58 protein-coding genes (2 of these 58 running past the window's edge) are annotated in these 56,252 nt (G+C 52.8%); 16 read left to right on the top strand and 42 right to left on the bottom strand.

The window, feature by feature from the left end:
- The 11 genes from OGX96_RS11420 to pmbA form a co-directional block, all read right to left on the bottom strand.
- A protein-coding gene (locus OGX96_RS11420; protein ID WP_286583057.1) for a BglG family transcription antiterminator crosses the window boundary here: on the bottom strand, positions 1-1,189 show its 5' portion. The gene continues 725 nt to the left of window position 1, outside the view; the window shows 1,189 of its 1,914 coding nt (coding positions 1-1,189); its start codon is at positions 1,187-1,189; the stop codon falls past the left edge of the window.
- Positions 1,190-1,210: 21 nt separating this feature from the next.
- Positions 1,211-1,951, bottom strand: coding sequence for a 2-dehydro-3-deoxy-phosphogluconate aldolase (dagF, locus tag OGX96_RS11415; protein WP_198802584.1), 741 nt, complete (start codon positions 1,949-1,951; stop codon positions 1,211-1,213).
- Entirely contained in the window at positions 1,948-3,066 is a 1,119-nt protein-coding gene (locus OGX96_RS11410) for a DgaE family pyridoxal phosphate-dependent ammonia lyase (protein ID WP_032942188.1), read from the bottom strand. Before OGX96_RS11410 ends, dagF begins: the two co-directional genes overlap by 4 nt.
- Positions 3,050-4,183, bottom strand: coding sequence for an amidohydrolase/deacetylase family metallohydrolase (locus OGX96_RS11405; protein WP_198802582.1), 1,134 nt, complete (start codon positions 4,181-4,183; stop codon positions 3,050-3,052). The genes OGX96_RS11410 and OGX96_RS11405 overlap by 17 nt, the downstream gene beginning before the upstream one ends.
- Before the next feature lie 115 nt (positions 4,184-4,298).
- Entirely contained in the window at positions 4,299-4,943 is a 645-nt protein-coding gene (locus OGX96_RS11400; protein ID WP_003830379.1) for a DUF4310 family protein, read from the bottom strand.
- An 11-nt stretch (positions 4,944-4,954) separates the two neighbouring features.
- The gene (locus OGX96_RS11395; RefSeq protein ID WP_003025764.1) at positions 4,955-5,731 is read right to left on the bottom strand and encodes a DUF4311 domain-containing protein; all 777 of its coding nucleotides are present in this window, start codon (positions 5,729-5,731) and stop codon (positions 4,955-4,957) included.
- Positions 5,732-5,754: 23 nt separating this feature from the next.
- Positions 5,755-6,054: a DUF4312 family protein gene (locus OGX96_RS11390; protein ID WP_270562182.1), complete on the bottom strand. Its 300-nt coding sequence runs from the start codon at positions 6,052-6,054 to the stop codon at positions 5,755-5,757.
- A 2-nt stretch (positions 6,055-6,056) separates the two neighbouring features.
- The gene (locus OGX96_RS11385; RefSeq protein WP_003830384.1) at positions 6,057-6,419 is read right to left on the bottom strand and encodes an SFCGS family glycine-rich protein; all 363 of its coding nucleotides are present in this window, start codon (positions 6,417-6,419) and stop codon (positions 6,057-6,059) included.
- A gap of 10 nt (positions 6,420-6,429) precedes the next feature.
- Positions 6,430-6,738 carry a glycine dehydrogenase gene (locus OGX96_RS11380; RefSeq protein ID WP_003025758.1) on the bottom strand — a complete coding sequence of 103 codons (309 nt, stop codon included), beginning with the start codon at positions 6,736-6,738 and terminating at the stop codon, positions 6,430-6,432.
- A 332-nt stretch (positions 6,739-7,070) separates the two neighbouring features.
- Positions 7,071-7,457, bottom strand: a complete 387-nt coding sequence (cybC, locus tag OGX96_RS11375) for a cytochrome b562 (protein ID WP_003025756.1) — start codon at positions 7,455-7,457, stop codon at positions 7,071-7,073.
- A gap of 86 nt (positions 7,458-7,543) precedes the next feature.
- A complete protein-coding gene (gene pmbA, locus OGX96_RS11370; protein ID WP_003830385.1) occupies positions 7,544-8,896 on the bottom strand; it encodes a metalloprotease PmbA in 1,353 nt (450 codons plus the stop codon).
- 95 nt (positions 8,897-8,991) lie between these two features.
- Between pmbA and yjgA the strand changes: the two genes are divergently transcribed.
- The gene (gene yjgA / locus OGX96_RS11365; RefSeq protein WP_008786039.1) at positions 8,992-9,543 is read left to right on the top strand and encodes a ribosome biogenesis factor YjgA; all 552 of its coding nucleotides are present in this window, start codon (positions 8,992-8,994) and stop codon (positions 9,541-9,543) included.
- A 99-nt stretch (positions 9,544-9,642) separates the two neighbouring features.
- Here the strand turns inward: yjgA and mpl are convergent, their stop codons facing one another.
- Positions 9,643-11,019 (bottom strand): UDP-N-acetylmuramate:L-alanyl-gamma-D-glutamyl-meso-diaminopimelate ligase, encoded by a 1,377-nt coding sequence (gene mpl / locus OGX96_RS11360; RefSeq protein ID WP_286583047.1) that lies wholly within the window; start codon positions 11,017-11,019, stop codon positions 9,643-9,645.
- Between the two features lie 175 nt (positions 11,020-11,194).
- On the opposite strand from mpl, the gene fbp reads away from it, so the two are divergent.
- Positions 11,195-12,193 (top strand): class 1 fructose-bisphosphatase, encoded by a 999-nt coding sequence (gene fbp, locus OGX96_RS11355; protein WP_003830390.1) that lies wholly within the window; start codon positions 11,195-11,197, stop codon positions 12,191-12,193.
- 76 nt (positions 12,194-12,269) lie between these two features.
- Here the strand turns inward: fbp and OGX96_RS11350 are convergent, their stop codons facing one another.
- The 5 genes from OGX96_RS11350 to ytfQ all read right to left on the bottom strand — a co-directional run bounded on the left by OGX96_RS11350 (position 12,270) and on the right by ytfQ (position 18,072).
- Positions 12,270-13,382, bottom strand: a complete 1,113-nt coding sequence (locus OGX96_RS11350) for a methyl-accepting chemotaxis protein (protein WP_008786037.1) — start codon at positions 13,380-13,382, stop codon at positions 12,270-12,272.
- Between the two features lie 103 nt (positions 13,383-13,485).
- A complete protein-coding gene (gene yjfF, locus OGX96_RS11345) occupies positions 13,486-14,487 on the bottom strand; it encodes a galactofuranose ABC transporter, permease protein YjfF (protein WP_008786036.1) in 1,002 nt (333 codons plus the stop codon).
- Entirely contained in the window at positions 14,474-15,496 is a 1,023-nt protein-coding gene (gene ytfT / locus OGX96_RS11340; protein WP_003830397.1) for a galactofuranose ABC transporter, ATP-binding protein YtfT, read from the bottom strand. The genes yjfF and ytfT overlap by 14 nt, the downstream gene beginning before the upstream one ends.
- A gap of 13 nt (positions 15,497-15,509) precedes the next feature.
- Positions 15,510-17,012 (bottom strand): galactofuranose ABC transporter, ATP-binding protein YtfR, encoded by a 1,503-nt coding sequence (gene ytfR / locus OGX96_RS11335; RefSeq protein WP_048215067.1) that lies wholly within the window; start codon positions 17,010-17,012, stop codon positions 15,510-15,512.
- 103 nt (positions 17,013-17,115) lie between these two features.
- Positions 17,116-18,072 carry a galactofuranose ABC transporter substrate-binding protein YtfQ gene (gene ytfQ, locus OGX96_RS11330; protein WP_008786033.1) on the bottom strand — a complete coding sequence of 319 codons (957 nt, stop codon included), beginning with the start codon at positions 18,070-18,072 and terminating at the stop codon, positions 17,116-17,118.
- A gap of 309 nt (positions 18,073-18,381) precedes the next feature.
- Between ytfQ and ppa the strand changes: the two genes are divergently transcribed.
- Positions 18,382-18,909, top strand: coding sequence for an inorganic diphosphatase (gene ppa / locus OGX96_RS11325; protein ID WP_003025726.1), 528 nt, complete (start codon positions 18,382-18,384; stop codon positions 18,907-18,909).
- A 111-nt stretch (positions 18,910-19,020) separates the two neighbouring features.
- Here ppa and OGX96_RS22600 read toward each other — a convergent pair whose 3' ends face one another.
- From OGX96_RS22600 to tssD, 4 genes are all read right to left on the bottom strand, one after another.
- A complete protein-coding gene (locus OGX96_RS22600; protein WP_353622031.1) occupies positions 19,021-19,263 on the bottom strand; it encodes a colicin immunity domain-containing protein in 243 nt (80 codons plus the stop codon).
- Positions 19,264-19,294: 31 nt separating this feature from the next.
- Positions 19,295-19,546, bottom strand: a complete 252-nt coding sequence (locus tag OGX96_RS11320) for a MarR family transcriptional regulator (RefSeq protein WP_198802572.1) — start codon at positions 19,544-19,546, stop codon at positions 19,295-19,297.
- A gap of 546 nt (positions 19,547-20,092) precedes the next feature.
- A complete protein-coding gene (locus tag OGX96_RS11315) occupies positions 20,093-20,302 on the bottom strand; it encodes a DUF4926 domain-containing protein (protein WP_060682836.1) in 210 nt (69 codons plus the stop codon).
- Between the two features lie 12 nt (positions 20,303-20,314).
- Positions 20,315-21,442 (bottom strand): type VI secretion system tube protein TssD, encoded by a 1,128-nt coding sequence (gene tssD / locus OGX96_RS11310; protein ID WP_198802570.1) that lies wholly within the window; start codon positions 21,440-21,442, stop codon positions 20,315-20,317.
- Between the two features lie 332 nt (positions 21,443-21,774).
- Here tssD and yncE point away from each other — a divergent pair, with 332 nt between their 5' ends.
- On the top strand, positions 21,775-22,845 hold the full coding sequence (gene yncE, locus OGX96_RS11305) for a 7-bladed beta-propeller protein YncE (protein WP_198802568.1): 1,071 nt from the start codon (positions 21,775-21,777) through the stop codon (positions 22,843-22,845).
- An 84-nt stretch (positions 22,846-22,929) separates the two neighbouring features.
- A complete protein-coding gene (locus OGX96_RS11300; RefSeq protein ID WP_020996258.1) occupies positions 22,930-24,939 on the top strand; it encodes a TonB-dependent receptor domain-containing protein in 2,010 nt (669 codons plus the stop codon).
- Between the two features lie 57 nt (positions 24,940-24,996).
- Here the strand turns inward: OGX96_RS11300 and OGX96_RS11295 are convergent, their stop codons facing one another.
- From OGX96_RS11295 to tamA, 3 genes are read right to left on the bottom strand one after another with little or no spacing between them, the layout of a single operon-like run.
- Positions 24,997-25,341: a gamma-glutamylcyclotransferase family protein gene (locus tag OGX96_RS11295; RefSeq protein ID WP_003025723.1), complete on the bottom strand. Its 345-nt coding sequence runs from the start codon at positions 25,339-25,341 to the stop codon at positions 24,997-24,999.
- Between the two features lie 2 nt (positions 25,342-25,343).
- The gene (gene tamB, locus OGX96_RS11290) at positions 25,344-29,120 is read right to left on the bottom strand and encodes an autotransporter assembly complex protein TamB (protein WP_079934466.1); all 3,777 of its coding nucleotides are present in this window, start codon (positions 29,118-29,120) and stop codon (positions 25,344-25,346) included.
- Positions 29,117-30,850: an autotransporter assembly complex protein TamA gene (gene tamA / locus OGX96_RS11285; RefSeq protein WP_137376967.1), complete on the bottom strand. Its 1,734-nt coding sequence runs from the start codon at positions 30,848-30,850 to the stop codon at positions 29,117-29,119. Before tamA ends, tamB begins: the two co-directional genes overlap by 4 nt.
- Before the next feature lie 212 nt (positions 30,851-31,062).
- Here tamA and msrA point away from each other — a divergent pair, with 212 nt between their 5' ends.
- Positions 31,063-31,701, top strand: a complete 639-nt coding sequence (gene msrA, locus OGX96_RS11280; protein WP_198802566.1) for a peptide-methionine (S)-S-oxide reductase MsrA — start codon at positions 31,063-31,065, stop codon at positions 31,699-31,701.
- A 272-nt stretch (positions 31,702-31,973) separates the two neighbouring features.
- Positions 31,974-33,314 carry a polyamine export protein PaeA gene (paeA, locus tag OGX96_RS11275; RefSeq protein WP_003830418.1) on the top strand — a complete coding sequence of 447 codons (1,341 nt, stop codon included), beginning with the start codon at positions 31,974-31,976 and terminating at the stop codon, positions 33,312-33,314.
- Between the two features lie 66 nt (positions 33,315-33,380).
- Here paeA and OGX96_RS11270 read toward each other — a convergent pair whose 3' ends face one another.
- Positions 33,381-33,587, bottom strand: a complete 207-nt coding sequence (locus OGX96_RS11270; RefSeq protein ID WP_003025710.1) for a DUF1107 domain-containing protein — start codon at positions 33,585-33,587, stop codon at positions 33,381-33,383.
- 328 nt (positions 33,588-33,915) lie between these two features.
- On the opposite strand from OGX96_RS11270, the gene OGX96_RS11265 reads away from it, so the two are divergent.
- On the top strand, positions 33,916-34,473 hold the full coding sequence (locus OGX96_RS11265; RefSeq protein ID WP_048236270.1) for a YtfJ family protein: 558 nt from the start codon (positions 33,916-33,918) through the stop codon (positions 34,471-34,473).
- Here OGX96_RS11265 and cysQ read toward each other — a convergent pair.
- On the bottom strand, positions 34,463-35,203 hold the full coding sequence (gene cysQ / locus OGX96_RS11260) for a 3'(2'),5'-bisphosphate nucleotidase CysQ (protein WP_008786026.1): 741 nt from the start codon (positions 35,201-35,203) through the stop codon (positions 34,463-34,465). The genes OGX96_RS11265 and cysQ overlap by 11 nt on opposite strands.
- A gap of 189 nt (positions 35,204-35,392) precedes the next feature.
- On the opposite strand from cysQ, the gene cpdB reads away from it, so the two are divergent.
- A complete protein-coding gene (gene cpdB, locus OGX96_RS11255; protein WP_198802564.1) occupies positions 35,393-37,336 on the top strand; it encodes a 2',3'-cyclic-nucleotide 2'-phosphodiesterase in 1,944 nt (647 codons plus the stop codon).
- Positions 37,337-37,383: 47 nt separating this feature from the next.
- Here cpdB and OGX96_RS11250 read toward each other — a convergent pair whose 3' ends face one another.
- Entirely contained in the window at positions 37,384-37,764 is a 381-nt protein-coding gene (locus OGX96_RS11250) for a winged helix-turn-helix transcriptional regulator (protein WP_286583094.1), read from the bottom strand.
- A gap of 90 nt (positions 37,765-37,854) precedes the next feature.
- On the opposite strand from OGX96_RS11250, the gene OGX96_RS11245 reads away from it, so the two are divergent.
- The 3 genes from OGX96_RS11245 to OGX96_RS11235 all read left to right on the top strand — a co-directional run bounded on the left by OGX96_RS11245 (position 37,855) and on the right by OGX96_RS11235 (position 40,651).
- The gene (locus OGX96_RS11245; RefSeq protein WP_128612168.1) at positions 37,855-38,703 is read left to right on the top strand and encodes an SDR family oxidoreductase; all 849 of its coding nucleotides are present in this window, start codon (positions 37,855-37,857) and stop codon (positions 38,701-38,703) included.
- Positions 38,704-38,784: 81 nt separating this feature from the next.
- The gene (locus OGX96_RS11240; RefSeq protein ID WP_020996259.1) at positions 38,785-39,609 is read left to right on the top strand and encodes an AraC family transcriptional regulator; all 825 of its coding nucleotides are present in this window, start codon (positions 38,785-38,787) and stop codon (positions 39,607-39,609) included.
- Between the two features lie 76 nt (positions 39,610-39,685).
- Entirely contained in the window at positions 39,686-40,651 is a 966-nt protein-coding gene (locus OGX96_RS11235; RefSeq protein ID WP_020996260.1) for a DMT family transporter, read from the top strand.
- 68 nt (positions 40,652-40,719) lie between these two features.
- Here OGX96_RS11235 and OGX96_RS11230 read toward each other — a convergent pair whose 3' ends face one another.
- A complete protein-coding gene (locus OGX96_RS11230) occupies positions 40,720-42,291 on the bottom strand; it encodes a methyl-accepting chemotaxis protein (RefSeq protein ID WP_198802562.1) in 1,572 nt (523 codons plus the stop codon).
- A 243-nt stretch (positions 42,292-42,534) separates the two neighbouring features.
- Here OGX96_RS11230 and ytfE point away from each other — a divergent pair, with 243 nt between their 5' ends.
- A complete protein-coding gene (ytfE, locus tag OGX96_RS11225) occupies positions 42,535-43,197 on the top strand; it encodes an iron-sulfur cluster repair protein YtfE (RefSeq protein WP_003025690.1) in 663 nt (220 codons plus the stop codon).
- A gap of 147 nt (positions 43,198-43,344) precedes the next feature.
- Here ytfE and cycA read toward each other — a convergent pair whose 3' ends face one another.
- Together cycA and bamJ are read right to left on the bottom strand one after the other, a co-directional pair.
- Complete coding sequence (gene cycA / locus OGX96_RS11220) at positions 43,345-44,754, bottom strand: D-serine/D-alanine/glycine transporter (RefSeq protein WP_008786019.1); 1,410 nt, start codon at positions 44,752-44,754, stop codon at positions 43,345-43,347.
- 308 nt (positions 44,755-45,062) lie between these two features.
- Positions 45,063-45,683, bottom strand: coding sequence for a BamJ family beta-barrel-assembly machinery protein (bamJ, locus tag OGX96_RS11215; protein ID WP_032934269.1), 621 nt, complete (start codon positions 45,681-45,683; stop codon positions 45,063-45,065).
- Positions 45,684-45,902: 219 nt separating this feature from the next.
- On the opposite strand from bamJ, the gene OGX96_RS11210 reads away from it, so the two are divergent.
- Positions 45,903-46,553 carry a LysM-like peptidoglycan-binding domain-containing protein gene (locus OGX96_RS11210; RefSeq protein WP_286583034.1) on the top strand — a complete coding sequence of 217 codons (651 nt, stop codon included), beginning with the start codon at positions 45,903-45,905 and terminating at the stop codon, positions 46,551-46,553.
- A gap of 64 nt (positions 46,554-46,617) precedes the next feature.
- Here the strand turns inward: OGX96_RS11210 and OGX96_RS11205 are convergent, their stop codons facing one another.
- The 6 genes from OGX96_RS11205 to OGX96_RS11175 form a co-directional block, all read right to left on the bottom strand.
- The gene (locus OGX96_RS11205; protein ID WP_286583033.1) at positions 46,618-47,541 is read right to left on the bottom strand and encodes a DMT family transporter; all 924 of its coding nucleotides are present in this window, start codon (positions 47,539-47,541) and stop codon (positions 46,618-46,620) included.
- A gap of 142 nt (positions 47,542-47,683) precedes the next feature.
- Entirely contained in the window at positions 47,684-48,133 is a 450-nt protein-coding gene (gene rplI / locus OGX96_RS11200) for a 50S ribosomal protein L9 (protein WP_003025676.1), read from the bottom strand.
- 41 nt (positions 48,134-48,174) lie between these two features.
- Positions 48,175-48,402: a 30S ribosomal protein S18 gene (gene rpsR, locus OGX96_RS11195; protein ID WP_000135199.1), complete on the bottom strand. Its 228-nt coding sequence runs from the start codon at positions 48,400-48,402 to the stop codon at positions 48,175-48,177.
- A gap of 4 nt (positions 48,403-48,406) precedes the next feature.
- Positions 48,407-48,721, bottom strand: a complete 315-nt coding sequence (priB, locus tag OGX96_RS11190) for a primosomal replication protein N (protein WP_003025674.1) — start codon at positions 48,719-48,721, stop codon at positions 48,407-48,409.
- A gap of 6 nt (positions 48,722-48,727) precedes the next feature.
- A complete protein-coding gene (gene rpsF / locus OGX96_RS11185; RefSeq protein ID WP_003025672.1) occupies positions 48,728-49,123 on the bottom strand; it encodes a 30S ribosomal protein S6 in 396 nt (131 codons plus the stop codon).
- 158 nt (positions 49,124-49,281) lie between these two features.
- Positions 49,282-50,046, bottom strand: a complete 765-nt coding sequence (locus OGX96_RS11175; protein WP_003830447.1) for a TSUP family transporter — start codon at positions 50,044-50,046, stop codon at positions 49,282-49,284.
- 299 nt (positions 50,047-50,345) lie between these two features.
- Between OGX96_RS11175 and yjfY the strand changes: the two genes are divergently transcribed.
- A complete protein-coding gene (yjfY, locus tag OGX96_RS11170) occupies positions 50,346-50,621 on the top strand; it encodes a DUF1471 family protein YjfY (RefSeq protein WP_003025668.1) in 276 nt (91 codons plus the stop codon).
- Positions 50,622-50,753: 132 nt separating this feature from the next.
- On the opposite strand, the gene OGX96_RS11165 is transcribed toward yjfY, so the two are convergent.
- Genes OGX96_RS11165 through ulaA form a run of 6 tightly spaced genes read right to left on the bottom strand, consistent with a single transcriptional unit; the run spans position 50,754 to position 55,164 of the window.
- Positions 50,754-51,440 (bottom strand): L-ribulose-5-phosphate 4-epimerase, encoded by a 687-nt coding sequence (locus tag OGX96_RS11165; protein ID WP_020996261.1) that lies wholly within the window; start codon positions 51,438-51,440, stop codon positions 50,754-50,756.
- Positions 51,440-52,294 carry an L-ribulose-5-phosphate 3-epimerase gene (locus tag OGX96_RS11160; RefSeq protein WP_008786014.1) on the bottom strand — a complete coding sequence of 285 codons (855 nt, stop codon included), beginning with the start codon at positions 52,292-52,294 and terminating at the stop codon, positions 51,440-51,442. The genes OGX96_RS11165 and OGX96_RS11160 overlap by 1 nt, the downstream gene beginning before the upstream one ends.
- A gap of 9 nt (positions 52,295-52,303) precedes the next feature.
- Positions 52,304-52,954 carry a 3-keto-L-gulonate-6-phosphate decarboxylase UlaD gene (ulaD, locus tag OGX96_RS11155; protein WP_286583029.1) on the bottom strand — a complete coding sequence of 217 codons (651 nt, stop codon included), beginning with the start codon at positions 52,952-52,954 and terminating at the stop codon, positions 52,304-52,306.
- 12 nt (positions 52,955-52,966) lie between these two features.
- Positions 52,967-53,434 carry a PTS ascorbate transporter subunit IIA gene (gene ulaC, locus OGX96_RS11150; RefSeq protein WP_006686330.1) on the bottom strand — a complete coding sequence of 156 codons (468 nt, stop codon included), beginning with the start codon at positions 53,432-53,434 and terminating at the stop codon, positions 52,967-52,969.
- An 11-nt stretch (positions 53,435-53,445) separates the two neighbouring features.
- Complete coding sequence (ulaB, locus tag OGX96_RS11145; RefSeq protein ID WP_003025655.1) at positions 53,446-53,751, bottom strand: PTS ascorbate transporter subunit IIB; 306 nt, start codon at positions 53,749-53,751, stop codon at positions 53,446-53,448.
- A 15-nt stretch (positions 53,752-53,766) separates the two neighbouring features.
- Positions 53,767-55,164: a PTS ascorbate transporter subunit IIC gene (gene ulaA / locus OGX96_RS11140; RefSeq protein WP_003830456.1), complete on the bottom strand. Its 1,398-nt coding sequence runs from the start codon at positions 55,162-55,164 to the stop codon at positions 53,767-53,769.
- Between the two features lie 367 nt (positions 55,165-55,531).
- On the opposite strand from ulaA, the gene ulaG reads away from it, so the two are divergent.
- A protein-coding gene (ulaG, locus tag OGX96_RS11135) for an L-ascorbate 6-phosphate lactonase (RefSeq protein ID WP_003025649.1) crosses the window boundary here: on the top strand, positions 55,532-56,252 show its 5' portion. Its footprint extends 344 nt past the window's final position; only the first 721 of its 1,065 coding nucleotides appear in the window; the start codon lies at positions 55,532-55,534; its stop codon lies beyond the right edge, outside the window.

The following is a 56,252-nucleotide window of genomic DNA, read 5'->3' as shown; positions in this document are numbered from 1 at the left end:
CGATGTTGTAACTACGCTCCAGCCCGACGCCAATATGCAGCACGAGGAAGCCAATCTCATTTTCACTGATGGTGTACGGCGTATATTTTCCCCATCCCGAGACGGCGGCCAGCGTCATGTCCCACGCCATGGGGTAGTGCTGTTTAATATTTTCCAACAGCGGATTGGGGATCATTATCTGGTAACGCACCCGGGTGATCATCGTCTTAATATGCGTCAGCAGATCAGCATGCAACTGTTTGTCATTCAACAGGTTGTAGTTGTACTGGGTGTTGATAAAACGCAGGATGTAATTGACCAACGCTTCGTCATCATCCGCATTGATAGCACTGGGCGCGATCTCCTGAACCTGGCGGGCAGCAATATGCACCTGTAGCCAGTTTTCTTCGGAAACGGAAAGCGGTTTGTCTGCCAGGCGGTGCAGTACCGCCGCGATTTCCCGCGTGGCCAGGCACACCGATTGATCGGCCTCTTCTGCGGCAAAATCCGGGAGTGGATATCCTTCGCTAATCCGCCGTACCGCCACCGCGCAGTACAAGCGTAAAAACAGCTCGCCCTCATCGGTCAGACGAATATGGAAACGGGCAAAAATGTCCTGCAAAACGGGTTGCAACTGTTCAGGAAGCCCCGCATTCAGCGCTTCTTGCGTCACTAACGGATGCTGCGGATCCTGCTGCGCCAGCGTCCACATCAGATCGGTCAAACAGGCGCGGATCGCCATTTCGCTGCCGAACAGCTTCATGCCGTGACGGGGACGCGTTTCCAGCGTCAGATGATAACGTTGCAGATGCTCGCGCACCTCAGCCATATCGTTTTGCAGCGTCGCGCGGCTGATAAACCATTCATCAGCCAAATCTTCCAGCTTCAGCGAGAAAGCCGACATCAGAAAACGCACCACCAGCCAGTGTATCCGTTCCTGGCTGGTGCGTGGGATGCGCAGCAACGTATTGGGCTGCTGCATTTGCAGGGTGTGAAAGCTTGCCGGGTCGTCAATTTTGAGCTGATAACCATTACCCCGGCTGAGGACAAACTGTGCGCCGTACTGGGTGAGCAGCGCGTTTAGCGCGGTGATATCCGCCCGTACGGTGCGTGTGGAAACCGACAACCGCTGCGCCAGCTCGTCCTGTGGAAGCGCTTCGTTTTGCAACATGTCAAACAGCTGTGCTAAACGTTGGTTGGGGAATCGCACGTCAGTTTCCTCATCAGTCAGTTAGCCTACGCAGGCCCGGGTCATCGCCATCAGTTGGCGTACGTCGTCCGGACGAGTGTTACCACTCACCTTATCAATAATCGAACTATAGATGTGAGGAATGATTTTACTCACTCCGGCATCGAGGGCAATTTGCAGGATTTCAGTGAAATTATCCAGATCGATACCGCCGGTTGGCTCCAGCCAGAAGTCATGACGGGCGCAGGCCTGCGCGACCGCAATGTACTCGTCACGGCATTTCAGGCCGCCCATCGGGAAGTATTTAATTGAGCTACCGCCCATGTCTTTGAGCAGCGCAATCGCGGTTTCTACCGACACAATACCTTCCGGCGACTGGCTGCTTAGCGGACCAGTGGAGATTTTCACCCTGCCCGGCGTGCCGGTTGGCGAGACCAGACCATTGACCACTGTCTCCTGCTGGCCCAGCAGCGCGCGACTGGTGGCCACGCCGGTAAAGACCTGATTGACATGCTGTGGCTGCACCTGACGGGAGATTTCACTGACCATCGCCGACTGGTTAGGATCGCCCGCCCCCAGCCCCACGGAGAGCGCATTGTCGATAAAGGCCGCGTATTCACGCATATCCGCTACCGCGCTTGCGACATCCGGGTAATTTTTTGACAACACGCCAACCAGCACGTGTCCTTCCGCCGCCGCATAAATATCCCGGGCATTTTCTTTGGAGCCTGCCAGCACGTTCAGGCAGACGCGGTCGCGATAAAAGTTAGGGGTCAGTTTCATGCGTTTTTCTCCTGCGAAATCACTTCACCAATTCGACGGGCCACAATCTCCAGTTGCGCGCGATCGACGCTGCGCACATCGGCTTCGATAATGCCTTCATTGGCTTTGTAACCACGGAAGTAAATCGCGTACTCCCCCTGTTTCAGCGCGTCGACCAGTTCCCCCGTGGCGATCCCGGTTACCGCTTCATCAAACTTAATTTCCGTGCGTGCGATGTCGCGTCCTGCACTATCCCACACCACGCGGGCGCTCACGCCGTTAAGCTGGTTCAACGCATTAATGAACGGCGTCATTTTCTCGACCATCTCCGCGCCGCTCTCTTTCTGCGCGTTCAGATACAGTTCGATGGCGCAGGTCAGGCCAAGAATTCCCTCTTTGCCCACCTTCATCGCCCGGCCAATCCCCGCCGTCTGGCGCTTCACCCACTCAACATATTGGGTTTTACCAATCACCAGACCGCTGGTTGGTCCTTCTATCGCCTTGGCGCCGCTATAAATCACCAGATCTGCACCAACCCGGTAGTAGCACTGCAAATCCTCTTCCGCCGCCGCGTCCACTATCAGCGGCAGATTATGCGTACGCGCCACCACCGCTGCCTGCTCCACGCTGAGCATACTTTTCTGGACGCAGTGGTGAGATTTGATATACAGAATGGCCGCCGTACGCGGTGTAATGGCCGCCGCCAGCTGTGCCGCGGAACATTCGTTGGCATAACCGGCTTCCACTAACTTGCCGCCGCCAAGCGCTACCATGGTGCCCACCGGTGCGCCAAAGTTGACGTTGTGACCTCTGGGCAGCACGATTTCGTTGTTCTCGATGGGCGTGACGTGCAGGTTCTCCAGTAGCCAGTCGCTGTCTTTAACCAATACGCCAGCCACCGACAGGGCGATCCCGGCCGATGCGCAAGAGACAACCGTTGCCCCCTCCACTTCCAGTAATTTCGCGATGTAGTCGCCGGTTTTATTGACCAGGTCTTTCATCTCGAAATATTGGTTCATCCCCGCCATCGCGGCTTCAACCACTTCTGGTCGCGGCGTGGAAACGCCGAGCGCCGTCATGCGGCCGGAGGTATTAATCACCTGTTTTAAATCGTATTTCTCAAAAATCGAAGGCATGTTCCGCGCTCCCTTGTTCGGTCATATAGCCCTTGCCCGCACGTATTGCGGCAAGCGGCACCAGCAGTTGTTCAGCCTGCAGGCTGTCGTTTTCTGCATCTACCAGCACGGTTGGCTGGCGCTTAAGCGTAAAGAGGGTTAAATCGGCATCCAGACCGACCTGCAGCCGCCCCTTCTGTTTCAGGCGCAGACCATCGGCGGCATTGGCGGTAACGCATTCAATGACCTGCGGCAGCGACATCCCAATGGCGAGGAATTTCGACATCACATTCGCCAGGGAATGCACCGGGCCGCTGATACGGTTACGACAGTAAATATCGGAGCTGATGGTGTGCGGCAAAATACCCAGTTCGATAGCGCGTTTTGCCACCGCAAAGCTCAGGCTGGCGGTGCCATGCCCAACGTCCAGACGCACGCCGCGTGAAATCGCCCGCGTCACTGACGCCCGTAGCTCACCTTGCGGCGTCAGAATGCGATTCGGCTTACCGTTGTAACAGTGGGTAATGATGTCACCCGCGCTCAGGCGCTCGGCGATCTCATCCAGGTCCGGCGGGTTGTTGCCGATGTGCACCATCAGCGGCAGGTCACCGTTCTGCGATTGCATCGCTTTGGCGCGATCCAGCGGCGTGATGCCATTTTCACCGACTACGCTGCTGCTCATACGTGCCTTCAGGCCGACGATAAAATCAGGGTGGCGTTTCACCGCCTCTCGCACCGCATCAGCGTCAATATTGGCCATGTTGGCCAGCTCGTTCTGGGCGATAAGCCCAACGCGGGAGATATTCAGCAACGCGTACACTTCGGTGGCAGCTTCCCGGGTCAGGGTGTAAAAATCGTCGATGTCATCCGCCCCGGTACTGCCCGCATCCACCACCGTGGTAACGCCGGTCGCAATACCGACGCTGTCCGGCTGGTCATGGTAAATCGGGGATTTCGGGTAGCAATGAACGTGGGAGTCAATCCAGCCTGCGCTGACGTAGCACTCACCGCCCAGCTCGATGGTTTTCAGCGCCGGACCATCAACGTCACCCAACGCCGCGATCTTGCCGTCTTTGAGCGCAATATCGCTCACCGTATCGTCAACGAGGCGCGCACGGCGCAGGAGTAAATCAAACATGTCTCTCTCTCCTGTTGAAATGGGGGCGGTCGTGTAGGCCTGATAAGGCGCAGCCGCCATCAGGCGTCATTGCCGGATGGCGGCTGCGCCTTATCCGGCCTACAACGACACACCATCAACTAATGGCAATCGGGAAGATGGACCCGAGGATCATTGCGCCGAGGATCGCCCCGCCGGTAATCGGTTTTTGCCACAGGTAAAACAGCAGCGCGCCTGCCAGAGAACCGATTCCGATAGGAATCGAAGCCGTCATCGCGCTGAGGATAATCAACGGCCCGAGGAAGCGTCCGGAGGCGTTACCGGCCCCCATCATGACGTCCGCACCGTAGGTCGAGTCGCTCTGGTTGATGGTGAACTTACGCGCCAGAATGATGATGTAGCCAATCGCCAGACCAATCACCAGACCGGTGACCAGCGAGGCGGCGAAGTTGGCGACCGGGAAGATAATGCCCGCGCCCAGCAGCAGCGCCGGAACACCTAACCCAACCCCGGTCTGAATCGCCCCGCCGATATCCAAAATCCCCACCAGCGAACCTTCAATGATGCGGGCAAACAGGAAGCTTGCGCCAAATGCCGCCACTGCTCCGTAGGATCCGGTATCCATTCCCGCCTTCAGCATCGCCACAAAAGCCACTTCGTTAAATGCGCCAATACCGTACAGGTAGTACATGTGTGTTCCGGCAAACACGCCAGAGGAGAGCAGGCCCACAAAGATCGGGAACGACCAGTCAGCGAACCAAAAACCTTTATTCTGTTCCATGATGACCTCCGTTATTTGCCGCTGAGCGAGTTGTGGATAAGTTCGAGCCAGTTAGGCACGGTCAGATGGAAGGATTCGATCATCTTCATGTCGAAGCCACGGAAGAAGCCACTCAGGACAAACAGCGCGACGATAGCCACCATCATCACTTTAGTGACGTGGTTCCAGCCGCTCTCTTCAACACCTTTGCCGATCAGAATGCCGAGAACCAGACCCGGAACGGCGTTACCCATGATCAGCTGCGCCGCGCCGCCAAAAACGGTGGCCCAGAAGCCAGATTTCTTACCGGCGTCGATCGCCGCCAGCCAGAAGATTACTGGCATCACAGTGTTAACCAGCAGGTTAGCCGCGGGCACCAGCACCTTGACGGCGGTAACCTGCAACGCTTCCGGTACGGATGATGCGGTGAGGTTCAGGAAGGTCACCACGATCATCCCGATAACGCCGCAGGCAATTGCCATGCGTTTGGGGTCGTGCAGCGTTTCACCGACGTTGCGATTTTTAATCATCAGCGCGGCGGCGCCCCAGTTGGGGATGATGCGATGGTCGACGTCCTGCGTGAACGCCCCCGCCGCAACAGAGGAAGCCCAGGCGTTAAAGAAGAAGCCCAGGCCGAACGAGAAGTGAGAAGCCGGATCCCCTTCGCAGGAATTCAGTTCTCCCAGAGTACGAAACGCGCCCATCCCTTGAGTGGTAGGCGCATGAAACATGCGTGCAGCCCCAGCGCCGACACCAACGCCAACCAACGCGCCGATGATGAGCGATTTTATTAATATTATCAGGAACATAATTATGCCTTTTAATAGAAAAATCAGCGTTGCGTAACGAAATCCACCTTGTCGAGATTGATGGCAGTCACGTTGACGGTCACGTCCAGCTCCACGCTGAGAGTGCGTCTTTCCCGGCGCAAAAAGAGGAATAAAAACGCCTCTTTACGCACCGATTCACGCGCTTGAACAACCTGCACATCCTGTGGCTCAATACGCAGTAAGATATGCGGCGACGCTTTCATCACCGCAGCCTGAACGTGGTTCAGGGCATCGGCAAAGGCGCGAGCTTTGGTCTCGCCCTTACCCGTGACTCTCACCGTGGTGGTGAATTGCTCTTTCATGCTTAAGCGCCGTGTTTCTTTTGCCACGCCTGCACCAGGCGCTCGCCGAGCTCTTCTTTGTCCATAAAGCCGAATCCCAGTACGTTGCACCCTTCGTTGATGGCGGTTACCCCTTCATCGACCGAGCGCATGCCGTATTTCGCCTTGTAGCCGTATTTGGTCTGCGCGGTAATCGCACCCGCACCACCGCTGCCGCAAAACGAGATACCAAAGGTGGCGTTTTCCGCTTTCATCACGTCACCCAGCTTCATATCTGCTGCAACGCCCGGCACCACAACGGCACGGCCACCCGCTTTCTCTACGCCTGCCGCCACTTTCTGGCCTTTACCCAGACGATCGCCAATCACTACGGTAATCTGTTCCATCTTTTGCTCCTTAAAGGTTGTCTTTCGCGACTTCGAAGTGCACCGACAGCAGCCAGGCCTCTTCCTCAGGAAGATTGCCAAACTCGGCGACCACGTCGCGGGCAAGCGCCATTGATTCGGCAGATATTTCATCAAACAAGCTGGCATCGACCTCTGGTAAGGGTTCACCCGTTACCGAGCGGTGCGCCATGGCGCGAACATGCGACGTCAGCATCTGTTCCTGTACGGCGTTGGGAATAATGTTGCGTTCACGCAGCAAGGCATACACCTGCGCCAGCATGCGGTCGGCCAGTTCCACCGATTCCCCCATGTCATTCATTACAGCTCCGTTATTCACTCGTCTTACCCCGTTAATGTCTCTGAGGGTAAATTAGCGACGGAGGTTATGAGTTTGTAGCGAGTTGTTTTCCACTTCGAAGTGGAAAGGTGTGCAGCGATAGTGATCTGTGCCGCAAAAAGAGCTGGAACCACGATTTATCACTGGAAGAATGTGATTGAGATCGCAAGAGCGAGCAGAAAAATGGAAGGAAGTGCGAACAATGAATGGGCGATAAAAATGAAAAAATGTGATGGGGATAGCGTTTACTTATGGGACGTGCAGTAGCGGGGTGTTGTATCCGACCTACGGGTATGCAGGCCGGATAGCGCAGATTAGCGGAACTTCTTGTGGTTTTCGTTGCGCGTGGTTTTCAGCTCTTCCGCAACGGCTTTCGCCTCTTTAACTTTACCTTCGTTCGCCAGCTTCAACGCACCGTCGATCTGACCGATCAGCGTGTCAAAACCGTGACGGAAATCCTTCATCTCCGGGCTGTCCGGGGATTTGTTTTCCAGCTTCGGCGGCGTTCCCTTTTGCGCGTCCAGCGCGGCTGCACGCATTTTGGTTAACGCATCTTTCAGTTCAGTCGCATTGTCCGTTTTTTCGACGATTTTCAGGTTGTCGTTGAGGATCCCCATATCGTCTTCAAGATCGGCTGCAAACGCAGAAGAACCAAGAACCAGCGTTGAAGCTGCGACGATCGCTAACAGGTGTTTACGCATTGCTCACTTCCTTTTTTATTATTCAAAAATAAACAAACGCCAGATACCCTCAATAATTCACGCCACAGCTTGAAGTATGACGGATATTATTGCCCGGCGATCTTCATCTCCGGCAACAGGACCGAACCACACTGAATATTACTGCGCGTTTCAATATCGTTGCCGACGGTGACGATATTCCGCCACATCTCTTTTAAGTTACCGGCGATGGTAATTTCACTCACCGGGTACTGAATTTCGCCGTTTTCGACCCAGAAGCCCGCCGCGCCGCGCGAGTAATCGCCGGTAATGCCGCTTACGCCCTGTCCCATCAGCTCGGTAACCACAAGACCTGTGCCCATCTCTTTGAGCAACTGCTCGAAGCTTAGACCCTGTCCCGGAATTCGCCAGTTGTGGATCCCGCCTGCATGACCGGTGCTCTTAAGCCCCAGCTTACGTGCAGAATAATTGGTCAGCAGCCACTGAGTCAGCACACCGTCTTTAATAATGTCGCGGCGTTCGGTCCGTACGCCTTCGCTGTCGAACGGTGAAGACGCCAGCCCTTTCAGCAGGTGCGGATGTTCTTCAATGGTCAGCCATTCCGGCAGAATTTGCTTACCCAGCGAGTCGAGCAGGAAGGTGGATTTGCGGTACACCGAGCCGCCCGCAATGGCGCCAACCAGGTGTCCGAACAGTCCGGTCGCCACTTCATTGGCGAAAATCACCGGCGCTTTCATGGTGGAAAGCTTACGCGGAGACAGGCGTGATAAGGTGCGGCGAGCACAGTCAGCCCCCACCCACTCCGGCGTTTGCAGATCGCCCATCGCCCGACCAATGGTGTAGGCGTAATCACGCTCCATATCACCATTTTCTTCTGCGATTACGCAGCTGGAAAGAGAATGGCGCGTGGAGCAGTAGCCCTGCAGCATACCGTGGCTGTTGCCAAACACTTTGATGCCATAGTGGCTGTTAAAGCTGCCACCTTCGGTATTGGTGATGCGTTTGTCGGCCTGCAACGCCGCCTGTTCAGCGCGGGCAGCCAGTTCGATAGCTTCGTCAGGGGAAACTTCCGCCGGGTGGAACAGGTCCAGATCGGGCGCATCAAAGGCCAGCAGTTCTTTATCTGCCACGCCCGCGCACGGGTCCGGCGAAGTGTAACGTGCAATGTCCAGCGCGGCCTGCACGGTGCGTGCAATCGCCTGCGGGCTTAAATCGGTGGACGATGCGCTGCCCTTACGGTTCTGGTGGTAAACCGTAATCCCCAGTGCACCATCGCTATTGAATTCGACGTTCTCCACTTCACCATAACGGGTGCTGACGCTAATACCCGTGGTCTTGCTCACAGCGACTTCCGCGCCATCCGACTTACCTGATGCTAATTCCAGTGCCGTCGAGACTGCTTCTTCCAGAATCTTACGCTGCGCTTCAACTTGTGAGATTACTTTCATCGCAAATGCCATAATGTAGAGAGAGTTTCTCTGAAGTCTAACAGAGAACCGTTTTTCAGTGCGCATCTTAACTGGTAACATTAGCCTCTTTTTTTAAGGAGCCTGACATGACTAAGCAGCCCGAAGACTGGCTCGACGACGTTCCCGGTGATGACATCGAAGACGAAGACGATGAAATTATCTGGGTCAGTAAAAGTGAAATAAAACGTGACGCCGAGGAGTTAAAACACCTGGGTGTGGAACTGGTAAAACTGGGGAAAAACGCGCTGGATAAAATCCCGCTCGATGCGGATTTACGTGCCGCGATTGAGCTGGCCCAGCGTATTAAGATGGAAGGTCGCCGTCGTCAGCTGCAGCTGATTGGCAAAATGTTGCGCCAGCGCGATGTTGATCCTATCCGTCAGGCGTTGGACAAGCTGAAAAACCGTCACAACCAACAGGTCGTTGTCTTCCATAAGCTGGAGCAACTGCGTGACCGTATGGTTGACGGTAGCGATGAAGCTATCGAAGAAGTGATGAACCTGTGGCCTGACGCCGACCGTCAGCAACTGCGTTCGCTGGTGCGTAACGCCAGGAAAGAAAAAGCGGGCAACAAGCCGCCAAAATCTTCCCGCCAGATCTTCCAGTATCTGCGTGAACTGGCGGAAAACGAGGCCTAACCTCTTCGTCCGCCGAAAGTGCCGGATGGCGGTGCAAATACCTTATCCGGCCTACGATCCGTTGTAGGCCCGGTAAGCGTAGCGCCACCGGGCATTTTTTTACTCTTCTTCTGCCTGAGCTTTCTTCGCCAGACCATCCAGCAGTTTTTGATGAATACCGCCAAACCCGCCGTTGCTCATCACCAGAATGTGATCGCCAGGCTGTGCGGTTTTCACCACCATATCTGCCAGTGCATCCACATCGCCGCTCCAGTGTGCCGGCTGAACGCAGGCTTCAGCGACTTCTGCTACCTGCCACGGAATGTGCGGGGGTTGCAGCAGGAACACTTCGTCTGCACGCCCTAACGACGGCGCCAGGTCATCTTTGCACAGGCCCATTTTCATGGTGTTCGAGCGAGGTTCCAGCACCGCGATGATGCGCGCCGTGCCGCCCACTTTACCGCGCAGTGCCGCAAGCGTTGCCAGAATGGCCGTCGGGTGATGGGCAAAGTCGTCATACACCGTCACGCCATTGGCTTCACCGCGCAGCTCAAGACGGCGACGGGCGTTGATGAACGAGCCCAATGCATTGGCCGCATCCGCAGGCACGACGCCAACATGACGCGCGGCTGCAATCGCCATCAGGCCGTTTTGCATGTTGTGTTCGCCCACCAGGCCCCACTTCACTTCGCCGACTTTTTCACCGTCCAGCCACACTTCCCACTCGGAGGCATCGGTGGTCAGCTTTTTCGCCTGCCAGTGACCTTGTTCGCCCACCAGCTCTTGTTCGCTCCAGCAGCCCATCGCCATCGTCTGTTTCAGATTGATGTCGTTTTCCGGGTAGATGATGCGTCCCTGGCCCGGCACGATACGCACCAGATGGTGGAACTGTTTCTGAATAGCTTTCAGATCGTCAAAGATGTCCGCGTGATCGAACTCAAGGTTATTGAGGATCAGCGTGCGCGGGCAGTAATGCACGAATTTAGAACGCTTGTCGAAGAACGCGCAGTCGTACTCATCCGCTTCAATCACGAAGAAGTCGCTCTCGCCGAGGCGCGCGGAAACCTCAAAGTTGCCCGGAACGCCGCCGATCACAAAGCCAGGTTTATAGCCGCAGGCTTCGAGGATCCAGGTCGCCATTCCGGCGGTAGTGGTTTTGCCGTGCGTACCCGCAACCGCCAGTACCCAGCGATCGCGCAAGACAAAGTCATGCAGCCACTGCGGGCCTGACATGTACGGAATGTTCTTTTCCAGCACCGCTTCCACGCACGGATTACCACGGGTCATGGCATTGCCAATGATCACCAGGTCCGGCTGTGGGTCGAGCTGGCTGGCATCGTAACCCTGAATCAGATCAATGCCTTGCTTCTCAAGTAAGGTACTCATCGGCGGATACACATTGGCGTCCGAACCGGTTACTTCATGACCGAGCGAGCGCGCCAGCATCGCCAGACCGCCCATGAAAGTGCCACAAATTCCCAAAATATGAATGCGCATACGTCACTATCCTTTTTTAATCTGGGGGCCATTTTACGCACATGTCCGGCAAGTGAGAAACGCATTTCAGGATATTCCGCAGTTTGCTGGCGCGATTCACCTAAGCGCAGCAATGGAAATATTTGTTAATATTGTTGCGGTCGCTTTACTCCACATAAATTGCAGGGAAAGTGTTATGAAAACGTTAGGTGAATTTATTGTCGAAAAGCAGCACGAGTTTTCTCATGCTACCGGTGAGCTCACTGCTTTGTTGTCGGCAATAAAGCTGGGCGCCAAGATCATCCACCGCGATATCAATAAGGCCGGTCTGGTCGATATCCTGGGTGCCAGCGGTGCTGAGAACGTGCAGGGAGAGGTTCAGCAAAAACTCGATCTGTTCGCGAACGAAAAACTGAAAGCTGCACTGAAGGCGCGCGACATTGTGGCGGGCATTGCCTCAGAAGAAGAAGATGAAATCGTCGTCTTTGAAGGCTGTGAACACGCTAAATACGTTGTGCTAATGGATCCGCTGGATGGCTCATCCAACATCGATGTTAACGTCTCTGTCGGTACGATTTTCTCTATTTACCGCCGCGTAACCCCAGTCGGCACACCGGTCACGGAAGAGGATTTCCTGCAACCGGGCAACAAGCAGGTTGCTGCAGGTTACGTTGTTTATGGTTCTTCCACCATGCTGGTGTATACCACCGGCTGTGGCGTACATGCCTTCACCTACGATCCTTCTCTGGGCGTATTCTGCCTCAGCCAGGAACGTATGCGCTTCCCGGCGAAAGGCAGCACGTACTCCATTAACGAAGGTAACTACATCAAATTCCCGAACGGCGTGAAGAAGTACATTAAATTCTGCCAGGAAGAAGATAAGCCAACCCAGCGCCCGTATACCTCGCGCTACATTGGCTCTCTGGTTGCAGATTTCCATCGCAATCTGCTGAAAGGCGGGATCTACCTGTACCCAAGCACCGCCAGCCACCCGCAAGGGAAACTGCGTCTGCTGTATGAATGCAACCCGATGGCCTTCCTGGCCGAGCAGGCGGGCGGCAAAGCCAGCGATGGTAAAGAACGCATTCTGGATATCACCCCAGAAAGTCTGCACCAGCGCCGCTCCTTCTTCGTGGGTAACGACCATATGGTTGAAGATGTAGAACGCTTTATCCGCGAGTTCCCGGACGCGTAAGTATCATTCATCGCACGGACGTAGGCCGGATAAAACGCGTAGCGTTGCCATCCGGCCTACAAAATCCATCGTCTGCTTACGCTTTCTGTAGCTTAAATACGGCCATTGCTTCGATTAGCGCTGAAGACTGCTCTTCCAGCGAGCGGGTAGCCGCTGAAGACTGCTGCACCAGCGCCGCGTTTTGCTGCGCCGTTTCATCCATCTGAATTACCGCGATATTCACCTGCTCTATGCCGCGACTCTGTTCCTGGGACGCACTGGCAATTTCACGCATCAGTTTGGTCATACGCATAACCTCGGTCGCGATTTCATCCATGGTTTCGCCCGCCTGCTGCGCCAGTTCACTGCCTTCCCCCACATGGGTGTGCGAATCGCTGATTAGCGTACGGATCTCTTTGGCCGCCTCGGCGCTGCGGCTGGCCAGATTACGCACTTCACCTGCCACAACCGCAAAGCCCCGCCCCTGCTCACCAGCTCGCGCCGCTTCAACGGAAGCATTGAGCGCCAGAATATTGGTCTGGAAAGCAATGCCATCAATCACGCTGAGGATGTCGGCGATTCGGCTGGAACTGCCGGAAATATCGCGCATTTTCTCGATCACATAGCACACCATTTCGCTACCGCGATCGGCGGTATCCGACACCGATTTTGCCAGCTGGTGCGCCTGTTCCGCGTTCTGCGCATTCTGTTTCACCGTCGCCGTGAGTTCTTCCATGCTGGCGGCGGTCTGCTCCAGCGAAGTGGCTGTCGATTCAGTGCGTTGCGCCAGGTGCTGGTTACCGGCCGTCAGTTCACGACTGCCAATATCAATTTGCGAACTGGCATCGCGTACGCGCTGTACCGAGTCGCCCAGCGCATGGCGCATGTCATCCATTGCCGCGTTCAGGCGGTTGAATTCGGCGCTGGCCGACAACGCGGTAACCGGCGACAAATCCCCCGTTGCCAGACGTTCCAGTTGCTCAACCATGTTATCCAACGGTTTGAGAAACTTATTTCGCAGCATAAACCAAATGACCGCCAGCAATGCGATAGCAGCCAACATTGCAGCGCTCATAATACCGTGATAAATCAACGAGGTAATGACACGGGTAGACGCATATAGCCCCATACCACCGGTCAGTAGCAGAAGGAACGTCAGCAGAGACAATAACACCAACAAACTTGATCGAATTGAAAGGGATTTTGGCATCGTTATATTTCCGGTTGTAGGGTTAAAACAGACCTGTACAGAACCTATCGACTACAACCGGAAAAAGTTTAGGTATTTAAATGTTTTGTGCAAAATCAGGATGTTACTTTGGTGTTGCCGCCGTACCCACTCGGGTAACCGGCGAGCTTTGACGATTTTCCCAAAGCACCGTCAGACCGCGTTGTAACGCTATAAAAATAAACAATAAAATGCCAATCGCGATCTTCGTCCACCAGGAACTTAATGTGCCGTCAAAATTAATGTAGGTCTGGATCAGCCCCTGAATGGCGACGCCAAACAACGTCCCCAACACTGTACCGACCCCACCGCTGAGCAGCGTTCCGCCAATCACAACTGAGGCTATCGCATCCAGTTCGACGCCAACGCCCGCCAGCGCATAGCCCGCCTGGGTGTAAATGGAAAAGACAATGCCGGCAAGCGTCGCAAGCCCGGTAGACAGCATATAAATGCGGATGGTGGTGCTGCGGGTTGAGATGCCCATCAGGTTGGCAGAGGTGGCGTTGCCGCCAATCGCGTAAACCTGATTACCAAAGCGCGTACGGTGCGCCAGGAATATGCCGATGACGACAACCGCCAGCATCAGCAATCCCATCGCGCTCAGGCGACCACCGCCGGGAATTTTCCATGCCAGGCTTGAGAGCGTGTCATAAACCGGATGGTTAATTGGGATGGATTCTTCTGAGACCAGATAGCTGACGCCGCGCAGGAAGAACATTCCCGCCAGGGTGATAATAAATGCCGGGATCTTCAGCGCATCAATCAGTAACCCCATAAACGCACCAAACGCGCAGCCCATCAGCAAAACCAAAGGGAACGCCAGCAGCGGAGAAATGCCCCAATAGCCAATGGCCTTTGCCAGAAATACGCCGGTAAAGGCGATCACCGAGCCAACGGAAAGGTCGATCCCGCCAGAAAGGATTACGAAGGTCATGCCTACGGCAATGATGCCCAGAAAGGCGTTATCGGTCAGGATATTGCAAATGACCCGGGTGGAAGCAAAAGCGGGAAACTGCGTCAGGCAGTAGAGATAACCCAGCACAAACACGCCGAGGGTGATCATCAGCGGTAAATTACGTTTTATCATGACCACGCACTCCTTTTATCAGGCTGATAAAGCGTTGCGACTGCACGACCAGCACACACAACACCACCACGGCTTTGACCACCTGATTCAGTTCCGGCTGGAAGCCCGACAGCAGAATCCCGGTGTTCATGCCCTGAATAATCAATGCGCCTACCACCGACAGCAGCAGGTTAAAGCGCCCGCCCATCAGCGACCCGCCGCCGATAACCACCGCCAGGATGGCATCCAGCTCCAGCCATAATCCGGCGTTATTGGCATCTGCCCCGCGAATATCCGCTGTGACGATAATGCCAGCGATAGCCGCGCACAGGCCGCTCAGCACATAGGTGAGCATCACGATAATGCGGGTGTTCACCCCGGCGTTTTTTGCCGCACGAATGTTGATACCCACCGCTTCGATAAACATACCCAGCGCCGTTTTCCGCGTCAGCAGCCAGAACACCACCAGCGTGAGCAGTGCAATAATTACCGGCGTGGGGAATAGTAGGAGCGAGCCGCTGCCAAACCATGACAGTTCGGGCGAGTTAAAGGTGACGATCTGCCCGGAGGTGATAAGCTGCGCCACCCCGCGCCCGGCCACCATCAGGATTAGCGTGGCGACAAACGGTTGGATCTTGAGGATGGCCACCAGAATCCCGTTCCACAACCCAGCCAGAATGCCGGAGCCTAAGGCGGCAAGCAGCACTACCGGCAGACTGTGCCCGGCCACCGTCATCGCCGCGGTAGTGGCGCCAGCAATAGCCATGACGGCCCCCACGGAAAGGTCGATGCCACCGGTTGCAATCACCAGCGTCATACCAATCGCCAATAGCGCCACGGGCGCGGCACGGTTGAGAATATCAATCGGGCTACCGAACAGCCGACCATCCTGCAAAATCACCTGGTAGAAATGCGGGGCGACCAGGCTATCCACCAGCAGCACCAGCAGTAACGCCACCAGCTGTGGCATCCCCTTTGGCCAACGGAACCGCCGTTTAGACGGATTGGATTGAGGGAGAGATTGAGGCATCACCATAGTCTCCTTAGGCCGCAATGGCGTTCATGATCGCCGGTACGGACAGTTCAGCCAGGGGGATCTCGGCCACCTGTTTGCGATCGCGCATAATAATGACCCGATCGGCATAGCCCACTAACTCTTCCAGTTCGGATGAAATGACCAGCAGCGCCAGACCATCCGCGCACAGCGTTTCGATCAGGCGAATGATCTCCGCATGCGCGCCAACGTCGATCCCACGCGTGGGTTCATCGAGGATCAGGAACTGCGGTTTGGTCAGTAACCAACGCGAGAGCAATACTTTTTGCTGATTGCCGCCGGAGAGAAATTCGATCGGCTGCTCAGCGTTCGGAGTACGAATACCAAGCTGGCGGATAAACCGCTCGGCAATCTCGTTTTGTTCTTTCCGGGGAATAGGCCGCAGCCAGCCGCGCTGCGCCTGCAATGCCAGAATGATGTTTTCCCGCACCGAAGCGGCGGCAATAATGCCATCCGTTTTGCGATCCTCCGGACAGAAGCCGATCCCCAGACACGAAGCCTGATGTGGCGATCGCAAGGTCTGCGGTTTGCCTTTGATCAGCGCACTTCCGCTGTCGGCGGGTTTAATACCGAAGATCACCTCCGCCGTTTCCGTTCGCCCGGATCCCAGTAGTCCGGCGAGACCGACGATCTCACCGGGACGCACCTGTAGATCAAATGGCGCGATGGTGCCTTTTTTGCCAAAGCCGCTGAATGCCGCCACCGGTTTATCACTCAGCAACGTGCGGCCCGCACGCTGTAGCGCATGGGTATCCAGTTCACGGCCCAGCATCATTTTGACCAGTTCGATCTGAGGCAGTTCTCGGGTTTCACGGCAGCCAACGAAGCCGCCGTTACGCAGAACGGTAATGCGATCGCTGACCTGATAAACCTGATCAAGAAAGTGGGTGACGAAGATCAGGCTGACGCCCCGATCGCGCAGATGTCGCATCAGGCCAAACAGCATTTCAACTTCCTGGGTATCAAGGCTGGCGGTCGGCTCATCGAGGATCAGCACTTTCGCGGAGAGATCGATCGCCCGACAGATGGCGACGATTTGTTGCATCGCCACGGAAAAGCGGTTCAGCGGCTCGCGCACGTCGAGGGAAAAACCGTATGACGCCATCAGCTCCGTCGCGCGTTTTTCCATCTGCTTGCGCTGAAGCAGGCCAAAACGCCGCGGTTCACGACCAATAAATAAGTTATCGGCAACCGACATATTGGGCAGCAGGTTCACTTCCTGGTACACGGTGCCAATCCCCAGTTGTTGGGCATGGGCGGTGTTTTTGGGGGTGATCGGTTGGCCTTCGAGCCAGATAGTGCCGCGATCGGCATGGTAAACGCCGGTCAGCGCTTTGATGAGCGTCGATTTGCCGGCTCCGTTTTCTCCCAGCAGCGCCATAATTTCACCGCGACGCAAGCTGAAATCCACGTTATCCAACGCTTTGACGCCGGGAAAGAATTTGCTTAATCCTTCGGTGCGGAGGATTTCCTGATGTTGGTCGGTGGTCATGGTTCCCCCTGCATCACGCCGGATGGCGCTACGCTTATCCGGCCTACAAAAGAGCGTAATGTAGGCCGGGCAAGCGCAGCGCCCCCGGCATTTTCATGAAGGCTTAGTAGCCCATGTTTTTCTTCTTCTCTAACTCTTCTTTTGCCGTATCCGGCAGATAGAGGATCGACTTGGTAATGGTCAGCTTCTCAGGCATCGTGCCGTCTTTTTTGAATTTCTCCAGCGCGTCGAATGCCGGACCAGCCATATTTGGCGTCAGTTCGACGCTGGCGTTGGCTTCGCCGTCAATCATCGCTTTGTAGATATCCGGTACGCCATCGATAGAACCGGTGAGAATATCTTTGCCAGGTTTCAGGCCCGCTTCTTTGATCGCCTGAATCGCACCGATCACCATGTCATCGTTGTGGGCGTAAACCATGCAGATGTTCTTGCCGTTGTTTTCCGCTTTGATAAAGCTCTCCATCACTTCTTTCCCTTTACTGCGGGTGAAGTCACCGGACTGAGAGCGAATAATTTTGATGTTTGGCGCATTAGCGATAGCTTCAGCAAATCCTTTTTTACGATCAATCGCCACGCTGGCCCCAACGGTCCCTTGCAGCTCAACGACGTTACACGGCTTGCCGTCCACTTGTTTAATCAGCCAGTCGCCGATCAATTTACCTTCCAGCACGTTGTCGGCGGTGACGGTGGTCATATAGAGAGATTTGTCTTTTACATCGATGGAACGATCGAGCAAAAAGACCGGAATATCTGCATCTTTGGCCTCTTTTAACACCGGCTCCCAACCTGTTGCCACGACCGGCGCAATAAAGATGGCATCGACGCCCTGGGCAACAAATGAACGGACTGCTTTAATCTGGTTTTCCTGCTTTTGCTGGCCGTCAGCGATTTTCAGCGTAATTCCACGCTTTTCGGCCTCGCTTTTCGCCACATTGGTTTCTGCGGCGCGCCAGCCGGATTCAGAGCCAACCTGCGAAAATCCTACGGTTAAAGGGGCTGCCATTGCCATAGACGACATGGCTGCCGAAACTGCTGTGACTAAAAGTAAGCGCTTCCACATAAGTGCGTCCTCGTAGGGTGATTATTGTTGGTTAATTAACCGTTGCGAAAAAACTATAGACAATTGAGCATGTAACGGATTGCGTTACATCACACTTCAAAAAAGTAAATAAAACGTTAATCACAACTTTGTAATCGCTTTCATCTCACTATGAAAAATGCGGCTGAAGATATGGATTTTTCTGTCACGAGAGAGAGGTAAAAAGAAGAAAATGCACGCAGAGAAAGCGAAAACAAGCGGAGACATTCCGCGCGAGTTGGCTATAATACCCGCCACTTGTTTGCCATAGCTTATTTAAAGGAAACAGACATGAGCTTACTCAACGTCCCTGCCGGTAAAGACCTGCCGGAAGATATCTACGTTGTTATCGAGATCCCTGCGAACGCAGATCCGATCAAATACGAAGTTGACAAAGAGAGCGGCGCCCTGTTCGTTGACCGCTTCATGTCCACCGCGATGTTCTATCCGTGCAACTACGGTTACATCAACCACACCCTGTCTCTGGACGGTGACCCGGTAGACGTTCTGGTCCCGACTCCGTACCCACTGGAGCCAGGTTCAGTGATCCGCTGCCGTCCGGTTGGCGTACTGAAAATGACCGACGAATCCGGTGAAGATGCGAAACTGGTTGCGGTACCGCACACCAAGCTGAGCAAAGAATACGATCACATCAAAGATGTGACCGACCTGCCGGAACTGCTGAAAGCGCAGATCACCCACTTCTTCGAACACTACAAAGATCTCGAAGCGGGCAAATGGGTGAAAGTTGACGGTTGGGACAACGCTGAAGCTGCTAAAGCTGAAATCGTTGCTTCCTTCGAGCGCGCGAAGAAGTAAGTTCGCTTTCTAAGTCAGCATAACTGATTGAAGCCCCTCGTTTTATGAGGGGCTTTTTTTGATGCAGTGACTCGCCCTGAGTGGTGATGCATATACGGATCAATCGATCCCTCACCACCACTTATTCAAAGAAGCGACTTCACTTAGCAAAGCACAATCATCCAGATCATTGTCATCTCTGAGTTTAGGATCAGAACAATAAAGATCTAAAGCTGTAAATACGCTATCTACATACAATTTTGTATTTTCATCAATTTCATTTATATCATCAGAGTCCCTATAATTTCGCCAGGCAACACTATATTGCTTATCAAACTCTGAAGCGGATAGCACACCGGAAAGAAAGGAATCGATTAATCACTGACTGGCATTGGTCATTCTGCTATTAATCTCCTGAATGATGGTTTTTTACATACTCATGCCCTTCATCAGTAACTCGATAGTCAGGTTGAGTAGCATTTTCGATATCAATGATTTCTACAAGGCCCTGATCAGCCAAGCTATTAACAATTCTGACTACATTACCAAAACCTGGAATATCTCTTACAGAAAGTACCCGATCAAGAAGATAACAATTCCAGTCTTTGTCTTTCTCAGCCATAACTTTCAGTACGTTAAATTCAATATTCGCAATCATTTATAACATTACGCCATTAACTTCAGATAGGGTTTAGTTTCAAAAAAAAGATCCTGCTCCTTTTCATTAATTAATACATTTTCTCCTAACGGTATTTGTGTTCTTGAAATTCTCACTCCGTGACCACACGATTCACACCAAATGAGCCTCCAGCCAACATAACTATCTACGAACCCAAAGTATTGATAAGAAAGACCTTTAGAACCACAAACTAAACAATCAGTAGATGCGAATAAACTGTTATCCCTTGGTATGTGATTCATCCAGTCATGATATGTAATTGACTTCATTTATTGATTGAATCTCTTTATACATATAATCACAGGCATCATCTTCCATAATAAATTCGACAACTCTCGTTCTTACCACTTTTCAGAGTAATAAACTATCCATTTATCAACTTCAAAATCAAGGTATAACTACTCATTAGGCAATCCTCCGTTTAGTGAATAGAGAGGTTTTGATACCTTTTCTTTCTCAAGAAGATTTTTAACTCATTTTCTTTCATAATAAAACCATAGCCCCATATTCTCCGCAGTCATATGGTCACGGAATATAAGTAAAATCTTTGGTCAGTTGCTCCGATGATAGAGCCAAAGATGCAATAGTCTTTCCTTCTTTGTCACAAAACTCAACTTCGTAAGCTAATGACGGTGAGTAATACACATCAATAACTGCACCGACCTGACCCTTCGTTAAACCATCGCCTGGCAAATCAACATTCAGAAACACAACGTCTAAAGGTGATAATTTCATTATTTAGCCTTACTATTTTACATAGATGGTCGTCATACGAGGCACTAGCGAGTCAGTCTCATACATCCAACCTGTACGAACTATCGCGGTTTCTCCGTTCACCCCAATAATCGGTATATCGACGGACATTCTTTGACCAAATTTATCATAGGCCCCTAACTCAGCGGAGCTAGATATGATTCCCTGCTGAACTCTGGAAACTAAGATCCCTGCATTAGATGGGTTAAAACCCAAAGCTGATTCGAAAACTCTCGCTTTATTCCCCCCAACAGGATGCTCTGGATTTAAAGCATAAGATGCCATTTTTTTCGGATCGATAACTGCATGTTTGGCATTGAGTAATGTTCCAGCCTCTGATGTGAACCCTTTTAAATAAGGGGATTCAAGGGGTGGAATCTTACTATAATTCGATATCTCAGCCAGCGCACTAGCCGTACTCAACTTACCAATCCCTAACCCTGCAGCTATTGAAGCCCCCGCAATCAGCAATCCCTTGGTCTGGTCATTAATTATCTGGTTAAAACCGATAGGTGCATCACCCCCCAATTTTTCTGCAGTGTCCCTGAACCCCTCGATGTTGCCGTTATAAATCCCCCCTGCCGCCAGTAGTCGACCTATACCAGCGCTGTTAAGGGTTTGAGTCTGGGGTTTCGGCACAGGAACAAACAACTTATTGTATTCCGCAGGCAGAGCAAGATAGCTAAACTCAGTATTACTTATCAGATGTTTACTGAGAATATAATCATAATCAACAGATATTGTTTCTGTATGTATCTCGTCTTTTATAACTCTCATCTGAATGCTTGATATCGATGCACCTCTGAGCTGAATATAATAATACCTCTCCCATTGACCATATCTATTTATGCGATAAAACCAAAACTCTAGAAACAGGTTTTCATTGTTATTAATCGCATTCATTAATAGTGGTGAGCTTTTATCTATTTGCTTACTGAATGTTAAGTTCTGTAGATTCGTACCGTTACCTGTACTCGCTACTCCTGCAACCAGAGAAAAAACAAATATTTCATTCACATGATTCTGTTGCCAACAATTACCGACTGAATCAGTTGTGCCACATCCATCAGAAATATCGGCTTGTTGTTCACCAATAAGTTTAAGATAAACAATATTGCTCATCCATTACTATCCTCCATGTTAGTAAATTTATACCCTGAGTAATATTGCCTATGGCGTTAAATTATTTATGCCAGGCAGATCAAATTAAATAATTTTTTATAACTATAAATACGGAGAATATTATTTCAGGAATAATTAGATATATTGATTAACATAACCTCATTGCAGTAACGTCAACTGAGCTATCGTGATTTTTGCTGTAAATACCCACACATAAAACATGCCTATAAACACCTACCAGATTGGGTAGTCACATTTCATTTATCTTAATTGCGAATGAGATTAGATCTCATTATCATTCTCAGTATGTAAATAAATGTGAATAAAAGTCAATGAACCTCCACAATGTGAAGTACCTGAAACGCTATTCCTGCGTGGCTCTCGCCACAGCACTGTTATTTACCAGCCTGTCCAGCGTGGCGCAGACGCTACCTGAGCAAGATTTTCTGACCCGCGACGTTGGCAACGGCGTGTATGAACTGGCGGTTGATAGCCAGCAGAATGCGCTTTTTGCTGCCTCGTCGCCGTCGTTTGATAAAGATAAAACCAGCGGGCTTATCTATAAACTCGATCTGGAGAAGCTCACCACGACTGAAGTTATCGAAACCAGCCGTCGTGCCTTTGCCACTGCCCTGGATGCAGGAAACCAGGTGCTCTATGTCGGCAACACGCTGGAGGGTTCGGTCACGCTCATTGATACCCGCAGCGGTAAAGAGCTGGCGATACTGCAACTGAGCGAAGCCAAAAACCCGAAAGAAATTGTCCATACCCGCGAAATGGTGCTCGATAAACAGCATCACCGCCTGTACGTTTCCGGCGTGGCTGAAAAGGGTATTGTCTGGGTGGTGGATACGCAAAAGCGCGAGAAAATCGCCACCCTTGAAAACATGGGCCAGTATCCGACCGGCATGGCCGTAGATGCCAATAAGAACCGCCTGTATGTCGTAAATGGCCGCAACGAACTTATTACGCTGGATACCACTAACCATCAAATTATTAACCGCTTTAGTATTGAGCCAGGCAAAAAACATTTTTTCCTGAATATTGCTTTGGATGCAAAAAATAATCGCGCATTCCTGACCGATCCTGATTTAGCGGATGTACTGGTTGTTGATATTAATACCGGTAAGGTTATTGCCCCCATTAAGGTTATCAACTCGCTGGCAGTGATATATAACGAAAAGCGCCAGGAAGTGTATATCACCCACCGTAATGCAAAGCGCATCAGCATTGTGGACAGCAAGACTTATCAGGTAAAACAAAGCATTGAAACCAATGCGTTACCTAACAGCCTGGCGCTCTCGTCTGATGCCAACACCCTGTATGTCAGCGTCAAACAGCCGGAAAAAATGACCGGTGTGAAGCCCGACTACGTGCTGCAAATCGACCTCTCCAAATATTAATAATTAAAAACGCTTCTGACACCTTGCAGCTTTTCTGGGCTGCAAGGTGATGCTTTTATTTTTTACTTTTCAGGTGTCTATATTATGAAAACGCGTCAACTTATTACGCTGACAGGGATCGTTGCATTCTCAGGCGGTGTTATTTTCCCCACTCAGGCAGAAGAACTCACCGAAACCTCACGCAATAGCGAAGATGAAATGGTGATCACCGCATCCGGGTTCTCGCAGCAAAAGCGCGAAGCGCCGGCCACCATTTCCGTTATCGATCGTAAAACGCTGGATATTCAGCCGGACCGTAGCATTGGTGAAGCGATTAAAAACCTTCCTGGCGTCTCGGTCACCAACAGCAGCGGTATGAACGCTGGCAGTATTATGATTCGCGGCATGGACCCGTCCTATACCGCGTTTATGGTCAACAGCGTCAAACAAAATACCGGTGAATCTCGCCCTTACGGACATGACATCGGTACTGAAGCCAACTTCTTACCGCCGATGGAGGCCATTGAGCGTATCGAAGTTATCCGCGGGCCCATGTCCTCGCTGTACGGCTCAGATGCCATCGGCGGTGTGGTCAACGTGATTACCAAAAAACCGTATGGCGCAAAAGAGTGGACGACGGCAATTGCCGCCAATACCTGGCTTCAGGAACACCAGTATTTGGGTAATACCAGCCAGATGAATCTGTTTACCATGGGGCCGATTGTGCCCGATGTTCTCGGCCTTAGCGTAGCGGCCGACTGGCTCGACCGTCGCGATGACGATCGCAATAACTATTTCGGCAAACACAACCGTAAATCCGTTGATATGACGCTGGGCCTGGCCGCTAGCGAAAATAACCTGTTCGACCTCAATGTGGTCACCGGTGAGCAGGAGAAAAACCGTACCCAGAAGCGCGGCGCGCCGTGGTCATGGCTGTTCGATCGTAACGCCGCCACCTTAACGCATACCGGCTGGTATGCCGACGACACCATTGCAACGACCAACTACATAAACTATGAAAAAGGCCGTTCGAAGTACGTTTATGACGGCCAGTCGCCGCAGTATGTACAGATGGAGAACTACGTCGCTAATTCGCAAACCACCTTCACGCTCGACAACCATAAACTGACCGTTGGGGCGAATTTCACCCGCGAAGAGCTGAATGACCGCTTTGATGTGGCCAACAAAACGCTGCCCGGATCTGAGCCAGTGACAAAAATCAGCCGTAACGGTTGGGCATTGTTTGCTGAAGACGGCTGGAGCATTGACGACTTCATCCTGACCACATCAGCGCGTATGGACCAGGATGATAACTTTGGCACACATATTACGCCGAAAATGTACGGTAACTGGGCCTTCAGCAATGACTGGGCGCTGAAGGGCGGCGTTTCCGCAGGTTATAAAAAACCTGAGCTGCGTGCGACATCCAGCGACTTTGTCACCCCATACGGCTCGACCGTACCTTATCCCTTCCTGACCGTCGGTAACGACGATCTGAAACCAGAACAAAGCGTTAACTCTGAGCTGGGCCTCTACTGGACGGGGAATGCGCTGTCACTGGATAGCACCGTCTTCTATACGCAGTTCAAAGACAAAATTGCTGAACAAACCATTTGCGAAACTACATCGACGAATCAGTGCTCCGTGAATGGCTACAAGGCGGACTCCGTCAGTAAATACTTCAACGTCAGCAAGGCGGACGTGTACGGCATAGAACTGAATGCCGACTGGCAGATTAGCGCCGATGTAAAAGCCAACGCTAACTACACCTGGAACCATAGCGAACAGAAAAGCGGCGTAAACAAAGGCTACGCGCTCAACGATTATCCGCGCCATATGGCGAACCTGTCGCTGAACTGGGCGGCAACGCAGAGTCTGGACGTATGGAGTACGGTGAATTACCGCAGCAGTAACCGCAACAGCGGCAATAACTATAAGTACGATGACTACACGATGGTCGACGTAGGCGTACGTTATAAGCTCAATAAGCACACGCAGCTGATGGCAGGGATCTACAACGTGCTGGATGAAGATCCGAAACTGACGACTGCATGGAATGAATCCGCGCAGGTGGAAGGACGCCGCTATAACCTCGGCGCGCGCGTGGAGTTTTAAGCCTTTAATAAACAACGCCACCCGAAGGCGGCGTTGTTTATTCTGGTAGGCGATATATCAGTACTGGTCTCTGTCTAACCAGTTACCGCTTTCAATCAGCGTTAAGCCATCAACCGGACGTTGGTACACGTACATCCATGCACTTCCGTACGGCGTTTGAATTAACTGGCGTGCGTATTCACCGCCGCGGGTACGCAGAGCATCAAGCTCTGCCAGCGTGGCGTTATCAATACGATAAACTTCCCCGTGTACTGTTCCATTTCCCGGAACCGCGCCTGGATAGTGACCCAGGCTGTACAACTGGTAGTTATCGATACTGAAATTTCCCAGCAACAGGGCATTGGTCATCCAGTGGCTGTTGCCTTGTTTGGTTCGTAAACTGCCGTAGACAAATATTCGCATTGCTAAAACTCGAACTGATAGAGCAAATCAAGTGCCTGATCTACGCCAGACACTGCTTCCAGATATAGCTTAGGCATCAGACGATAACGTAGCGTGAGTGTCGCTAAGGAGTCAAATATACCCACACCATATTTCACCTGCAGACCTGGCAGTACGTATCCGCTGACAACCACCTGAGATGAGTCGCCCACCCCTTGCGTGTCCAGTGCCAGATTGCTTACGCCAAATGTCTCCCCGATTTTACCCACAACCTGACCACTTTGTGCAACCCCCAGACCAATAAGCATTGAAGTCATCGCTGCGCTATCGCTCTGTTCGCTATCCAGCCCTTGTCCACGTAGCAGGTAGGAAAGCGCCATTTGCTGCGACATTGCCGGGTCGGAGAAGATCTCCGCCTTCGGTTCATCGGCGGTACCGGTGACGCGAACGCCAGCGATCACGTCGTCTTCGGTGGCATCTGGGTTACGAATCGCTTCGATGTTGAGCAACGGCTGATCCGGCGGACCGGAGAACAACAGCTCGCCCTTACGCACAATCAGATCCTGACCATAGGCGTGGAAGCGACCGCTCGGGATATTAATTTGCCCGTTAAGTCCCAGACCTTGCTTATCCTGCACCACTTTCAGATCGCCCGTCAGACGCGCTTTCAGACCAAAGGCGTCAAGACGCACGTTGTTACCGACGTGGATATTCAGGTTGCTGTTGATCGGAATACCGGCGGTCTGCGGTTTCTCGGGCTGCAGGTTGTTGTTAAGCATAACCATATCGCTGGAAACCCCAACCGCGCTTTCCGGCAGGTCATGTACCACGATACGCGCCCACGGCACATCCACGTTACCATCGAGAGTAAACAGGCTCGGCGTGGCTTCAAAGACCACGTCCGGCGATACGTCGAGGCGGACCATCGGCGGTACGGTAATACGCACCCTGCTGCCTTTAGCCGCAACACGCGCCCGCCAGTTGTCTATCTGACTCCAGTCGGCATCGCCGCTCAGGTTAATTTCTCCCTGCTGCGTACGCACCACGCCCGCCAGCGTTGAGCGTGTTCCATTGAAGTTAACGGCTAACTGGCTTGGCTGCATGTCAAACGGCATGAAGTTACCGTCAATATCCAGACCACTCAGTTGCAGCTGTCCGAGCAACTGCGGGCTTTGCACATCGCCGCCCAGCCGCAGGTTGGCGTTGATCATCCCTGCCGCTTTTTCACCGCGCGAGAAGATGGGGTTCACCATCGCCAGATTGAAGTTGCGAATATTGACGTTACCGCCCAGATTACGACGCCCTTGCGGGTCCGTTACCTGCACCTGTCCGTCAAACTGCCCGTTGTTGGTCAGACGAATTAGCCAGCCCAACTCGGCACGGTTATTGTGCAGGTCGGCGGTCAGATTCAGCGTTTCAAACGCCACGGGGAGCGGGGCATCATTCACGCTTTGCGTGACCTTCACGTTACGTCCGCTCAGGGTGACCTGCCCCTGTGGCAGCCCCTCTTTGGTGGTATCCCAGCTCACATCAGCTTTGCCAGTGAACACACCGCTGGCCTGGGTTGTCTCCGGCATAAACGGTTTTAGCATCGCCAGGTCGAAGCGGTTAAGATTCACCACCGCGCGACCTTCTGCACCGGCATCAATGGTTTGTGGTACGCACAGCTCCGCATTCGGGTTGTTCCAGCAGTGCGGCCCGATACTAATTTTCTGTTCTTGATTACGATAATCCAGCGCGATAGCCCGGTTGAGCGACCACGGACCGACCGGCGTCTGGAAGCGGGTATTGCTTAACTCCCCTTTCCAGCGCTGTTCTTTGCGATCAAAGCTCCCGGCAAGATCCAGTTGCCCTGAAACCGGCTCACCCTGAATGCGTAACTGCAGTTCATGCTGCTTTTCACTGCCTTTGGCGTTGAGCGTCACCAGACCAATATTCACGTCAGGTTGTACAATCCGCTCTACGCGAACGTTGAGATTACCGGCGATTTGCTCGGCCGATTTCACATCGCCTTCGACGCGCACCTGAGCAACGGAAAGTTCCTGCCAGCGCAGACCACGGGCGGTAATATCCGCCAGCAGCTGCGGCGCTTCAACCGTACCGCGAACTTTTACCAGCCCTTTCGCCGTACCGCCCAGCCCCGGCAGCGCGTTATCCAGGCTTGGGGCATCAATCGTCGCGTCGAGGTTGAGGTCTTTAACCCCCAGTTCGCCTTTTACGTCCGCACTGTTGCGTCCCAGCTCCAGATGAAGGCCCGGAATCGTCCACTGCAGGTAGCTGTTCCCCTTCAGCGAACCGTTCACATTGACCTTGTTCTGCTTCACGTTGCCGGTCAGCTTCAGCTCCGGAACCTCCATCTGCCAGCTTCCGCCGTACAGACTGCCGCGCGTTTTCACCAGGCCATTCAGTTTTGACGGCCAGTCCGGGATCGCTTTCGCGGTATTGATACCATCCAGCGTTAGCTCCCCGCGCCAGCTGATCGCCTGCTGCCAGTCCACCAGCGCTTTCAGCTCGGTTTTCCCTTCCAGCGCCGCAACGCTGAGTTTGTCGAGATTAATCTGCTGCTCGTTGCCTTTGGCGTCCAGCGTGATAGTAGCCGGAGGAATATCCTGACCTTTCACGGCGGTACGCATCGACAGCGTATAGTCGGTCATCTTGCCGGTCAGTTTGAGCTTGATGTCATCGGCCTGGAACTGTTTCTCACCGGTAAACGGCCAATAAACCTGCTTACTTACCACCTCAATGTTGAGCGGCAATCCGGCTTCTGCCAGGCGCGTCTGTGCACGCAGGTCCATATCTACCGGACCAGACAGATTGACGCCGACTTCCAGCTGTTCGCGCAGCGCACCGCCGACCTTCAGCTTCACCTTTTCGCCTTTTAACGGGTCGATGTTTAGCGTGCTGTTTAACGTAATATCAACCGGCCACGTGTCGGTCAGTTGCGCCGTGCCGCTGGCTTTTACCGTTCCCTGATTCGAGTCGATATCCAGCGCGTCGAGCTTCATGTTGCCGTCAATGCTGCTCACTTTCAGCAGCATACTATGTACTGTTAAATCCGTATCCCCGGTCACACGCAGCTGCTCGCCGCGAAACTCTTCAATATTGAGATTGAGCGGCAGATGGACATCGGTCATTTCCGGCAGCACCGGTTTTGAGAACAGATCTTTTAGCGTTTCCCCCAGCGGCTTTTCATCCGGCTGCGGGTTTTGAATCTTCGGTTCGACAACCTCTTCCTGTGCCACTTCCGCCACTTTAGGCAGAGCAATCAGCAGCCCCTGTAATGACGTTGGCTTCAACGTCAGCGTTTTTTCCTGCCAGTTCAGGCCAGAGGTAAAATCCAGCACTGAAACCGTGGTGTCATCGATTTTGATATTGATGTTGTTCAGCGCCACGCGCGAAAGCGTGATGGGGTAAGGCGTGGAAAGATTAAGCGGACCGCTCTCTTCTTCCTCAACCGGCGCGGATGGCGGCATCTTTTTGCTGTCGATCGCCACGTTGATGTTTTTCAGCGCCAGATCGTTGACGCACAGGCTGCTGTCCCACAGACAGTTAAGCCCCACGGCCAAATGCACTTCACCAGCATTCACCGCCACGCCAGGCTGGTCGTAGCGAATATTTTTCAGTGATAGATCCCGCCAGCCGCCGGTGACCTGACCAATTTCCAGACCCGGAACCCAACGATTAGCGGCTTTGAAGATCAGATGCAGGCCCGAGGTGGTACCGACGAGGAACGCCACCGTGCCTAACAACAGCAGGATAAAAACCAGCACGCCGAGGCTTATCTTCTTCCATAAACTCATAATTCAGGCCCCAGACCGATGTAAAACTGTAAACCATGTTCATCTTTGTCGCCGACCGGGACGGCAAAGTCGAGCTTGATAGGTCCAACCGGCGATTGCCAGCGTACGCCGACCCCGGCACCGGTTTTGAAATCGCTTCGGCGAATGTCGCTGACCGCTTCACCGCTATCGACAAACATCGCCCCCCACCATTTACCGGTCACGTTGTACTGGTATTCCAGCGAGCCGGTTGCCAGCTTGGAGGCCCCTTTCAGCTTGCCGTCGCTGCCTTCCGGCGAAATAGATTTGTATTTATAGCCGCGAATACTGCGATCGCCCCCGGCAAAGAAACGCAGGTCCGGCGGCACTTTGTCGAAGTCGCCGGTTTCAATCCAGCCGAGATTACCGCGCATCACAAAACGATGCCTGTCGTACAGCGTGCGGATCCAGACGTTTTGCGCCTGGAAAACGGAGAAATCAACATCTGAACCCCAGGCGGTGTTCGAGTAATCAATAGAGTAACGCTGAGAGTCGCCCCAGACAGGCATCAGGCCGCCGCGTGAACGCGTCCGGCTGATCATCACGCCCGGATAGAGCAGCATAGTGGTGTTGGTGACGTTACCCTGGGTAAAGTGGTCGAGGCTCCAGCGCAGGTTAATCGCGCGCTGCCAGCCGCTGGAGAGGTCCCAGTAACGGGAAACCGCAAGCGTTGTGGAATCCTGCTCGGTGTCGTTTAAATCGGTACGCTTAAAGCCGCCCTGTACCAGGTAATACTGCTCCAGCGGGTTCTTTAACAGCGGCATTTTATAGCTGAAATCAAGCACCTGCTCTGGCGCCGAGATACTGGCGCTGGTCGTCAGGCTGTGACCGTAGGAGTTCATCCACGGCTTTTTCCACGAGGTCTTCACCCGTGGCCCGACGTCAGTTGAATAACCGACCCCGGTTTCGATGGTGTTTTCGGTTCGCGGTGAGACCACGCCTTTCAGGGGTAGCACCTTGGTTTTGCGGGCTTTATCAAACTCCGGTGCGACGACCACGGAATTAAACCATCCGGTCGCCGACAGACGACGGTTCAGTTCGCCCAGATCTTTCGACTCGTACTCTTCACCTTCTTTAAAGGGCACCAGATTTTGCAGATACTCATCGCGAATTTGCGAGCCTTCAAAAGTGACATGCCCAAAGCGATAGCGTTCGCCGCTGTTGTAATCGATATCCCAGAACGCCTGGCGCCGCTCAAGCGCTATCCCGAGCTGGCTTTTATTAAATTCACTATCGAAGTAGCCTTTGCGCAGCGCCACGCTGGTGAGTGACTTTTTGAAGTTGTCATAGTCCCCCTGATTCAGCACGGTACCGATTGCCGGGCGTGTTTTCAGCAGATCCAGATAATCTTTATCCGTACGCGCGCCACCGCGCAAAATCACCTCAGTGCCACCAATCAGCACCGGCTCGCCGGGGGTCACTTTGGCAATCAGCACCTGGCGGCCTTTTGCCGGCGGTGGACGCAGTTCAAAATCAATGGTCGGCTCAAAGTAGCCCAGCGCTTTTAGCCCTTCGCGGATGGCATCATCAACGCGCGCACGAAAGCGTCGGTCTGGAGTGACTTCATCACTTTGAATCGTGGACAGTTGCGCACGGACGTTTTTCTCCAGCGGTCCTGATAATCCTTCGACCTGTAAGCGAACATTCGCGGCGGCGGCGGAGCCACTTAAGCACAGTAATCCCACCCAACATAACTGACGGATATATGGCACATTTTCTCCTGAATATCCTTTTTTCCCACCCCTGGAAAAAAATACTATGCCGTTCCTCGGCTTAACAAAAAATCAACAATAAGAGTTGAAAAACAGACGACAACCCAAATATTTCTTATGTTTAACTCTAGACGTATTCACGCCGTTTATTGTGGGCAAAGACGCGTCTCGTTACAACCTTAACCCAAATGACTGATTTCGGGAGAACGGCCATGAGTTTATTTGATAGAAAGCATCTTGTTACTCAAGCAGATGCGCTACCTGGACGCAACACCCCGATGCCAGTGGCAACGCTGCATGCGGTTAACCAACATTCGATGACCAACGTGCCCGACGGTATGGAGATAGCTTATTTCGCCATGGGATGTTTCTGGGGCGTTGAGCGTTTATTTTGGTCATTGCCAGGGGTCTACAGCACGGCGGCCGGGTACACCAGCGGCTACACCCCAAACCCAACCTATCGTGAAGTGTGTTCTGGCGATACCGGGCATGCCGAAGCGGTACGCATCGTCTATGACCCGCATGTTATCAGCTACGAACAACTGCTGCAGGTGTTCTGGGAAAATCACGACCCGGCTCAAGGCATGCGTCAGGGGAACGACCAGGGCACGCAGTATCGCTCCGCCATTTACCCGTTAACGCCGGAACAAACCGCCGCCGCACAGGCCAGCCTTGAACGTTTTCAGGCAGCAATGACCGCCGCAGGCGACGAGCGCACCATTACCACGGAAATCACTACGGCAACCCCGTTCTATTATGCCGAGGACGATCACCAGCAGTATCTGCACAAAAATCCTTACGGATATTGTGGCATTGGTGGTATTGGTGTTTGCCTGCCCCCACAAGGATAATTTCCCCCTCTGGCGACTTTACAGTACCTTACGCTATACTAGCTTCTGAATTTACCGGCTCACTTCCACGAGCCGGTTTTCAATGAATATTCCATTGGATTTATACTCTAAGGATTTCGAGTTGCAGGCAGGCGGCAAACTCGTGAATCCCCAGGAGCATAGAGAACTATGTGACTGGGGTGAATGAGTGCAGCTAACGCACCTGCAGCTTGAAAGACGACGAGTATCAACTTCTCCCTTCCGAGGATCTGACCCGAACGGTCGGATAAGATATGTTAAACAGTATTTTAGTCATTCTCTGCCTGATCGCCGTGAGTGCGTTTTTCTCGATATCTGAGATCTCGCTTGCTGCATCACGCAAAATAAAACTTAAACTGCTTGCCGATGAAGGCAACGTAAACGCACAACGTGTTTTGAAGATGCAGGAAAACCCCGGCATGTTTTTTACCGTCGTGCAAATTGGCCTTAACGCGGTCGCCATTCTCGGCGGTATCGTCGGTGATGCAGCATTCTCCCCGGCGTTTTACAGCCTTTTCTCGAAGTACTTCACTCCAGAGCTGTCCGAACAGTTAAGCTTTATTCTGTCGTTCTCGCTGGTTACTGGCCTGTTCATCCTGTTCGCGGATTTAACCCCGAAACGCATCGGTATGATTGCGCCAGAAGCTGTGGCTTTGCGTATCATCAACCCGATGCGCTTCTGCCTGCTGGTCTTCCGCCCGCTGGTGTGGTTCTTTAACGGTCTGGCAAACAACATTTTCCGTCTGTTTAAGATCCCAATGGTGCGTAAAGACGACATCACCTCGGACGACATTTACGCCGTGGTCGAAGCGGGTGCGCTGGCGGGTGTTCTGCGCAAGCAGGAGCATGAGCTGATTGAAAATGTGTTCGAACTGGAATCCCGTACCGTCCCGTCTTCAATGACCTCGCGCGAGAATATTATCTGGTTCGATCTCCATGAAGATGAGCAAAGCCTGAAGAACAAGGTGGCGGAACATCCGCACTCCAAATTCCTGGTGTGTAACGAAGATATCGACCACATCATTGGTTATGTTGATTCAAAGGATCTCCTCAACCGCGTACTGGCAAACCAAAGCATGGCGCTGAACAGCGGCGTACAGATCCGCAATACGCTGATCGTCCCGGACACGCTGACGCTCTCTGAAGCGCTGGAAAGCTTCAAAACCGCAGGCGAAGACTTTGCCGTCATCATGAACGAGTACGCGCTGGTGGTGGGGATTATCACCCTCAACGACGTTATGACGACGCTGATGGGCGATCTGGTAGGTCAGGGTCTGGAAGAGCAGATTGTGGCACGTGATGAAAACTCATGGTTAGTCGACGGCGGTACACCGATTGATGACGTAATGCGCGTGCTGGATATCGACGAGTTCCCGCAGTCCGGCAACTATGAAACCATCGGCGGCTTTATGATGTTCATGCTGCGTAAAATCCCGAAACGCACCGACTCGGTGAAGTATTCAGGTTACAAATTTGAAGTGGTGGATATCGATAACTACAAGATCGATCAGCTGCTGGTGACGCGTCTGGACAGCAAACCTACCGTTCTGGTACCAAAACTGCCAGATGCAAAAGAAGAGGCAAAGGCATCTTAACGCCTTACAGAAACATCAACGGCTCCCATCAGGAGCCGTTTTTTTAACTACTGCATAGCACTTTGATCAAGCCATCTCAGTTTGCAGACGCAAGACCTGACGGTTAACTTCGGACATCACGGAAAAATGCAGTTTGTCCTTCACTTTTGGGATAAGAATCTTACCCTTATCAAATTCAAAAGCGCCTACATCCTTGATATATAACCGTCCACGAAACAGGATCTTCACGTACTTCGCCACCTGCAGCGGGTTGTATCGTTGGAAAATTTTCATTGTTGTCTCCTGCTGAGCATTACGCCTTTGCGGTACCACAATCGGTCCGACAATCCTCAGGCGCAAATTTTAATGCCCTATGACTATAGACTATCTCGTTGATGTTTCCAGCGTGTATAAGTTTATTTACCTTCAAGTTACAATTATTCAGAATTATCTTTTCAACGCTTCGCTGACTTCAGTATAAGCCTTCATTTTTCGCAGGATTTGTGCGCCCGTCCGCAAACTGGCATCGCGCTTGCGGGAAAAAGCATCATTCGCACATATGATTAAATTCCAGACCCAAGTGGTCGGATCACCTGCAAAATAAAAGAAAGAAGGAAAACCTATGACCTTACGAAAACTGCTGGCGCTGTCGTGCCTGCTACTGCCGATGATTGCCTCCGCACATAAGTTTGAGATTGACCAGCGCGTACCGCCGGTGGGGATCGCCGATCGCGGCGAACTGATTCTCGATAACGATAAGTTTAGCTACAAAAGCTGGAATAGCGCGCAGTTGCCAGGCAAAGTGCGAATTGTGCAACACATTGCCGGACGCACCTCCGCCAAAGAGAAAAATGCGACGCTGATCGAGGCAATCAAAGCCGCCAACCTGCCGCACGACAAATACCAGACCACCACTATCGTCAACACGGATGACGCCATTCCCGGCTCCGGTATGTTTGTGCGCAGCAGTCTGGAGAGCAATAAGAAGCTCTACCCGTGGTCGCAATTTATTGTCGACAGCAATGGCATTGCGCGTAAAGCCTGGCAACTGGATGAAGAGAGCTCCGCTATCGTCGTACTCGACAAGGACGGACGCGTGCAGTGGGCAAAAGATGGTGCATTAACGCAGGAAGAGGTGCAGCAGGTAATTGCCCTGCTGCACAAATTACTCAGTAAATAGAGACGCGGAAGCCGGGGTTGAGGAACGATTCACGTGGGGTGTAATCCAGAGGTTTCCCCTGCCAGTCGTGAACGTGCGCTCCGGCTGCGGCGGCAACGGCATGGCCAGCGGCGGTGTCCCACACGTTGGTTGGCCCAAAACGCGGATACAGCTGTGCGTGCCCTTCCGCCACCAGGCAGAACTTCAGCGATGAACCAATCGAGGTGGTCTGGTGCTCGCCCAACTGTTGCAGATACTCTTTTAACTCATTGTCGGCATGCGAGCGGCTAATGACCACCAGCGGCGGACGCGCGTCACGAACCTGAATTTGTTTGCGTACGCCGCACTCTTCTTTCCACGCTTTACCTTCTGCTGCGCTGTACATCACTTTCATTACCGGCGCGTAAACCACGCCCAGAACCGGCTTTCCTTTCTCGATCAGCGCAATATTGACGGTAAATTCACCGTTACGCTTAATGAACTCTTTGGTCCCGTCCAGCGGGTCCACCAGCCAGTAGCGCTGCCAATGCTGGCGAACATCCCAGCCAGGAGGCGCCTCTTCAGACAGAACCGGAATATCCGGCGTCAGCGCCAGTAATCCTTCGAGGATCACCGTATGTGCGGCGATATCTGCCGCCGTGACCGGAGAATCATCCTGCTTGCTGGTAATCTCCATCGGTTTGATTCCATCGTAGACCTGCATAATGGCATCGCCCGCGTTCCGTGCAAGCTGGCATACATGTTCTAGCATTCTCCACCTCGTTTCTGTCAGTGGTGTTAACTCGTTGTTTTACTTATACCCGATCGTCAGGGGATCCGCCAACTGTGATAGCGTCTGCGGTTTTAAACGCTATATTCATGTCATGATTCACAGTTCTGTAAGCAAGAAGATTTATATACATTTTCTTTTGTGGCTTAGATCTTAAAAGGATGCCCCCTGATGATTAAGTTTAGTGCAACGCTTCTGGCAACGCTGATTGCAGCCAGCGTCAATGCCGCGACCGTCGATCTGCGTATAATGGAAACCACTGATTTGCATAGCAATATGATGGATTTCGATTATTACAAAGATACACCGACTGAAAAATTCGGTCTGGTACGTACGGCAAGTCTGATCAACGCTGCGCGTGGTGAAGTCAAAAACAGCGTGCTGGTTGATAATGGCGATCTGATTCAGGGCAGCCCGCTCGGGGATTACATGGCGGCCAAGGGGCTGAAAGCGGGCGAAACACACCCGGTATATAAGGCGCTGAATACCCTGGATTACGCGGTGGGTAACCTCGGCAACCATGAATTCAACTACGGTCTGGAGTATCTGCACAACGCGCTAGCCGGAGCGAAGTTCCCTTACGTTAACGCCAATATCATCGACGTGAAGACCAAAAAGCCGCTGTTTACGCCTTACTTGATCAAAGACACTGAAGTGGTCGACAAGGAAGGGAACAAGCAGACGCTGAAGATTGGCTATATCGGCTTTGTTCCACCGCAGATTATGACCTGGGATAAAGCCAACCTCAGCGGCAAAGTCACGGTGAACGACATTACGGAAACTGCACGCAAATACGTTCCGGAAATGAGAGAAAAAGGCGCCGATGTTGTGGTGGTGGTTGCTCACTCCGGGCTTTCTGCCGACCCATATCAAACGATGGCGGAAAACTCCGTTTATTACCTCAGCGAAGTACCGGGCGTGGATGCCATTATGTTTGGTCACGCTCACGCCGTCTTCCCGGGTAAAGACTTTGCCAATATTAAAGGCTCAGATATCACAAAAGGTACGCTGAATGGGGTTCCTGCGGTGATGCCGGGTATGTGGGGCGATCACCTGGGCGTGGTGGATTTAGTGTTGAATAACGACAGCGGTAAATGGCAGGTCACTCAGGCGAAAGCCGAGGCGCGCCCGATCTATGACGCCGCAGCCAAAAAATCACTGGCAGCAGAAGACAAAAAAATCGTTGAGATCCTGAAAGCCGATCACGACGCCACGCGTGAGTTTGTCAGCAAACCGATCGGTAAATCCGCCGACAACATGTACAGCTATCTGGCGCTGGTACAGGATGACCCGACCGTACAGGTGGTGAACAACGCGCAGAAAGCCTATGTGGAACACTTTATTCAGGGCGATCCGGATCTGGCAAAACTGCCGGTACTTTCCGCCGCCGCGCCGTTTAAGGTCGGTGGACGCAAGAACGATCCGGCAAGCTTCGTAGAAGTCGAAAAAGGTCAGTTAACCTTCCGTAACGCCGCTGATTTGTATCTCTATCCCAACACTCTGGTGGTGGTGAAAGCCAGCGGTAAAGAGGTGAAAGAGTGGCTGGAATGTTCCGCCGGGCAGTTCAATCAGATTGATATCCACAGCAGCAAACCACAGTCGTTGATTAACTGGGATGGCTTCCGTACCTATAATTTCGACGTGATTGACGGCGTGAATTATCAGATTGATGTTTCACAACCTGCTCGCTACGACGGTGAATGTCAGACCATTAACCCGAAAGCGGAACGTATTAAAAATCTGACCTTTAACGGCAAACCAATCGATCCGAATGCCACCTTCCTCGTCGCGACCAACAACTACCGCGCCTACGGCGGTAAGTTTGCCGGAACCGGCGACAGCCACATCGCGTTTGCTTCTCCGGATGAAAACCGCTCGGTGCTGGCGGCCTGGATTGGTGCTGAGACGAAGCGTGCCGGTGAAATTCACCCGGCGGCAGATAACAACTGGCGTCTGGCGCCAATTCATAGCGATACACCACTGGATATTCGCTTTGAAACATCACCGTCTGATAAAGCCGCGGCATTTATTAAAGAGAAAGGCCAGTATCCGCTGAAGAAAGTCGCGACCGATGACATCGGTTTCGCTATTTATCAGCTGGATTTAAGTAAGTAATTTTCGTGCCGGATGCGGCGCAATAGCGTCTTATCCGGCCTACAAAACTACGCAGCCCGTTCGTCCCGCTGCGCTAAAACCTGCGGCAAATTCAGTTCTATCCAGTCCGCCAGCGCGGCGACTTTATCGCTCACCTGCTCACCCAACGGCGTCAGGCTATACTCCACGTGCGGCGGCACCACCGGATACGACACCCGATTGATAAACCCGTCATGCTCTAACACTTGCAAGGATTGCGCCAGCATCTTTTCACTGACCCCGCCCATCTTACGGCGCAAATCGCTGAAACGGTGCGTACCGTCGCGCAGCGCCACCAGAATCAACACGCCCCAGCGGCTGGTGACGTGTTTTAACACCTCACGGGAGGGACACTGTTCGGCAAACAAGTTGCCATCGCGTAACTGCTGAGAGAGCGTCGAAGCTGTCATTTTCATACTAACCTTTTTGTGCGTACTTACTAAAAGTAAGTTTAGGTGTTAGCGTGATTAAACACAAGACCAATACCAAGGAGTCACTCCATGATCGCAATTACCGGCGCCACCGGCCTACTGGGCCAACACGTTATTGAATCTCTGCTGAAAACCGTTCCTGCCAGCCAGATTGTGGCAATTGTGCGTAATCCCGCTAAAGCGACGGCGCTTAGCCAGCAGGGCATTACCGTTCGTCAGGCGGATTACAGCGATGAAGCCGCCTTGACGGCTGCCTTACAGGGTATCGACAAGCTACTGCTGATCTCCTCCAGCGAAGTGGGACAACGTGCCCCGCAGCATCGTAACGTGATTAACGCAGCGAAAGCCGCGCACGTGAAATTCATCGCCTACACCAGCCTGCTGCACGCCGACACCTCCCCGCTGGGGCTGGCTGATGAGCATGTGGCAACCGAGAAGATGCTGGCTGAATCCGGTATCGCCTACGCGCTGCTGCGTAACGGCTGGTACACCGAAAACTATCTCGCCAGCGCACCGGCTGCACTGGAACATGGCGTGTTTATCGGGGCTGCAGGTGAAGGCAAAATTGCCTCAGCGACCCGCGCCGACTATGCCGCTGCCGCCGCACGCGTCATCAGTGAAGACGGTCATTCCGGTAAAACCTATGAGCTGGCGGGCGACGCAGGCTGGACCCTGAGCCAGTTGGCTGCCGAGCTGGCAAAACAGAGTGGTAAAAAAGTGGTGTATCAGAACCTGAGCGAAGCTGATTTTGCCGCCGCGCTAAAAGGTGTAGGCCTGCCTGCCGGGCTGGCGGACATGCTGGCTGACTCAGACACTGGCGCCTCCAAAGGTGGTCTGTTCGACGACAGCCATACGCTGAGCAAACTGATTGGTCGCCCGACCACCTCGTTGTCTGACAGCGTCAAAGGCATCGTGTAAGTGTTAAAAATTAGTTAATTGTGGTGGCATCCCCGCGCATCCTCTCTGATAATGACAGGATGATGCGTGGGGAGAGAAAACGTGCAAGGTGTACCTGAGCAGTTTATTGATGAGAAAGACAGCGCCCGCTTTCGCCATCTGGCGCAGGTGCCGGGCGTTGAGCTGTATCATGCACACATCTCGCGTTACGCTTTCGAGCCGCACACCCATGAAGCGTTTGGCATTGGCGCGATAGAAGCCGGAGCCGAACGTTTTCGCTATCGCGGCACGCAGTATGTTGCCCCCGCCCATTCCGTCGTCACCATGAATCCCGATGAGCTGCATACCGGCGAGGCCGAAACCGCCGACGGCTGGCGCTATCGGATGATTTATCTTGAACCCGATCTTCTGGAAGAGGTCACCGGGATCCGCCACTGGTGGTTTCATGACGTAACGCGTCACGATCCGCTGCGCTCGCGCCAGATCTGCTCGCTGATCCATGGCCTGTGGAACACTGAAGATCCGCTGGCGCAAAAAGGCCTTCTACTCGATCTGATCGACACGTTCCAGCCGCTGGCCCGCCATGCGCCAGTATTAACGGAGGGGGCGCATCGCTTTGAACGGGTACGTGAGTATCTGCACGATAATTATATGCATCCGGTCACGCTCGACGAGCTGGCGCGGGTTGCATCGCTGAGTCCCTGGCATTTTCAGCGCCAGTTTAAGTCTCATTTCCACGTCACGCCGCACCAGATGCTGATGGCGATCCGGCTGTGGCGAGCCAAAGGTTTTCTCACTTACGGTATGCCCGCCGCAGAGGTCGCCGCCGCAACCGGCCTCACCGACCAGTCGCATCTCACCCGCGCATTTACCCATCGCTACGGCATTACGCCGGTGCGTTATCAGAAACAAGTCGTCCGGCGTTGATCAGCAATCTCATACAATACGGCAGCATTTTTCCTGCCTACACTCGACGTATTGTTAAACGATGTGGATGTCCAAAATGATTAGCGGTGTGTTGTATGCCCTGTTGGCCGGGCTGATGTGGGGATTAATTTTTGTTGGACCGCTGATCGTACCGGAATACCCGGCGGTATTGCAGTCGATGGGGCGTTATCTGGCGCTGGGGCTGATCGCATTGCCGATTGCCTGGCTGGGACGTGCGCGCCTGCGTCAACTCGTGCGGAAAGACTGGGTAACTGCGCTGACGCTAACAATGATGGGGAATCTGATTTATTACGTTTGCCTGGCAAGCGCCATCCAGCGCACCGGCGCACCGGTCTCCACGATGATTATTGGTACATTGCCGGTGGTGATCCCGGTCTTCGCTAACCTGCTCTACAGCCAGCGTGACGGCAAATTATCATGGTGGCGTCTGTCGCCTGCGCTGGTATTGATTGGTATAGGACTGCTGTGCGTGAATATCTCGGAGCTGAATCAGGGGTTACCAGACTTTAGTGGCTGGCGTTATGGTTCCGGCATCGCGCTGGCGCTTGTCTCGGTGGTGTGTTGGGCATGGTACGCGCTGCGTAATGCCCGCTGGCTGCGCGAGAATCCGGATAAGCACCCGATGATGTGGGCGACGGCCCAGGCTTTGGTAACGTTGCCCGTTTCTCTGCTCGGTTACATTGCCGCCTGCCTGTGGCTTAACGGGCAAACGCCGGACTTCGCTCTACCCTTCGGTCCGCGTCCGGGCGTGTTTATCGGTCTGATGATAGCCATTGCGGTATTGTGTTCGTGGGTTGGCGCACTGTGCTGGAACGTCGCCAGCCAAAAATTACCGACGGTGATCCTCGGCCCGCTGATTGTCTTCGAAACGCTGGCCGGTTTGTTGTACACCTTTATTCTGCGTCAGGAATTTCCACCTCTGCTGACGGTTAGCGGTATTGCGCTGCTGATGGTTGGGGTGGTGATAGCCGTCAGAGCCAAGCCGCAGAAACCGAGCATCGTGGTGGTTTCACAATCATAATGTGCCGGATGGCACTGCTTATCCGGCCTACAAGGACTGTACGATCTCATGTAGGCCGGATAAGGCGTTTACGCCGCCATCCGGCGCGACACCTTAAACACCGCTACCGTCTGGTTCAACCGCGCAGCCTGCTCTTCAAGCGCAGCAGCGGCGGAAGCGGATTCTTCTACCAGCGAGGCGTTTTGCTGCGTGACACGATCCATTTCGGCAACCGCCTGGCCTACCTGATCGATACCCCGACTTTGTTCATCAGAAGCTGAGGCAATCTCCCCCATGATGTCGGTCACGCGGGTCACGGCGCTAACTATTTCCGCCATCGTTTCACCCGCTTCATGCACCAGCGCCGTACCGGCATTGACCCGATTCCCTGAGTCATCAATCAGCGCTTTGATCTCCTTCGCCGCCTGAGCGCTACGCTGCGCCAGCGTCCGAACCTCGCCTGCGACCACGGCAAATCCGCGCCCCTGCTCGCCCGCACGCGCCGCTTCAACCGCCGCGTTCAGTGCCAGAATATTGGTCTGGAAGGCAATGCCGTCGATAACATTGGTAATTTGCGCGATTTTGCTGGAACTGGTGGCGATTTCATCCATCGTACGCACAACACCATCAACCACGGTTCCGCCTTTTTGCGCCGTCTGTGAAGCATTTTTTGCCAGACTGGTCGCCTGACGCGCGTTATCTGCGTTCTGTCTCACGGTTGCGGTAAGTTGTTCCATGCTGGCTGCGGTCTCTTCCAGAGAGGCGGCCTGCTGCTCGGTACGTGAAGAGAGATCGTTACTGCCTGCGGCGATTTCACCCGCACCGGTATAGATGGTATCGGCCCCGTCACGCACCACGCTGACCGTATTCGCCAGCGCCTGCTGCATGTCACGGACGTTACTTGCCAGCAGCGCCATTTCATTGCTGCCTTCGGCGTTGATGGGGTGCGTCAGGTCACCGGCGGCAATGTAGCGAATATGTCCCATCACCTCGTGGAGCGGCTTGAGCAGCACTCGCTGCATCGCCAGCCAACTGGCGATAATCACGGTGACGACAATCAGCATCACCGCGGACAGCAGCCAGATTATCTTCTGGTAATCACTCTCATTGTCCTGCACTCCGGCAGCGGCCAGCGCCGTTTGCGCGCTACGCCATTCCCGATAAACGTCCTGCATGGCCGTTTGCTTTTGCTCGGCATTCTGCTTGAACATCTCTTCCAGCTTTCCTTCAGCCAGCAGCGCGTTCATTTTTGCCAGCGTCGCAGAATAGATGCCGTACTGCTCTTCCAGTCGATCGGCCAGATGCTCATCCAGCCCCGGCGTTTCCGGCAGAGCGTAGTATTTATCGTAATGCTCTTTCGATTCGGCCAACAGGCGATTTGCCGTGTTCACCAGCTCCTTCAATTGACCGCCGTTAATCTCGCTGGCCATCGTTCCCTGTAAACGCAGCATGCCCCGGTTGAGCGTGACGCGAGCCTGATTCAGGCTAATCCACGCATCGGTAAACTCGGCCACGTTCTGGCTGGAAAGTTGAGACACGTTAAAGTTCTGCTTATCGTTATTGAGTGCGCCAATAAAGACGCCCGCGGAGATGAGCTGCATTGCGCCCAGCGCGAGTAACACGGTGATAAGTAAGGTTATCACTTTGATTCGTTTGAACATCTGTAGCCTTTTATTATGCAGGTATTGTCTGAGGTCTAACTATCGGCAGCGGCGTGCGCTTATTTAATCCTGTCGTGCGGCTTTTTTCGCCGTACTTCTCCTTTCCAATAAGATTCAGCATCTTAACGAGATAAGAAATTTTCGTGACACCCATCACAAAACACCCCCCCCGAAAGGGTTATATCCTTCGCCATAAGTTGCATTTAAAATACATCTTATATTATTGAGAATGAGGTAACGGCAATGTCTTATCGCGATCAACCTTTAGGTGAACTGGCGCTCTCTATTCCTCGCGCTTCGGCCCTGTTTCGTAAATACGATATGGATTACTGCTGCGGCGGTAAGCAAACTCTGGCACGCGCTGCCGCGCGTAAAGAGCTGGATTTAGACGTTATTGAGGCGCAGCTCGCGCAGCTGGCTGAACAGCCGCTGGAGAAAGACTGGCGTACCGTGGCTCTGGCTGAAATCATCGACCATATCATCGTGCGTTATCACGACAGACACCGCGAACAGTTGCCGGAGCTGATCCTGCAGGCCACTAAAGTTGAACGCGTTCACGCAGACAAACCGAACGTACCGCGCGGTCTGGCGAAAAACCTGACCATGCTGCATGAAGAGCTGTCCAGCCACATGATGAAAGAAGAACAGATCCTGTTCCCGATGATCAAACAGGGCATGGGTAGCCAGGCGATGGGGCCAATCAGCGTGATGGAAAGCGAGCATGACGATGCGGGTGAACTGGTGGAAGTGATCAAACACATCACCCATAACGTAACGCCGCCACCAGAGGCCTGCACCACCTGGAAAGCCATGTATAACGGCATTAACGAGATGATCGACGACCTGATGGAACACATCAGCCTGGAAAACAATGTGTTGTTCCCGCGTGCCCTAGCAGGTGAATAAAAAAGCCCGGTAGCGCTAGCGCTTACCGGGCCTACAACGACCTCGAACGTAGGCCTGATAAGGCGAAGCCGCATCAGGCAATCCCGCCAGCATAGTGCCGGATGCGGCGTAAACGCCTTATCCGGCCTACATCTCACGTCTTAGCGATTAACGCACGCCTGCCATACGTTTCTTACCGATAAACAACCAGCCCAGACCCAGCGCGATGAACCACAACGGCGTGACGATCAGCGCCTGACGGGTATCATCTTCCAGCGTCAGCAGTACCAGTACGAAGACGAAAAACGCCATACATACCCAGCACATCAGCTTGCCTAACGGCATCTTGTAGATTGATTTTTCATGCAGGTGAGGACGCTGCTTGCGGTACACCAGGTACGAGCAGAGAATGATGGTCCAGACGAACATGAACAGAATCGCCGATACAGTGGTGATCATGGTGAAGGCGCCAATCACGCTCGGGTTCACGTACAGCATCACCACGCCGCCCAGCAGACAGATACAGGAGAAGGTTAAACCCTTCGCCGGAACTGCGCGTTTAGACAGCTTGGCAAACGCTTTAGGCGCAACGCCTTCCTGCGCCAGACCGAACAGCATACGGCTGGTAGAGAACACGCCGCTGTTTGCAGAAGAGGCAGCTGAAGTCAGCACCACAAAGTTGATCAGGCTCGCCGCAGCAGGCAGACCAACCAACACAAACAGTTCAACGAATGGGCTCTTGGTTGGCACTACCGAGCTCCACGGCGTAACGGACATAATCACGATCAGCGCGAACACGTAGAACATGATGATACGGATTGGAATCGAGTTAATGGCGCGCGGCAGAGATTTCTCCGGATCCTTGGTTTCCGCTGCGGTCGTACCCACCAGCTCAATACCCACAAACGCAAACACGGCTATCTGGAAGCCGGCAAAGAAGCCACTCAGACCTTTCGGGAACCAGCCACCGTCATTCCACAAGTGCGTGAACGATGCCTGAACGCCGGTTGGCGACTGGAAGTGCGTCAGCACCATCACCAGACCGACGACAATCAGGCCGATGATGGCAACGATTTTGATCATCGCAAACCAGAACTCCATCTCACCGAACATTTTTACGGTGGCGAGGTTGAGGCTCAGCAGCAGCACAATCACCGCCAGCGAGGCGACCCAGTCTGACAGTTCGGGGAACCAGAATTGCGCATACGCGGTAATCGCGACCACGTCTGCCATCCCGGTAACAACCCAGCAGAACCAGTAGGTCCAGCCGGTAAAATACCCGGCCCATGGCCCGAGCAGGTCAGAGGCAAAATCACTAAACGATTTGTACTCCAGATTCGAGAGCAGCAATTCACCCATTGCGCGCATCACGAAAAACAGCATAAAACCGATGATCATATACACAAAGATGATCGACGGTCCGGCGAGACTGATGGTTTTACCGGAGCCCATAAACAGGCCAGTACCGATAGCGCCACCAATAGCAATAAGTTGAATATGACGGTTTGTGAGATTGCGCCGTAGCGACTGTTCAGACGACGCCTCTTCAGCGGTGTCGACTTTTACCTGATCTACCATGTTTTTTCTTCCTGTACCTGTCTGTGTTGTTCAGGCTCTACGGCCTTTAGTGTGTCTATGATACGACGATCCTGTTATCAGGACTCATCGATATTAGGTAAGAATTGGCGGGATGAATACTAAGATTTAGATATAATGTTAATTTAATGTTTAAAGTGAGTGTCATATCACTCTGATAGCGCGAATCAGCTCACAAAAATACACGCTGATGGGGCATTTGCAAGATAAAATATCGACAACGACGTAACTATAGCTTTTCACGCTATTTTTTTGTTCCCCCCGGCTTCGGGGGGAACAGAAGTCACTGCTTACAGGATCTCAAGCAGCTCAACTTCGAACACCAGCGTGCTGAACGGAGGAATGGACGCGCCAGCGCCACGCTCGCCGTAAGCCAGTTCCTGAGGAATAGTCAGTTCCCATTTGGAACCTACCGGCATCAGGGTCAGCGCTTCAATCCAGCCTGGGATTACGCCGTTAACCGGGAATTCAGCCGGTTCGCCACGTGCGACAGAGCTGTCAAACACGGTACCGTCGATCAGCTTACCGGTGTAGTGCACGCGAACGCGGTCAGTACGTGCCGGAATAGCACCTTCACCCTGGGTCAGAACACGGAACTGCAAACCAGATTCAGTGCTGTTCACACCGTCTTTCTCACGGTTTTCTTCCAGATATTTGACGCCATCAGCCGCCATAGCCTGGAAACGCTCGCGACGAACTGCATCAGCACGTTCGTGGATTTCACGCAGTGCGCGATGCACAACATCAACCGGCACTGCCGGGTGCTTACCTTCCAGCGCGTCAGCGATACCCGCTACCAGCGCTTCAGGCAACAGTCCTTCCAGTCCGGATTCGCTCAGCTGTTGTCCTACCTGCAAACCAATGCCGTAGCTTGCTTGCGCTTCGATAGTGTCAAAAGTCGGGTTAGCCATCATATTTCCTTTCATCGGATGTAAAGTAGCGGGCAGCATATCAGCCATGCCGCATCCGGTAAAACTTTGTCTCGGGAACAGATGACAAATCGCGAGGAAACATAAACAATAGGAATATCCCGCGTTGACGTCACGAAAGCGGGTAATATGACGAACATCATAGCGTTAGCCATCTATACTCTATGATCGAGGAACGAGACGCGGAGCAGGAGGAAAGCCATGCCCGGGCGCTTTGAATTAAAACCAACCCTGGCGAAAATCTGGCATGCACCGGACAATTTTCGCATTATGGACCCGCTACCGCCTATGCACCGCCGCGGCATTATTATTGCTGCTATTGTGTTGGTGATAGGTTTCCTGCTCCCTTCCAGTGACACCAGCGATACCCCTGTGGTGACGCGTACTGCCCAGTTGGATTTACAGTCACAGTCGCAGCCACCGACCGAGGCTCAGCTGCAGGCACAGCTTGTCCCGCCGCAAAATGATCCCGGCCAGGTCGCTCCGGTTGCGCCAGAGCCAATCCAGGAAGGCGAACCTGATGCCCAGCCTCAGGCCCAGCAATCTCAGCCGCAGACACAACCTTTCCAACAGGATAGCGGAATTGACCAGCAGTGGCGCTCCTACCGCGTAGACTCAGGTAAAACGCTGGCGCAGGTATTCCGTGACCATAACCTCCCGCCAACCGATGTGTATGCGATGGCACAGGTTGAAGGCGCCGGAAAACCACTGAGCAATCTGAAAGACGGTCAGATGATACAGATCAGGCAGAATGCCAATGGCGTGGTGACGGGATTAACCATTGATACCGGGAATGGTCAGCAGGTACTGTTTACCCGCCAGCCTAACGGCAGTTTTATCCGCGCCCGTTAAGCGCTGTGACCCCGCGATTCCAGGCCTGATAAGCGATAGCGCCATCAGGCATCAAGGTGAAACGTCAACGTTTCACCTTGTTCACCCACCAGATCCCCGAACAGACCAGCACCAGCGCCACCGCATATTTCCATTCGAGAATGTTTTCACCGAGGAATATTGCCGACAGCACTGCTCCCGAAACCGGGATCAGGAAGTTAAACGGCGCAATCATCCCCACGCGATTATGTTTGAGCAGAATACTCCACAAGGCGAAAGCGACCGAAGAGAGTAACGTCAGGTAGCCGAGAATCGCCACCGAAGACGCACCGTGTACGGTTAGCGTGCCGCCAAAAGCGTAGCCGCCGATAACCAACGCCAGACCGCCACCGCCCAACTGGTACCCTGTCATTACCGTCGGGTCCACCGTCTGAGAAATACGTTTTCCATATAGCGTGGCAGCAGAGAGAATAAAGGCCGCCATCACTACTGAGCCGTCTCCTAACAGGCTGAAGCTAAAATCCAGTCCGCTGCTAAAGTTCACTACCATCACCCCAGCAAAGCCGAGAATACAGCCCAGCGCTTTGTTGTAGCTCAGTTTGTCATTATGGTAGATAAAATGGGCCAGCAGCACGCTGAAGAAGGTCCCGGTCGCATTCATGATGGACCCTTTCACTCCCGTCGTGAACGCCAGGCCAATGTAAAAGAAGATGTATTGCAGCGAGGTTTGCGTTAGCCCCAACAGCGTGAGTTGGCCGTACTGACGCGGGCTTAACCGGCCAATCGGTTTACGCTGCGCTACCGCCAGCAGTAGCAGCAATAATCCCGCAAACAGAAAGCGATATCCGGCAAAGACAACCTTTGAGGGAATGTCATCCGTGGCAATCTGGAAGATCTCATATCCGCTTTTGATCGCCGGATAGGCGCTCCCCCACAGCAGGCAGCAGAACGCCGCGCTCAGGTAGACAACATTTTTACGCGCAAACAGAGGTTGGTGCGTTGGTTCCATTCCATCACCACTTTGAAATAATGTTTTATTTTTGTGATTATCCCGAAAAGGATAAAGAATAGCCAGAGAGAAAAGCGGGGGAACAGAAAAGCAAAACGCCGGCACAGGGCCGGCGCTTTTACGCGGTCATCAGAATAAAAACTTATTCTGCAACTACGTTTACAGTCAGCTTAGCAAACACTTCGCTGTGAACCTGGAAGCTCACTTCGTGCTCGCCAGTGGTACGCAGAACGCCGTTCGGTAGACGAACTTCGCTCTTAGCTACTTCAACGCCAGCTGCAGTTACAGCGTCAGCGATGTCGCGAGTACCGATGGAACCGAACAGTTTACCTTCGTCGCCAGCTTTAGACGCGATGGTTACGGTTTCCAGTGCGTTGATTTTCTCAGCACGAGCTTCAGCAGCGGACAGAACGTCAGCCAGTTTAGCTTCCAGCTCAGCGCGACGCGCTTCGAAAAATTCAACGTTTTTCTTGGTAGCAGGAACAGCTTTACCCTGTGGTACCAAGAAGTTACGAGCATAGCCCGCTTTAACGTTAACCTGATCACCCAGGCTACCCAGGTTTGCTACTTTATCAAGCAGAATAACTTGCATTACCTTATCCTCTCAAAGTCGTATTAATGGACCGTGACCGATTACTGATGACGATCAGTGTACGGCAGCAGGGACAGGTAGCGAGCGCGTTTGATAGCGCGAGCCAGCTGACGCTGGTATTTTGCACGGGTACCGGTGATACGGCTTGGGACAATCTTACCGCTTTCGGTGATGTAGTTTTTCAGCGTAGCGATATCTTTATAGTCGATCTCTTGAACGCCTTCCGCGGTGAAACGGCAGAACTTGCGACGACGGAAATAACGTGCCATATGGCTAGTCTCCAGAATCTATCAATTCAATCTGCTCGGCATGCAGAACCATTTTGCTCAGGCCGTTCTTTGCCTTGTGGCAAGAGATGAACCCCTGAACGGTCACTGCGCTACCGACCGTTATACTGTGAGTAATGGCCTGGTTTTCGTGTCCGCTAATAATAACGGGCATTTGGCACCACGCCTGCCGGTGAAATCCGGCTTCCTCCTGCACAGAACGATGCTCAAGCACGAACTGGCAATGAGGAATTCCTGATGGACTGACCTTTCGAAGGGGGGCCCTGCACACAGTGCCGGACAACGCCAGACGGTTGGTCATCAGAAATTACTCTTCAGAATCCCCAGCTTCAGCATCATCTGCGGTTTCGTTAGCGAAATCATCGCGACGTTCACGACGCTCGTCTTTCGCTTTAACCATCGGAGATGCTTCGGTAACAGCGTGTTTAGTACGCATAACCATGCTGCGGATAACGGCATCGTTGAAGCGGAAGGTAGTTTCCAGCTCATCGATCACTTCCTGCGGCGCTTCAACGTTCATCAGAACGTAGTGAGCTTTGTGCAGTTTGTTGATCGGGTAAGCCAACTGACGGCGGCCCCAGTCTTCCAGACGGTGGATCGTGCCTTCTGCACCAGTGATGGCAGCAGTGTAGCGTTCGATCATACCCGGAACCTGTTCGCTCTGGTCAGGATGGACCATAAAAACGATTTCGTAATGACGCATCGAATTGCTCCTTACGGATTATTCAGCCTCCTGTCTGGGTCAGCCGAGGCCCATGGAGGCAAGGAACGTGTTAAAGGTCGGCTGAAAAATGACGCGTCATAATACTGGGGTCAGCAGGTAAACTCAAGGTGCTTGTACGATTATTTATCATGTCGCCATTAATACATATCCAGCAGCATTTTGATGCTGATACAAATGGAGACAATCACAATCATGGGTCGGATGACTTTCTTACCGCGCGTCAGTACGACTGTCGCACCAAGACGTGCGCCAAGGGATTGCCCTGCAAACATCACCAAACCCAGCGACCAGATCATTTTACCGCCGAAGATGAAGAACAAAATCGAGGCGATGTTCGACGCCAGGTTAATAAAATTCGAGTGGATTTGCGCTTTATCAATACTGTATCCCCACAGCAGAATATAGCTGAGGGTATAAAAGGAACCTGCCCCAGCACCGAGAAAGCCATCATAAAAACCAATACATCCCCCACCGATCAACGAGAAGAGAAACAGGGATACCTGCTGCTTTCTTTTCGGTTCGCTAAGGTTTGGCGCAAAAATAAAGTAAATGGCGACTGCGATAATCAGGATTGGGAGCAGTTTCTTCAGCAGTTCCGGTTCAATGAACTGGATAAGCGTCGTTCCCAGCGCAGAACCGATAAAGGCAGATAAAAACACATACTTGTGCTCCTGCACGTTGATATGTCCTCGGCGTAAAAAGTAAATTCCGGAGGTCAGCGAGCTACCCAGAGCCTGAATTTTATTGGTTGCCAGCGCATTAGCCGGGGGTAAACCAGAAATTAAGAGTGCGCCAATAGAGAGAAATCCACCACCACCCGACACCACGTTAATAAAGCCAGCCACCAGCGCGACCATAAACATAACCACGAAATAGCTGAAATCCATGAATGAAGTATCCATAAGTTTTTGCCTTATTATCATAAAGTTATATTAATTATCCGGCTCACTATAAACGGCGTACTCACCCGATTAAATTGACTATTTGGTAAGAGCTTATGCGCGAAAGGCAGGTATTTTTTCACCGCAGCGGTATACACCAGCAGACTGTTAATTAAAGAAAAGATGGCTATGCGGTAATTTTTTGAACAACTGCATCAGAAATGGTCGCTATCGACTGCGCTGGTAGCGGTTAAAATTACATCAGAAGTTAATCACTCACAGGAGAGAGACAACCAGAGACCGCAGTCGAGGAGGTACATATGCGAGCCCGTGTTTTGACCCTTCTGGCTGTGCTTTTGCTCAGTGCAAATGCAACGGCAGCCATCAAAATTGATAACCATCAGGCCAGGAACATGGATGATGTGCAGAGCTTAGGCGTCATTTACATAAATCATAACTTCGCCACTGAAAGTGAAGCCACTCAGGCCCTGAATGAAGAGACCGATGCGCAAGGCGCAACCTACTACCACGTGATCCTCACCAGGGAACCCGGTAGTAACGGAAATATGCACGCCAGTGCAGATATTTATCGTTAACACCAGAAATAACCAACGAGAACATTGCCACAGTTTGACTTGCCCCCTTCACTGGGGGCTTTTTTTTGCAAAACAATCCCGAAGCCAGACCGATCTCATCCCCATGAAGAGTTGGCTCCGGAACGTTTTTTCCTACTTCTGCCCGTAATAGGCATTTGGGCCGTGCTTACGCATGAAGTGCTTATTCATCAGATAACTGTCGATAGCGCTGAGTGCCGGATTAATGCCACGCGCAATCCATGCCATTTTTGCCACCTCTTCCATCACCACCGCGTTATGTACCGCGTCATGAGCGTCTTTGCCCCAGGCAAACGGGCCATGTTGGTACACCACTACGCCTGGCGTATGCAAAGGTTCCACCTCCCCAAGCGTTTCAACAATCACCCTGCCGGTATTCAGCTCATACTCATCCTGAACTTCCGCTTCAGTTAACGCCCGGGTGCAGGGGATATCGCCAAAGAAGTAGTCCGCATGCGTCGTGCCTAGCGCAGGAATTGCCAGACCTGCCTGCGCCCATGCCGTCGCGTGGGTTGAGTGGGTATGCACCACGCCGCCAAGAGAGGAATAGCGACGATACAGCGCCAGATGGGTGGCGGTATCGGAAGAAGGACGATAGCGTCCTTCCACCACGTTGCCGTGCAGATCCACAACCACCATGTCGTCCACTGTCATTGTCTGGTAGTCGACGCCGCTGGGCTTAATCACCACCATCCCGCGTTCGCGGTCGATGGCGCTGACATTACCCCAGGTAAACGTCACCAGCCCGTAGCGCGGCAGATCCATATTAGCCTCAAAAACCTGCTGTTTGAGTTTTTGCATTACACCGCCTCCACCAGACCGGCGCTGGCCATACGCGCTTTCACCCAGTCGCGCGCCTTCGCCACTTCACGAGCCGGATCGTCCGACGTTTCACTCCACATCTCAATCAGGTATGGCCCGCAATACCCACTCTGTTTGAGCGTCGCAAAACAACGTTCGAAATCGACAACCCCTTCACCAAACGGCACATTTTTGAATACGCCGGGTTTGGTATCTTTCACGTGTACGGCAACGATATGGCCCATTCCCGCCTGCAGCTCCATCTGCACATCGTTGTCCCACGCCGACAAATTGCCGATATCGGGATACAACTGGAACCACGGATTGTTGAGATAGTGAGCGTATCCCAGCGCCTTACTGATCGAATTCATCAGTGGATAATCCATGATTTCCATCGCCAGCGTCACCTGTGCACGGCTCGCCATCTCTACGCTTTCTTTCAGCCCATCGCGAAACCGACGACGCGTTTCGTTATTGGCCTGCTGGTAATAAACGTCGTAACCCGCCAGTTGAATAACGCGAATACCGATATCCTGCGCAAACTGAATGGCTTTACGCATGATCTCCAGCCCCTGTTCGCGCACCGCATCATCTTCACTGCCAAGCGGGAAACGACGATGAGCGCTCAGGCACATGGACGGTACCCGTATCCCTGTCTCGGCGATAGCGGCCACCAGCGCCAGTCGCTGCTCGCGGTTCCAGTCAAGACGCGCCAGGCGAGCGTCGGTTTCATCAACCGACATTTCGACAAAGTCAAAGCCCAGTTCCTTCGCCAACTGCAAGCGCTCCAGCCAGCACTCCCCGCCGGGGAGTGCCTTTTCATAAATACCGAGCGGGACCTGTTTCGACAACATAGTCGCTCCTTATCCCCACAGCTGGGCGATAGAACGTTTGAACTGACGGGCCGCTTCCACCGGAGAGGCGGCATCGCGAATGCTGCGACCGGCAATAAATACGTGAATCGGAATGCCCTGGAACAGCGGCAGATCTTCCAACGCCAGACCGCCGGTGACGGTGACTTTAAAGCCCATCTCGGACAGGCGTTTGATCGCGCTGATATCCGCCTCTCCCCACGCCACACCTGCTGCCTGCGCATCACGGCTGCGGTGATACACAACTTGCCCAATGCCCGCGTCAAGCCACTCTTGCGCCTGCTCCCAGGTCCAGTAACCCGTCAGTTCAATCTGTACATCACCGTTAAATTCTTTCGCCACCTCCAGTGCCCCCTTGGTGGTGTTGATATCCGCACAGCAGATGACGGTGACCCAGTCAGCGTTGGCTTCGAAACACATGCGGGAGAGGATTTTTCCCGCATCGGCAATTTTGGCGTCCGCCAGCACAATTTTATGCGGGTAAAGCGCCTTTAGATCGCGAACGGCGCGCACGCCCTCTGCCACGCAAAGAATAGTGCCCACCTCAATGATATCGACCTCTTCGGCAATCAGACGCGTCGTTTCATACGCGGAAGACATTGATTGGTTATCCAGCGCAACCTGCAACATAGGTAATGACATTTTGGTATCCTTTTAAACAGCCGCCGCAGTGGCGTTATCAATTAAATCCAATACTTCCTGCGCGGTGCGGCAGGCGCGTAAACGGTCAAAATTGGCTTCGTCATCAAAGAGATTCACGATCTGCATGATGCCCACTTCCTGATGCGTGTTGGCGTCAACTGCCGCCATCGTTATCAGAATATCGACCGGGTCGTTATCTTCGTGGTTAAACACCAGCGGCGTTTTCAGCGTCACCAGCGCAAAACCGGTTTTCTTGACCCCTTCCTCCGGACGGCCGTGCGGCATCGCCAGGCCTGGCGCAATCACAAAGTACGGGCCAAACTGCTCAACGCCATCAAGGATGGCCTGGTAGTAGCGTGGTTCAACCACATCAGCCTTAACCAGCAGATCCACGCCAAGCTTTACCGCTTCCTGCCAGGTACTGGCCTCGGCTTGCAAAAGGATGGAATTATTGTCTGCCAGCGAGTCACGTAATTTCATATGCCGCCCCCTTACTTCACGTCCTGTGGGAAATGCGCTTTGATCACTTCCAGCAGTTTTGGCCCAAAATCGGCAGGAGACAGCATGTTGCGTACGCCGACGACATATTTATTGCCAGAAACGGTAATCTCACCGGCGATATGCGTAGAGGCGATGATGATATCCGCGCCGCTCAGTTCACTTTTGTATTCACCCACGGCGCAGCTGTTTACCGTATGGTCAATATTTGACTGGGTTAAAAACTGGTCCACCTTCATTTTCATGATCATGGAGCTGCCCTGCCCATTGCCACACACAGCCAGAATACGTACGGTCATAATCGGAACTCCTTATTAAGCAGAGTGTTCTGCCAGTTGTTTTTCTGCGTCTTCCTCAGCGCGCAACGTGCGTCCTGCGAAAAACATATAAGCCAGTGCAATCAAAATAATGACGGCCATAAACACGATGCCGATGGAGGCAAAGCCTTGCATCATCGGCGGTGCCAGAATTGACCAGTCCGCCATGCCCATCCAGGCGCTCATACCGGTGAGCTTAACCGCCCAGACGCAGCCGAAGATTTCGATCATCCCCATCACCAGGCAAATCTTGAGCGCCGCGCGCCAGCCGCCAAAGTGGTTAGCAAATACGCCGATAGTGGCGTTCGAGAAGAACATCGGGATAAAGCCTGGGATAATCAGGATGGAAGAGCCGCAGGCAACCAGAATACCTACCGCAATCAGTTGGCCGATGGTGCCCCACATAAAGCCCCAGACCACCGCGTTGGGGGCAAAGCTGTAAATCGCTGCGCAGTCGATAGCCAACACCGCGCCGGGGATCAGACGTTGAGAGATACCGTTGAACGCTTCTGAAAGTTCAGCAACGAACATACGTACGCCCTGGGTGATGATGAAGATAGCGACAGCAAACGAAAAACCGGTTTGCAGGATATAGACCGTCCAGTGGGTTTTACCCGCCATCGCCTGAACCACATCTATGCCGAAAGAGAGCAGGATCGCCCCGAAAAAGATGGTCATCACAATCGCGGTGGAAACGATGTTGTCATGGAAGATATTCAGCCAGCCTGGCAGCTTGAGATCTTCTACGCTCTCCTCTTTCTTACCCAGATACGGCGCGACTTTGTAAGCAATCCAGGAGGCGAACTGCTGCTGGTGACCGATGGAAAAACCGCAGCCGTCGGTCACTTCCTGCGTCGGTTTGTACATCATATTGGAGGTAATCCCCCAGTAGAGCGACACCAGCACCGCGGTACAGATGATGGTGGTCCACATCGGGTAACCAAAGATGTAGAAAGAGACAGCAATCAGCCCCGCCTGCTGGAACATGATGTGCCCAGTCAGCATGATGGTTCGAATGCCGGTAATACGCCGTAGCAGTACGTAACAAATGTTCAGCGCCAGCGCTAACAGTACGGCGTACCCTACCCAACTGTAGGCATCACCCATTCGTTCGATGGTTGCCATCATGGAGGCATAGGTATCGGAGATCGCGCCATTGATACCGTAAACCTCAGACATCTTCGCCACCACCGGTTTAAACGTGCTGGTCAGAATGCCCGACCCTGCCTGCAATAACATAAAACCGATAATCGTTTTGATCGTGCCTTTGATAATGACGCTGACACTTTTACGCAACAGGATGTAGCCGAGGCAGGTCACAATACCCAACAGCAACGGTGCATTGGTCATGACCTGATTAAAAAAGACGGTAAAGATGTTGTAGAGGATCTCCATAACGATCTCCAGTAGACGAAGTTGCTGAACATTCATTACAGATGCCCAGGATGTTGTGCCCTCACTCTAATTTTCAAAAGTAATCACAACAAGATTGAATTTGATTAAATGTGATGAAGTACGCAAATAATTCTCTTACTTGCAGAGTGGATTTACTTCAAATTCATACACGTCAAAATAAATTCATTTAAAACAATAAAATACAAAAATACATTTCATATAAACCCTCTTGTCACGTTGTAATTTGTTCACATTTTCCCATTCAACACCAAAAATCAGCGCATTGCCTTCTTGAGAAAATGATGTCAGTATCAATCAAAACAAATCATCATTTGATTCAACTTGAACAAACATGAAGGTAATTGCGATGAGTAAAGTAAAAAGCATCACGCGTGAATCATGGATTCTGAGCACATTCCCGGAGTGGGGAAGCTGGCTCAATGAAGAGATCGAGCAGGAACAGGTCGCACCTGGCACTTTCGCTATGTGGTGGCTTGGCTGTACTGGAATTTGGCTAAAGTCTGAAGGCGGAACTAACGTCTGCGTCGATTTCTGGTGCGGTACGGGTAAACAGAGTCACGGTAACCCGCTGATGAAAACCGGTCACCAGATGCAACGCATGGCGGGCGTGAAGAAGCTGCAGCCAAACCTGCGCACCACGCCGTTTGTTCTTGATCCGTTTGCCATTCGTCAGATCGATGCGGTGCTGGCCACGCACGATCATAACGATCACATCGACGTAAATGTTGCAGCAGCCGTCATGCAGAACTGTGCCGACGACGTGCCGTTTATTGGACCGCAGACTTGTGTGGATCTGTGGATCGGTTGGGGTGTACCAAAAGAGCGCTGCATCGTGGTAAAACCTGGCGATGTGGTGAAAGTGAAAGATATTGAAATTCATGCGCTTGATGCGTTTGATCGTACGGCATTGATCACGCTTCCTGCCGATCAAAAAGCGGCAGGCGTGCTGCCGGATGGTATGGATGCCCGCGCCGTAAACTATCTGTTCAAAACGCCGGGCGGTACGCTTTATCACAGCGGTGATTCACACTACTCCAACTACTATGCAAAGCATGGCAATGAGCACC

The sequence above is a fragment of the Citrobacter sp. Cpo100 genome, assembly GCF_030332595.1.
Lineage (GTDB): Bacteria > Pseudomonadota > Gammaproteobacteria > Enterobacterales > Enterobacteriaceae > Citrobacter > Citrobacter portucalensis.
The sequence above is the reverse complement of the archived record's forward strand: the minus strand, read 5'-3'. Positions and strand labels throughout refer to the sequence as shown.

Excerpts from the sequence above, each read along its gene's own strand:
- dagF (WP_198802584.1), bottom strand. The coding sequence starts at position 1,951 with ATGAAACTGACCCCTAACTTTTATCGCGACCGCGTCTGCCTGAACGTG.
- OGX96_RS11410 (WP_032942188.1), bottom strand. The coding sequence starts at position 3,066 with ATGCCTTCGATTTTTGAGAAATACGATTTAAAACAGGTGATTAATACC.
- OGX96_RS11405 (WP_198802582.1), bottom strand. The coding sequence starts at position 4,183 with ATGTTTGATTTACTCCTGCGCCGTGCGCGCCTCGTTGACGATACGGTG.
- OGX96_RS11400 (WP_003830379.1), bottom strand. The coding sequence starts at position 4,943 with ATGGAACAGAATAAAGGTTTTTGGTTCGCTGACTGGTCGTTCCCGATC.
- OGX96_RS11395 (WP_003025764.1), bottom strand. The coding sequence starts at position 5,731 with ATGTTCCTGATAATATTAATAAAATCGCTCATCATCGGCGCGTTGGTT.
- OGX96_RS11390 (WP_270562182.1), bottom strand. The coding sequence starts at position 6,054 with ATGAAAGAGCAATTCACCACCACGGTGAGAGTCACGGGTAAGGGCGAG.
- OGX96_RS11385 (WP_003830384.1), bottom strand. The coding sequence starts at position 6,419 with ATGGAACAGATTACCGTAGTGATTGGCGATCGTCTGGGTAAAGGCCAG.
- OGX96_RS11380 (WP_003025758.1), bottom strand. The coding sequence starts at position 6,738 with ATGAATGACATGGGGGAATCGGTGGAACTGGCCGACCGCATGCTGGCG.
- cybC (WP_003025756.1), bottom strand. The coding sequence starts at position 7,457 with ATGCGTAAACACCTGTTAGCGATCGTCGCAGCTTCAACGCTGGTTCTT.
- pmbA (WP_003830385.1), bottom strand. The coding sequence starts at position 8,896 with ATGGCATTTGCGATGAAAGTAATCTCACAAGTTGAAGCGCAGCGTAAG.
- yjgA (WP_008786039.1), top strand. The coding sequence starts at position 8,992 with ATGACTAAGCAGCCCGAAGACTGGCTCGACGACGTTCCCGGTGATGAC.
- mpl (WP_286583047.1), bottom strand. The coding sequence starts at position 11,019 with ATGCGCATTCATATTTTGGGAATTTGTGGCACTTTCATGGGCGGTCTG.
- fbp (WP_003830390.1), top strand. The coding sequence starts at position 11,195 with ATGAAAACGTTAGGTGAATTTATTGTCGAAAAGCAGCACGAGTTTTCT.
- OGX96_RS11350 (WP_008786037.1), bottom strand. The coding sequence starts at position 13,382 with ATGCCAAAATCCCTTTCAATTCGATCAAGTTTGTTGGTGTTATTGTCT.
- yjfF (WP_008786036.1), bottom strand. The coding sequence starts at position 14,487 with ATGATAAAACGTAATTTACCGCTGATGATCACCCTCGGCGTGTTTGTG.
- ytfT (WP_003830397.1), bottom strand. The coding sequence starts at position 15,496 with ATGCCTCAATCTCTCCCTCAATCCAATCCGTCTAAACGGCGGTTCCGT.
- ytfR (WP_048215067.1), bottom strand. The coding sequence starts at position 17,012 with ATGACCACCGACCAACATCAGGAAATCCTCCGCACCGAAGGATTAAGC.
- ytfQ (WP_008786033.1), bottom strand. The coding sequence starts at position 18,072 with ATGTGGAAGCGCTTACTTTTAGTCACAGCAGTTTCGGCAGCCATGTCG.
- ppa (WP_003025726.1), top strand. The coding sequence starts at position 18,382 with ATGAGCTTACTCAACGTCCCTGCCGGTAAAGACCTGCCGGAAGATATC.
- OGX96_RS11320 (WP_198802572.1), bottom strand. The coding sequence starts at position 19,546 with ATGATTGCGAATATTGAATTTAACGTACTGAAAGTTATGGCTGAGAAA.
- OGX96_RS11315 (WP_060682836.1), bottom strand. The coding sequence starts at position 20,302 with ATGAAATTATCACCTTTAGACGTTGTGTTTCTGAATGTTGATTTGCCA.
- tssD (WP_198802570.1), bottom strand. The coding sequence starts at position 21,442 with ATGAGCAATATTGTTTATCTTAAACTTATTGGTGAACAACAAGCCGAT.
- yncE (WP_198802568.1), top strand. The coding sequence starts at position 21,775 with ATGAACCTCCACAATGTGAAGTACCTGAAACGCTATTCCTGCGTGGCT.
- OGX96_RS11300 (WP_020996258.1), top strand. The coding sequence starts at position 22,930 with ATGAAAACGCGTCAACTTATTACGCTGACAGGGATCGTTGCATTCTCA.
- OGX96_RS11295 (WP_003025723.1), bottom strand. The coding sequence starts at position 25,341 with ATGCGAATATTTGTCTACGGCAGTTTACGAACCAAACAAGGCAACAGC.
- tamB (WP_079934466.1), bottom strand. The coding sequence starts at position 29,120 with ATGAGTTTATGGAAGAAGATAAGCCTCGGCGTGCTGGTTTTTATCCTG.
- msrA (WP_198802566.1), top strand. The coding sequence starts at position 31,063 with ATGAGTTTATTTGATAGAAAGCATCTTGTTACTCAAGCAGATGCGCTA.
- paeA (WP_003830418.1), top strand. The coding sequence starts at position 31,974 with ATGTTAAACAGTATTTTAGTCATTCTCTGCCTGATCGCCGTGAGTGCG.
- OGX96_RS11270 (WP_003025710.1), bottom strand. The coding sequence starts at position 33,587 with ATGAAAATTTTCCAACGATACAACCCGCTGCAGGTGGCGAAGTACGTG.
- OGX96_RS11265 (WP_048236270.1), top strand. The coding sequence starts at position 33,916 with ATGACCTTACGAAAACTGCTGGCGCTGTCGTGCCTGCTACTGCCGATG.
- cysQ (WP_008786026.1), bottom strand. The coding sequence starts at position 35,203 with ATGCTAGAACATGTATGCCAGCTTGCACGGAACGCGGGCGATGCCATT.
- cpdB (WP_198802564.1), top strand. The coding sequence starts at position 35,393 with ATGATTAAGTTTAGTGCAACGCTTCTGGCAACGCTGATTGCAGCCAGC.
- OGX96_RS11250 (WP_286583094.1), bottom strand. The coding sequence starts at position 37,764 with ATGACAGCTTCGACGCTCTCTCAGCAGTTACGCGATGGCAACTTGTTT.
- OGX96_RS11245 (WP_128612168.1), top strand. The coding sequence starts at position 37,855 with ATGATCGCAATTACCGGCGCCACCGGCCTACTGGGCCAACACGTTATT.
- OGX96_RS11235 (WP_020996260.1), top strand. The coding sequence starts at position 39,686 with ATGATTAGCGGTGTGTTGTATGCCCTGTTGGCCGGGCTGATGTGGGGA.
- OGX96_RS11230 (WP_198802562.1), bottom strand. The coding sequence starts at position 42,291 with ATGTTCAAACGAATCAAAGTGATAACCTTACTTATCACCGTGTTACTC.
- ytfE (WP_003025690.1), top strand. The coding sequence starts at position 42,535 with ATGTCTTATCGCGATCAACCTTTAGGTGAACTGGCGCTCTCTATTCCT.
- cycA (WP_008786019.1), bottom strand. The coding sequence starts at position 44,754 with ATGGTAGATCAGGTAAAAGTCGACACCGCTGAAGAGGCGTCGTCTGAA.
- bamJ (WP_032934269.1), bottom strand. The coding sequence starts at position 45,683 with ATGGCTAACCCGACTTTTGACACTATCGAAGCGCAAGCAAGCTACGGC.
- OGX96_RS11210 (WP_286583034.1), top strand. The coding sequence starts at position 45,903 with ATGCCCGGGCGCTTTGAATTAAAACCAACCCTGGCGAAAATCTGGCAT.
- OGX96_RS11205 (WP_286583033.1), bottom strand. The coding sequence starts at position 47,541 with ATGGAACCAACGCACCAACCTCTGTTTGCGCGTAAAAATGTTGTCTAC.
- rplI (WP_003025676.1), bottom strand. The coding sequence starts at position 48,133 with ATGCAAGTTATTCTGCTTGATAAAGTAGCAAACCTGGGTAGCCTGGGT.
- rpsR (WP_000135199.1), bottom strand. The coding sequence starts at position 48,402 with ATGGCACGTTATTTCCGTCGTCGCAAGTTCTGCCGTTTCACCGCGGAA.
- priB (WP_003025674.1), bottom strand. The coding sequence starts at position 48,721 with ATGACCAACCGTCTGGCGTTGTCCGGCACTGTGTGCAGGGCCCCCCTT.
- rpsF (WP_003025672.1), bottom strand. The coding sequence starts at position 49,123 with ATGCGTCATTACGAAATCGTTTTTATGGTCCATCCTGACCAGAGCGAA.
- OGX96_RS11175 (WP_003830447.1), bottom strand. The coding sequence starts at position 50,046 with ATGGATACTTCATTCATGGATTTCAGCTATTTCGTGGTTATGTTTATG.
- yjfY (WP_003025668.1), top strand. The coding sequence starts at position 50,346 with ATGCGAGCCCGTGTTTTGACCCTTCTGGCTGTGCTTTTGCTCAGTGCA.
- OGX96_RS11165 (WP_020996261.1), bottom strand. The coding sequence starts at position 51,440 with ATGCAAAAACTCAAACAGCAGGTTTTTGAGGCTAATATGGATCTGCCG.
- OGX96_RS11160 (WP_008786014.1), bottom strand. The coding sequence starts at position 52,294 with ATGTTGTCGAAACAGGTCCCGCTCGGTATTTATGAAAAGGCACTCCCC.
- ulaD (WP_286583029.1), bottom strand. The coding sequence starts at position 52,954 with ATGTCATTACCTATGTTGCAGGTTGCGCTGGATAACCAATCAATGTCT.
- ulaC (WP_006686330.1), bottom strand. The coding sequence starts at position 53,434 with ATGAAATTACGTGACTCGCTGGCAGACAATAATTCCATCCTTTTGCAA.
- ulaB (WP_003025655.1), bottom strand. The coding sequence starts at position 53,751 with ATGACCGTACGTATTCTGGCTGTGTGTGGCAATGGGCAGGGCAGCTCC.
- ulaA (WP_003830456.1), bottom strand. The coding sequence starts at position 55,164 with ATGGAGATCCTCTACAACATCTTTACCGTCTTTTTTAATCAGGTCATG.